Here is a 57,671-nt window from a genome sequence, read left to right on the forward strand (position 1 = left end):
ACGCCGATGACATAACAGCTCAGCGCCGTCGCATTCCAGGCCCCGTAGCGCCCGGAGGGATTGTAGAGCGCCGGAATGTCGATGCGTTCGCGCGAAATCAGGTAGTAGTCGATCAAATTGATGGCACTCCACGGCGTGAATACCATGAGCAGCGCCAGCACGAAATTCTTGAAGTTATTGAGGAATCCGCACTGGCGGCGAGCGCGATGAGCGTGGACGCGGTGGTGAAGGCCAGAATGTACAGGGTGCGCGCGGTGGTGGAGATCCGCGATGTGGCGTCGAAGGCCGTGACCGTGGTGAGCATGGACATGAACCCGCCGTAGGCATTGAGCGTCAGCTTGCCGATGACGATCACCAGATAGATGAGAATCGCGATTCCGGCCGGTCCCGCGAGATCACCGATGAACCCGACCTGATTCTTCATGAACGTCTTGCCCGCCACCGCGGCAATGAGCGCGCCGAAGGTCATGGACCACTGCGAGCCGATCACCGTGCCCGCGAAGGTGGACCAGAAGGTGGCGCGATCACTGGTCGAGCGCGGCAGATAGCGGGAGTAGTCGGCGACATACGGTCCGAAGGTCAGCTGCCAGCTCGCGCCGAGCGCGACGGCGAACAGGAAGGTGGCCGTCTCGAAACCCTTCACCCCGACGTGCGCGGCGACGTCGTATTCGGAGAACAGCCGGATCGCCAGATAGGTGAAGCCGATGATGCCGACAACGGTGGCGACCCGACCCACGATATGGATCAGCTTGTACCCGGTGACCGCGATGAGCGCGGTCAGCAGCCCGAAGATCACCATGCCCAGCTGCGGGCTGTCGATGTGCAGAATCTTGGCGATGGCCTGCCCGGACAGCACCGTCCCGGTGGCCGCGAAGCCCAGATACATGAGGATCGCCAGCAGCAGCGGCAGCACCGCGCCCCGCACCCCGAACTGCGCGCGACTGGAAATCATCTGCGGCAGACCCAGTTTCGGCCCCTGCGCGGAGTGCAACGCCATGACCGCGCCACCGGCGAGATTGCCGATGAGCAGCCCCATGATGGCCCACAGCGCATCCGCGCCGAAGAGCACCGCGAGCGCGCCGTCGACGATCGCGGTGATCTGCATGTTCGCCCCGAACCACAGCGTGAACTGACTGCGCGGGCTGCCGTGGCGTTCGGCATCGGGAATGACATCGATGGTGTGGCGTTCGGGGGTGAGAACAACCTCGGCGGGACCGTCGTGCGTCATGGTCTCGGCCTTCTTTCTACTGGCGAAGGGTGGATCTTTACTGCTCGGACATGGGGATTCGGACGCCACGGGTGCGGGCGGTCTCCCGGGCGTGCTCGTATCCGGCGTCGGCGTGCCGGATGACGCCCATGCCCGGATCATTGGTGAGCACGGCCTCGATCTTGCGAGCCGCCAATTCGGAACCATCGGCGATACACACCTGACCGGCGTGAATGGACCGGCCCATGCCGACGCCGCCGCCGTGGTGAATCGACACCCAGGACGCGCCGGAGGCGGTGTTGACCAAGGCATTCAGCAGCGGCCAGTCGGCAATGGCGTCGGAACCGTCACGCATGGCCTCGGTTTCGCGGTACGGGGAGGCCACCGAGCCGGAGTTGAGGTGATCGCGGCCGATGGCGACGGGCGCGGAAAGCTCACCGCTGGCGACCATCTCATTGAATTTCAGCCCGGCGCGATGGCGTTCGCCGTAGCCGAGCCAGCAGATGCGCGCGGGCAGGCCCTCGAAGGCGACCTTCTCCCCCGCCATGGTGATCCAGCGCTTCAAATGCTCGTTCTCCGGGAACAATTCGAGAATGGCGCGGTCGGTGGCGGCGATATCGGCGGGATCGCCCGAGAGCGCGGCCCAGCGGAACGGGCCCAGGCCCTCCTCGAACAGCGGCCGAATGTAGGCGGGCACGAAGCCCGGGAAGTCGAAGGCGCGGTCGAAACCGCCCTTGCGGGCTTCGTCGCGAATGCTGTTGCCGTAGTCGAAGACTTCCGCGCCGCGATCCAGGAAGCCCACCATGGCGGCGACGTGCGCGGCCATGGACCGCTGCGCCTGCTCGGTGAACCACACCGGGTCCTTCTCGGCCAGCGTCTTCATATCCGCGAGGTCGACGCCGATCGGCAGGTAGGCGAGCGGGTCGTGCGCGGAGGTCTGATCGGTGACGATATCGATGGGCGCCTGCCGCTCCAGCAGCAGCGGAAACACCTCCGCCGCATTGCCTTCCACGCCGATGGACAGCGGCCGCCGTTCGTCGCGCGCCGCGACCGCCAGCTCCAGCGCATGGTCGATGCTGTCGGCCTTCACATCCAGGTACTTGTGCGCGATCCGCCGGTCGATGCGCGTGACATCGCAGTCGACGCAGAGGGCGACGCCCTCGTTCATGGTGACGGCCAGCGGCTGCGCGCCACCCATACCGCCGAGACCGGCTGTGAGCGTGATGGTTCCGGCCAGTGTTCCGCCGAATCGCTTGCGCGCCACGGCTCCGAAGGTCTCATAGGTGCCCTGCAGGATCCCCTGCGTGCCGATGTAGATCCACGACCCGGCCGTCATCTGCCCGTACATGGTGAGCCCGAGTTCCTCGAGCCGCCGGAACTCCTCCCAATTGGCCTAGTCCCCCACCAGATTCGAGTTGGCGATGAGCACGCGCGGCGCCCATTCGTTGGTGCGGAACACACCGACCGGCTTACCGGACTGCACCAGCATGGTCTCGTCGTCGCGCAGCGTTTTCAGCGTCGCGACCATGGCGTCGAAGGCCGCCCAGCTGCGCGCCGCCCGCCCGGTGCCGCCGTAGACGACCAGATTGTCGGGATGCTCGGCGACCTCGGGATCCAGATTGTTCATCAGCATGCACAGTGCGCCCTCCTGCTGCCAGCCCAGGGTGGTGAGCTCGGCGCCGCGGGGTGCGCGCACGGTGCGTGCCGGATGGCCGGGGGAAGTGATCTCCATTGCTGTCCTCGACTCGATGTGTGCTGGATCGCATTCCCCACAAGTTGTATAGTCCTGTCTATACAAATGTCAAGGGGTGGTCATCCGGGCCGGTAGGCTGCGGGATCGAGGAGCGGACGGCGAGGAGCGAGCAGGGGATGGCAGCGGTGGACGGCGATACGGAACTTGCCGCGCTCTTCGCGCAGGCGGGCGGCTCCGCGCCCGCCTATGAGCGGATCAAGAATCTCGTCACGGCGCAGATTCGGTCCGGCCGCTGGGAAGAGGGCGATCAGCTGCCGTCGGAGCATCAGCTCGTGGCCGCGCTGGGGTTGTCGCGCATGACGATCAATCGCGCGCTGCGGGAGCTGACCGCCGAGGGCGTCATCATTCGCAAGATGGGGGTCGGCAGTTTCGTGGCCGCCACCAAACAGTCCTCACCGCTGTTCGAGGTGCGCAATATCGCCGATCAGATCCAGCAGCGCGGGCACCGCCATCGCACCGAGGTGGTGCTGGTGCGCGCGGAAACCATCGACTCCACGCATGCGTTTCTGCGAGATTCCATCGGCAGCAGGGGGTTTCATTCGATCCTGGTGCATTTCGAGGACGACGTCCCGATCCAGGTCGAGGACCGCTATGTGAATCCGGCCGAGGCCCCGGGCTATCTGGAGCAGGATTTCACCGCGACCACGCCCAATGACTATCTGAGCCGGGTGGCGCCGCTGGTCCGCGGTGAGCATGTGGTGGAGGCGGTTCTCGGCAGTCCGGAGGAGTGCCGGTTGCTGCGCATCGAAGCCAGTGAGCCGTGCCTGCTCATTCGCCGTCGCACCTGGTCCGAGCACGGTCTGGTGAGCGTTGCCCGGCTCGTGCATCCCGGTTCCCGCAATCGCCTCGAAGGCGTCTTCGGACGTTAATCCCGGTGGGGTCCGCGGGCTGCTTGGCGTTTCCGGAAACGGGAATACCGTGGAGTATGCGAACTTTTGTGCATCTGGCGCAGTTCGCCAGCGCCATTGCCATGGCAGTAGGGGCGTTCGGACCGCTGGTCGGCGCGGTCGAGGGCAGGAATATCGCGTTCGAGGATCTGCGGGACGGTTTCCCGGCCGTTCAGACGCTCGAACAGGTCGACGAGCAGTCGGGGTCGTTCGCGACCTCGCTGACCCTGGTGTTGCTGATAGTCGCGGCCGTGGTGCTGTTGGCGGCGCTGTTCGGGTCGCGGGCGCTCGGCTGGCTGGCGGTCCTCGCCGGTGTGGTCGTGCTCGGCGTGCTGGCCTGGCGGCTGGACGAGAGCTTCGGGCTCTTCGACAACTATCGGGATGTGCTCGGCGATCCGTGGGGGCTGTATGCCTTCGGCGGCGAATTGATCGTCGCACTGCTGGCATTGCTGATCCCCCGGGAGCGGACCGCGGCGCGCACTCCGCTCCCCGCCCGGACCTGACGGGCGCGCGGACTACTTGGCGGTCGGTACCCGGGCCGCCCCATTGGCGCGCTCGAAGACCATGGACGCGTCGGTGACCTTGCCGTAGCGCAGTTTCGGCAGGTCGCGCAGGTAGTTCATATGCAGTTTCCAGGGTGCGCGGTCGCCCTGTTTGGGGAGGATGTCGAGGGACCGCAACACGTAGCCGGGTTCGAAGTTCAGGAACGGCGCGGGTCCGACGGCCGGATCGCGGACGGGGGTGGCCTTGGCGTCCATGTGGCGCAGCAGGCGAACCACGTACTCGCACACCAGATCCGCCTTCAGGGTCCAGGAGGCGTCGGTGTAGCCGATGATGAAGGCGAAATTGGGGACGTCGGAGATCATCATCGCCTTGTAGGCCATGGTTTCGGGGAGCCGGATCTCGCGGCCGTCGACGGTGAGGTCGATGCCGCCGAAGACGCGCAGGTTCAAACCCGTTGCGGTGATGATGATGTCGGCGTCGAGATCACGACCGGATTCGAGGTGGAGGCCGGATTCGGTGAAGGTGTCGATGGTGTCGGTGACCATCTCCAGTTCGCCGTGGCGGATGGCGCGGAACAGATCGCCGTTGGGCACCAGGCACAGTCGCTGATCCCACGGGTTGTAGCGCGGGTTGAAGTGGGTGTCGATATCGTAGCCGGGCGGCAGCCACCGCTCCTGCAAGCCGTGGATCCACGCCCGCATGCGCTTCGGATAGCGTTGCGAGAGTTGATACATGGCCGTGGCGAGCAGCATGTTCTTGGCGCGGGCCAGGCCGTAGGCAGTGCGGGCGGGCAGGAACCGGCGCACCCGGTCGGCGAAGCCGTCGCGGGCGGGCATGGAGATGATGTAGGACGGGGACCGCTGCAGCAGGGTCACCTGCGCGCCCTGATCGACGAGGGCGGGACCCAGGGTGACGGCGGTGGCGCCCGATCCGATGATGACCACCCGCTTGCCCGCGACGTCCAGGCCCTGTTCGGGCCAGTGCTGCGGGTGCACGATGGGGCCCGGAAAGCGTTCCGTGCCTTGGAAATCCGGCGTATATCCCGCGTCGTAGCGGTAATACCCGGAGCAGCTGAACAGGAAATTCGCGGTCATGGTGACCGTTTCGCCGTCGTGCTCGGCGGTCACGGTCCATTGATCGTCCTCCGAGGACCATTCGGCGCGCAGAACTCGATGACGGTAGCGAATGTGTTTGTCGATTCCGTTCTCGACGGCGGTATCGCGCACATAGTCGAGGATGGAGTCACCGTCGGCAATGGCCTTGTCCCCCAGCCACGGCCGGAACCGGTAGCCGAGGGTGAACATATCCGAATCGGAGCGAATTCCGGGATAGCGGAACAGGTCCCAGGTGCCGCCGAGCGCCTCACGCATCTCCAGGATGGCGTAGGTCCGCCACGGGAAGGCCCGTTGCAGGTGATAGGCGGCCCCTACACCCGACAGTCCGGCCCCGACAATGAGCACATCGACGTGCTCGGGCGTGCTGCTCATCGAACCCCTCGATTCGCGCAATTCCGGCGCTCGCGGCCGGGTGGTGCCCTGCGCACCCGACCCCAGGGTATCCAGCACGGCAGGCGAATAGGGGCGAAGAGCACTACGAACGCGAGAAGAATTCGCCGATGAGTCCCGCCACCCGCTCGGGGGCATTCTTGTCGATGCCGAAGTGGTCCAGGCCCGGCACGGTCACGCACTCGCAGGTCGGGATGACCGCCGCCAGCGCATTGTGGTCCGCCTCGGTTTCGGGTCGGCGGTCTTTGTCGCCGTCCATGAGCAGGACCTCGGCGGTGATCTCCTGATAGTGCGGATAGGTGTCGTTCAACCGCGCGATTTCCCGGTGTTCGCGCAGATTCGCGCCGAGCTGGGCAATGACCATGTCCTTTTCGGGAGCCTTCATGAACAGCGGCAGGGCGCGGCGGAACATCCACTTCGGAATCTTGCGCATGCCCTCGGGGCCCATATCGCGGACGAATTCGACGAACGCGTCGAACGGTTTGTCCTGAGCCAGGTGCTTCTCGTACGGATCCATCCACCCGGTGGGCATGGAACCCGCCACAGAAACACCCGGTTCGTAGAGGGCGAGCTTGCGGCAGCCGGGGTTCGCGCGGGCGAATTCCAGGACCACCAGACCGCCGTAACTGTGCCCGACAAGGCATGCCGCGCCCGTCTTGTCCTGCAATGCCTTCACATCCGCCATGTCCTCGGCAATGGAGTACTCGGCGCTTTGCGGCCCGCTGCCCCCGCGCCCACGACGCTCCATGGTATGCACCGTGAACCCGGTGCCGAGCGCCTGCGCGAACCGGGTGAACCCGGAGGCCAGCGACAGCGCACCGGGCACGAGTATCACCGCCGGACCGCTACCGGTGGTCAGATACGCGATCCGCGTACCGTCCGCGGAAACAACGCTATCGGCCACTTGCCCGGCCGACTCCGATTCAGCCATGATCCCCTCCGACCATCGGCCGCCGACCTCGCGAAGGGTCGCGGCTGCAACGGTTTCCGAGCCCCCAGCCTACCCCCGTCCCCGCACGCCACGGACGCACTCCCGCAATCCGACTGCGTGCCCCACCGCATGTCGCCCGGCGAGTGCATGCTGCCCGGCGGCCAGCGGTGGGCGCTGTCGGGGCGGTTATGCGCGCAGGCCGCTGGCTCGGAGCACGCGGCGGGATATGGCGGCGCGGATGGAATCCTCGGTGCCGAGCACGCGCACATGTTTGCGGGCGCGGGTGATGGCTGTGTACAACAGCTCCCGCGTGAGCAGCGTGGATTCGGGGCCGGGGAGGACGACCGAGACGTTGTCGTACTGGCTACCCTGGCTGCGGTGGATGGTCATGGCGTAGACCGTCGTGACGCCGGGGAACTGTGTCGGATGCACCAGATACGGTTCGGTGCCGCGTTGCAGGGCGGCGCGCAGGGTGCCGTCGGGGGCGCGCACGATGACGCCGGTGTCGCCGTTGTAGATGCGGGCCTCGTGGTCGTTGGCGGTGACCAGTAGCGGCTGGCCCGGATACCAGTGGCCGGGGCCGGGATCGGCGGCGATTCCGGCGGCGGTGGCCCAGCCCGCGGCCATGCGATCCCAGCGTTCGACGCCGTAGGGGCCTTGCCGGTGCGCGCACAGCAGGCGGTGTGATTCGAGGGCGGTCAGGGCGGCGGCGGCATCGCCGATGAGGGCGGCGTCGGTGGCGGCCCGGGCGGCGCGCACGACATCGTCGCGCACCTCGGTGATGTCCTCCGGTGTGTGCAGCGACAATTCGGTGCCGCCCGCCGCCAGGAGGTCGAGGGCGGTGTCGGCGTCACCGGCGCGCACCGCCACGGCGAGGTCGGCAATGCGACCACCGAAGCGCCGTCCCCGCGTGAGGCGGACGATGCCGCCGCGCAGGCGCTCGCGCTCCCGATTGGAGAGGCCGTCGGGATGCGTTGCACTATCTCGCAATTCGCCGCCGAGGATGGTGTTCAGCGCCGGATTGGCCTGTCCCAGCACCGGTCCCGCGACGAGGTCGGCGAGCACCGCGCCCGCGTCCACCGACGCCAGCTGATCCGGGTCGCCGACCAGCACCAGCCGCGCGTCGGGACGCACGGCGGGCAGCAGGCGGCTCATCATGGTCAGCGACACCATGGAGGTCTCGTCGACCACGATCACGTCGTAGGGCAACCGGTTGAACTCGTTGTGCCGGAACCGGCTCGCTCCACCGCGCTGCCAGCCGAGCAGGCGATGCAGGGTGGCGGCGGTCAGCTCGGGCAGCCCGATGTCCCCTGCCTGTTCGCGCACCGATTCCTGAAGGCGCGCAGCCGCTTTCCCGGTGGGCGCGGCGAGCGCGATCCGCAATGCGGGCGCGCCCGGAATCGCCTCCTGGTGGGCGACCAGCAGCGCCAGTACGCGAGCGATGGTGTGCGTCTTGCCGGTTCCTGGTCCACCGGCGATCACGGTGGTCCATTCGGTGGTGGCCAACGCGGCGGCCAGTCGCTGCCGATCCAAGGGCTCCCCGGGCGCCGCCTGCTCCGGGAACAGCCGATCCAGTTCCCGCCGAACAAGTTCCGCATCGACCATCGGATTGGTGGCGGACCGCTCCGTGAGCACCCGCCGAATGGTCTCCTCCTGCCGGTAGTACCGGTCCAGATACAGCAGCGGCCCGCTCTGCGCCCCACCGGGCGGATCGATGAGCCGCAATGGCCGCAGCGGCCCGGCCGGACTCCCGCACACCAGCGGGCTCACCCGCAATGCCACGATCACCGCCTCCACATCCGGCCACGGCAGCGTCGCCGGATCAATGGTCGATTCCTCGGTCCCGTCCGCGTCCACACCGATCTCGTGCATCCGGCGCACTTCCAGGCACACCGATCCGGACCGCACGGCGCGAACGGCCAAGGCCATGGCGAACAGGACGAGGCCGGACTCCTCGCGCCCCAGGCGGCCGAGCCGCAAAGCCACGTGCAGATCGGCGGCCGACAGCACCCCGGCTTCATTGAAGGTCCGCAGCGGCCCGGTGCCGCGCTGCGCCAATTGAATCGCGGTCATCGGGTCACCTCGATCTCACCGGCGAGCAGGGTGGAGAGTTCCTCGACCAGGGGCGCGGGTGGGTTCCAGTCGAAGACCCCGCAGCCGTCCGGGGTGTCGGGGCCGATCATGCCGCGCACGAACAGGTAGCGGATGCCGCCGAGGTGGGTGGCGGGGTTGTAGGCGGGGAGGCGCCAGCGCAGGTAGCGGTGCAGGGCAACGGAATACAGGATGGCTTGCAAAGGGTAGTGGGAGCGCATCATCTCGGCGGCCATGCGGTCGCGGGTGTAGTGAGCGACGGTGAGGTCGCCTTGGCCGAGGCGGTTCGTTTTGTAGTCGACGACGTAGAAGCGGGGGCCGTCGGTGCGCAGGACGGCATCGATGCTGCCGGTGAGGTAGCCACGCAGCGGGGTGTCGTCGAGATGGGCGATCTGGTCGGCGTAGGAAGTCAGGATGTCGTCGGGGGGCAGGTGGCGGCGCAGGAGGTCCGCGATATCGGGGACTGTGACGCGGGTGGCGGTGGGGTCGTCGCCACCGGCGAGGGGGAGCTCGAAATCCATTTCGCTGAGGCGGTCGCGGGCGGAAATATCGGCCAGACAACCGAATCCGATGGGGGTGTGCATGACCGCCAGCAAGGCTCCGGCGAGCACCTCCGGATCGGCGTCGAAGAGCTGTTCGGAGACGGCGTGGTGGCAGCGGGCGCGGAGTTCGGCGGCCAGATCGGGAGCGTCGGTGTCGATGTACTCCAGAATTTCGTGCACGAGGGTGCCGAATTCCGCGCCGTAGGGCAGCGTGTTCATGAGCGACGGGGCGGCGGCGGGAACCTCGAGATCGTCGGAAAGCACCGAGGGCGTGGCGGGTTCGTCGTCGACGACAGTGCCGTCGGGGGTGTCACCGACGGGCATGGCGTCGTGTGCGCCCGCGGTGAGGGCGGAGTACGAGGTGCGCCGCCAGTTCTGGTCGAGGTGCCGGTGGAAGCGAGCGACGGCCAAATCCTCCGCGGTGCTGCCAGTTTCCGTACGCGGCAGCCGGGCGCGGGTGGCGCGTTCCACCGATTCGACGGTGATGATCCCGGGTTCGGCGGTCGATGCGGCCCATTCCGAGAGTCGTTCCAGGACCACCGAATCCGCGGGCACCGGCGCTTTGTCGGCCACCACCGGGCTGCCCGGTTCGCGACCCATGATCATGCGATGCAACGGTGCGGTCTGGGTGTCGTAGGCGGGCGCCCACCATGCCACCACCTGCGCTCCTGCACGAGTCAGCGCGACATAGAGCAGCCGCAGCTCCTCGGCTGCTTCCTCGGCCTCGGCACGCAGGCGGCGCGAGTTGTAGCCCACGGCGTCCGGACCGCCCACATCGAGGACGCGGCGGCCTTGATCATCGTGGAAGAGCAGCGTCGACGGGTTGCGCATCTTGGCGGCGTCCCACGCGAACGGCACGTACACGATGGGGAATTCGAGCCCCTTGCTGGCGTGCACGGTGGCGATCTGCACGGCAGCGGCATCGCGGTCCAGGCGGCGGCTGCGGTCGGCGACGCTGCCGGAGGCGGGATCGCGCACCCGGTCGGCCAGCCACCGGGTGAGCGCGGACAGGCCCAACCCTTCGCGCAGGGCGGCCTCGTCGAGCAGCTGGGCGATCTGCCGGAGATCGGTGAGCTGCCGTTCGCCGCCTTCGAGGCCGAGCAGGCGCGGGGCGAGTTTCGTTTCGGCGCTCATCTTCTCGAAGACGGCGCCGAAACCGGCGCGCGCGAAAAGCCGGGCGGAATCCCGCAGTTCGGCGCTGAGGCGGCCCACCAGATCGGCGCCACCGGCATCGATATCGACCGCGCCGAGCCCGAGCAGCGCGGTTCCGGCGACGAGGCGCACCCGGTCGGCGCGGTGCGGCTGTTCCAGGGTGTGCAGCACCCACAGCCACTCCGCGGCGGCGGCCGTGCCGAAAACGCTTGCCCCACCGGCTAGTACGGAGGCGACCCCGGCGGTCTCGAGTTCCTTGCGCACCATGTCGAGCTGATTGCGATTGCGCACAAGCACCGCGATATCGCCCGGCCCGACCAGCCTTTCCTTCGAGGTCCCGGCATCGATGCGAGTGCCCGATTCCAGCAGCCGCACGATATCGGCCGCCACATCGATGGCGATCCGCTCGCGCTGCTTGCCGACGGTCGGATACCCGGAGCGATTCAGCGACCCGGCCCCGGTGCGCGGAAAACACCGCAGCCGGAACGGAACCACCGCCGCGGGCTCACCCGCCAGCCGCGAGAACGGCCGGGTGGCGGAGATCCGGTGCACGGTGATCTCCTTGTGCCCCAAGGCCGCACCGCCCTGCAAATGTTCGAGAGCGGCCAGCAGTCCGGCGTCACTGCGCCAGTTGGTGGTCAGCTCCTTGCGGGCATCGGCATGCGCGACGGCGTCGAGATAGCTGAGCACCTCCGCACCGCGGAAGGCGTAGATGGCCTGCTTGGGATCGCCGACCAGGACGAGCGTGGCATGCCCGTGGAACGCGCGCCGCAGGATGTCCCACTGCAGCGGATCGGTGTCCTGGAATTCGTCCACCAGCGCCACCCGATACCGATCCCGGATGCGCCGACAGGCTCGCGGCCCGTGCTCCTCATCGGCGAGCACCTCGTGCAGCAGAACCAGCAGATCATCGAAATCTCGCAGTCCCGCAAGCCTTTTCCGCCGCGCTGTCTCCACCCGCGCCGCCTCCGCGAACGCCACCCGCTCCCCCGCCGGATCGTCCTCGCCCTCGCCTTCTGGCACCAGCACCGCATGCCCGTCCCCCACCGCCGCCGCGGCCAGCCGCTGCGCATCCTGCGGCCCGAACGGCGCGCCCGTGCGCGCGTACCGGCTCAGGTACAGATCGTCGGCGACGGTCGACACCACATCCTCGATGCCCTCGACCAGCCGCACCCCCGGATCCTGTTCCCCCGCCAACCCCAGCTCGTCCAGCATCCGCTGGCAGAAACTGTGCGTGGTGGCAATGGTCCCCGCATCGAAATCCGACAGCGCCGCCAGCAATCGCTCCCGCCGCGCCGCCACCTCACTGGGCCCCGCCGCCGCCAAATGCTTGACCAGCTCATCCCCCTCGGCCCGCGCCCGCTCCGGATCCGCCAGCGCCGCCGCCACCCCCACGAACCGATCCCGAGTCCGCTCCCGCAACTCCTGCGTGGCCGCCCGGCTGAACGTCACCAACAACAACTCGGAGATATCCACCCCCGCCTCGGCCACGAACCGCACAGCCAAACCCACAATGGCGTACGTCTTCCCCGTCCCCGCACTCGCCTCCAGCACGGTCGTCCCCACCGGCAGCGCCCCCGTCAACGCGAACCGATCCCCCGAATCCCCGTGCACCACAACCACACTCACTCCTCCAGAAGGCATCCCCGCCTCGTCACGCCCACCACTGCTCCACAACCCTTCGCCCACCACCGGTTGATCCTCGAGCTCGAACAACTCGTTCTCGTCCACACCGCCGCCCGGGCTCGCGGTCGTCGATTCCGCCCTGACCGCACGGGTGACCGGTGCGGCGCCGATACGTTCGGAATCGAACGTATCGCCACCGCGCCGGGTGCGGGTGGGGGCGGGGTCGAGGTCGGTGAGCGAGAAGAGGTCGTCGGTCATCCGTGCCTTCCGTTTTCGGGTCCGGTGGTCATGGCTGGCTCTGATTCTCGTTGGTGAGCAAGGGAATCCAGAGACGACGCGCCAGTTCGCCGAAGCGGGTGGGTTCGGCGGCGCCCTCGGCGGACGGGCCCGTCAGCTGATGGAAGCGGGGGGACGGGCCCAGGATGTGGCGCAGGTAGCGGTCGGTGTTGTCGCCGTACTTGCCCGCGAATTCCTCTTCCGCGGACTGGAGGGCGTCCTCGGGAGGCGCACCGCCCGCGCGGCGTTCGGCGTAGACGGCCGTGGCGGCGGGGGTGATGGGGAGGGGTTCGGTGAGGCCCTCGTCGCGCAGGGCGACCAGGTCGCGCAGAAGGGTGCGGGCGGTGGCGCAGTCGGGGGCGGTGAGGGTGGATTGCCAGGCGGGGCGTGAGCCCTTGCCGCGGCCGATGGTGATGGCGCGCCAGGATTGGTGTCCGGCGGTGGCGGACAGGGCGAGCAGGCGGACCCAGGCGGCCATGCGGTGTTTGGGGGCCAGGCGGGAGAAGGTGGTGCGCAGCAGGGCGTCGTCGTGCACGTCGGGGACGGTGCCGGTGAGGCGGCGGCCGTCGCCCAGCTCGACGGCGATATCGACGGTGCGGGAAGGGATTTCGTGCAGGGGCTGGGCCACGCGCACGAGGCGGTCGACGGTGGACTCGACATCGTCGAGGACGGCCGCGCCCAGGCCGAAGGGCGGCAGGGTGCCGCGCCGCCATTCGGCGGCGCGCAGGGCATTGGGGTCGACGCCGGTGAGGCGGGCGGACAGCATGCGTTCGCCCATATTCCATTTGGTGAGGCCGTCGAGTTCGATGGGGAGCCGGTCGGCGATCTCCTCCTCGTCCTCGGGGACGCGAATACCCAAGCGCTGCCACAGGAATGCGCGCACGGGATGCTCGGTGAAGGAGATCACATCGGCCAGTTCGACATCGCCGCGTTCCGTCGCGGGCAAGGCGGCCGCCAGGAACGGTGGCCGGGGCGCGGGCTGCTGCCCGGCGGCAAGCGCTCCGGCGAGGGCGACGGCATCGAAGCTGAAAGGCTTGTCGGCCTGGAAGTTCCGGCGATCGAACGGTTGCAGGGGATGCCGGGTGACGACCGCGCCCATAGCGTCCGCGCCGACATGGGCGCGCACGGTGTCGAGCACCTCGGCCAGCGGAATGGCGGGCGGGCGATGCGCACCGCTGACCGGATCGGATCCGGTGTGCAGCAACACGAGTCGCTCCCCCGCCGCCATGATGGCATCCAGCAGCAGCTGCCGGTCCTCGCTGCGCGGGTCGCGGTCGCCGGGGCAGCGATGGCGGGCGAGCACATCGTCGCCGTCCACGCCGCCCGTGCGCGGGAAGATCTCGTCGTCCAGGCCCAGCAGCACCACCACGCGATGCGGCACCGACCGCATGGGCACCATGGTGCACACCGTCAGCTCGCCGGTGCGGAAGTTGGCCCGCGAGGGCCGTCCGGCCAGCCGCGCCGCCAGCAGGGCGGCGATATCGGTGAGCCGCAGGGGAATCTCGCCCGCGTACTCGGTCGCCGCCGCCAGCTCGCGCCGCGCCTGCACCCCCATCCACCCCTGGGTGAGCGGCACGTCGGTGAGCAGGTCCAGGGCCCGCCCGAGCACCGTCGCCCATTCGGTGGCGGGCCGGGCGGTCCCGGCCGGTTCGGTGAGGGAGGTGCCGCGCAGATCCCGCAGGCACACCGCGAGCCGGTCGATGAATTCCGCGAAGCGCCCGGCCAAGTCGATGTCATTCGAGTCCACGTCATCGAGAGGGAGCACGAGATCCAGCCAGTCCTCGGTGGATTCGCCCGCGGCCACGCCCAGCAGAATTCGGTCGACGGCGGCTTTGAGCGTGTTCTGCGCGAAATCGCCCAGCCCGAACGCCTGTCGCTGCCGCTGCCCGATCCCCCAGCGCGCGCCGGTCTCGGCGGCCCATTCGCGCAGCCGTTCGATATCGTCCTCATCGAAGCCGCAGCGCAGCCGAACCGGTTCCGCCGCAGCCAGATCCAGCACCTCGGTGGCGGTGACGCGGCCGTCGGCGAGCTCGAGCAGGGTGCCGATCACATCGAGCAGCGGGTTCACGGCGCGCTGCGCGCGGTCGGCGAGACGCACGCGCAGTCCGTGCGCGGGATGGCCGGGCGCGGCGCCGTCGAGGGACCACTGCCCGAACGCGGCGCGCACCAGTGGCGCGTAGCTCTCGACATCCGGGCACATGACGATCACATCGCGCGGCTCCAAACTCGGTTCCGCGCTGAATAATCCGAGCAGCACATCGCGCAACACCTCCACCTGCCGGGCGGGCCCGTGGCAGGAGTGCACGCTGATGCTGCCGTCGGCCAGCGCCGGTTCCGGCATGAGCGACCAGCGGTCCTGCCGGATGGCGGCCTGCAGTTCGGTCAGCAGCGTGCGCGTGCCGACGCCTTCGGGCAGCGGGTGGTAGGTGTCGATGTGGTCGTATCCGGACAGCCGCTCCTGCAATTCGCGCACATCCCGGCCCAGCGCGGCCAGCAGCGGATGCCGCACCCGCACACCGGAATTCGGCATCACCTCGGCATCGGCCAGCTTGGTCCACAGCGCGGGGCTCGGGTACACCAGCCACAGGTGCACCTGCCGTCCGGCCGACAGCGCCGACAACACCTCCAACTGGTCGGTCGTCAATCGCGTTACGCCGAACAGCGAAATCCGCTCCGGCAGCGCCACCACCCCGGGTTCGGCCCGCAACCGCGCGCAAGCCTCCTCGAGCCGCTCGGCCGGGCTCGGCACCCCGACCGCATCCCGCAATCGCCGCCACAGCACCGGCTGCCACAACAGATCCGCGGGCAGCGCATTCCCCGCCCCGTCGGTGTCGGAACCGCCCGCCCAGTCCGTGATCATGACGGGCCGCTGCGTCCCATAACTCGCGAACAGCTCCGCGATCCGCGCCGCCGTCGCGTACCGCCGCCCCACCCGGTACCCGCCCGCATCCCCGTGCCCGAGGTGCCGCGCCAGCACCGCCGCCCACGACTCGCCGAGCACGTCGTCGATGACGGGCAGCAGCGTCCACACCAATCGCTCCGGAGCCCAAGGATCTTCCTCGGGCGACATACCGGTCGCCTCGGAGAGCACCGCCGCCACCAGCCCGGCCGGATCCGCGAAGTCGATATTGGCCGACACCCCGTCGGCCCCCGCGCTGCTGCCCAGCACCGCCGACAGCCGCTGATTGAGCCACCGCTCGATCCCCTTGGCCGGAACCGCCACCACTTCCGGGGTGAACGGATCACCGAGCGGATCGGCGAGCAGCTCGGCCAGCGCGTCGGCGAGCGTGTCCGCACGCTCGGCCCGGTGAATATGCACGAGCTGTGTTTATACAGTCGGCGAACGACATGCAAACACCAAGCGCCGCGGCTCGCCGGGTGACACCCGACACACGCCGAAGATTAGCTAGGGCGCGTCACACCGAAATTCGCATGTGGTATGCGACAGTGCCTTTCGGGGAGGTCGGCAAGTGGCTAGGAAAGGCTGGTAGAAGTCGATGTCTGCGCCGGTGATTCCCATGGTCCCGAGACGCGGGTTCACGGTTCGCCGGGTCGGAGAACGGTGGGAGCTGGTCAACTCCCGCTACTACGGCCGCACCGTCGTATTGAAGTCCTGGCCCCGGGACCGGCACACCGAGGCCTTCGAGCACTGCTACCGCCTCAATGGCCGCACCATCGAGGAACTACGCGCGGCATTCCGATGAAACCCGCTGGGACAGCGGCGTTTCAGTAGCACACCGGGCGCTCTACCTCAAGACGTGCGCAGCGGACGTTGTCATGTCTATTGTGGTGCACCGTGCGTTCTCCGATGGCCCGGCGCTCCCGTGTGGCCGCCTCCGCTTGCGTTCTAGCCGCCGCTGCTCTGCTGCCGGCGGCTCCGGTGTTGCTCCCCGTCGCCGGCGCCTCGCCGATCATGACGCAGGGCTGCCAGCCTGGCTTCGACTGCGATATGAGCAATCGCATCGCCAAGGTGGACAGCTATCTGAGCGGCCGCCCCGGCGTCACCGGTTATGTGGTGCGCGACCGCGTCACCGGCGGCATCTACCAGAATGGCAACGCGGACAACATGTTCTGGACCGCGTCCACCATCAAGCTGGCGATCGCGGAGGATCTGCTGAATCGCGCCCGCATCGGCGCCATCAATCTGGAGCCGGGCGACCGCGCGCTCATGGAATCCATGCTGGCAACCTCCAATGACAATGCCGCCGACATTCTGTGGAACAAGTACGCCGGTATCGACCGCATGGCCTTCCAGAACGCCTTCCGCGCCAATGGCATGAGCGGCCTGGTCCCGCTGCCGCCGGTCACCGCGCCCGAGCAGATCAAGCTCTTCCCCGACTGGGGTTTCCAGCAGTGCAGCCCCGCCGACCTGGATCGGCTCATGGACAACATCCTCACCCGCATGCACCCCGACGACCGCAACTACCTCGTCGACCGCATGCGCCAGGTCGACACCAACCAGCACTGGGGCGTGTGGGGCGCGGGCGCGGCCATGCAGCCGGGGCTGAAGAACGGCTGGTCCGCCGAACAGGGCGGCTGGGTGGTCAACTCGGTCGGCTTCGCCGGACCGGGCGAGCGCTACCCCCTCGCGATCATGACCGATCAGGGCGCGCAGGGCGGCTACGCCGAGGGCGCGGAGACCACCACCAAGGTGGCGCAGATTCTCTTCGCGGGTCGCTGAGCTCGATTCATTCTGCGGACGCCATCCCTCAGGGGGTGGCGTCCGCATCATTTCCGCCGTGGGCCGAGGCGACGGGCCACGATGACCACGACATTCCCCCTGACCGACCGCCCATATTGTATTTTCGAGGAGGGTTCGCACGGTCGGTTTCCGGTTTTGGTCCTGATTGGTCCTCGTACCTCACGTCGTACTACCGTTGGACGTGAAGTGTCGTAGTTTCGCCGTCTGGCCTAGGAGCAGGGACAACTAGATGAACGCCGATAATTCCGTTGAGCAGCGCCACCGCGTGGTGGTGATCGGGTCCGGGTTCGGTGGACTGTTCGCCTGCAAGCATCTGCGCAAGGCCGACGTCGACATCACCCTCATCTCCAAGACCTCCACGCACCTGTTCCAGCCGCTGCTGTACCAGGTGGCGACCGGCATCCTGTCGGTCGGTGAGATCGCCCCGTCCACCCGCATCGTGCTGCGCAAGCAGAAGAACGTCGGCGTGATCATGGGCGATGTGCACGATATCGACCTCGACGGCGGCACCATCACCTCGCGCCTGCTGGACGCGGACACCGTCACCCCGTTCGACAGCCTCATCGTGGCCACGGGCGCGCAGCAGTCCTACTTCGGCAACGATCATTTCGCCACCTACGCGCCTGGTATGAAGACCATCGACGATGCGCTCGAGCTACGCGCCCGCATTCTCGGCTCCTTCGAAGAGGCGGAACTGGCCAAGACCCAGGAGATCCGCGACCGGTTCATGACCTTCGTGGTCGTCGGCGCGGGCCCCACCGGCATCGAATTGGCCGGGCAGATCGCCGAACTCGCCGACCGCACCCTCGACGGCGCGTTCCGTAATATCGACACCCGCGACGCCCGCGTCATCCTGGTCGAGGGCGCCGGGGCGGTGCTCGCGCCCATGGGTCCCAAACTCGGTGGCAAGGCGCACAAGCGGCTCGAGAAGATGGGCGTGGAGATCCAGCTCAACGCCATGGTCACCAATGTGGACGCGCGCGGGGTGACCATAAAGGACAAGGACGGCTCCGAGCGGCGCATCGAATCCGCGTGCAAGGTGTGGTCGGCCGGTGTGCAGGCCAGCGAACTGGGCAAGCTGCTCGCGGAACGGTCCAAGGGCACCGAGGTCGATCGCGCCGGGCGCGTGGTGGTCGAACCGGATCTGACCATCAAGGGATATCCGAACGTCTTCGTGGTCGGCGACCTCATGTCGGTGCCGGGCGTGCCCGGACAGGCGCAGGGCGCCATCCAGGGCGGCACCTATGCGGCGCGGGCCATCAAGGCCGAACTCGACGGGGCGCACAAGCCCGAGGACCGCAAGCCGTTCAAGTACTTCGACAAGGGCTCCATGGCCACGGTGTCGCGGTTCAATGCGGTCTGCCAGGTCGGCAAGCTGGAGTTCAGCGGTTTCATCGCCTGGCTGGCGTGGCTGGGCCTGCACCTGTGGTACCTGGTCGGCTTCCGCAGCCGATTCGTCACCGTGCTCGAATGGTTCGTGTCCTTCCTGGGCCGCCACCGCGGTCAGATGGCCGCCACCGAGCAGTGGGTGTTCGCGCGGCTGGCGCTCGAGGCGCTCGACGATCCCGAAGAGGCGCTCGAGCTCCACAAGCAGATCGGCGGCGAAACTCCCACGGGGAACGGCAAACCCGTAGCGAATACACCGACCGGTCCCCAAGCCGGACCCCGTACTGCCTGATCGCACCGTCATAGGGCGCTTGACCCGACCAATCCGGCACACCGGCCGGATCCGAATGTTCGACATCCATGAACAGTCGTCAGAAAGGTCATTCATGGGCAAACGCCAACCGGTTGACCAGGTTTCGCCGCGCCGTCGGCGAATAGGCTCGCTCGCCATTGCGGGGGCATTGCCACTGGCAGCCGTATTCTCCACAGCCGGAACGGCGTCCGCGGAACCGGCGACCACCGAACCCGCGGTCGCCGAACCCGCCGTCACCGAACCGGCGGCCACCGAGGGCGCGCCCTCGATGGTCATTGTCGATTCGCCGTTCGGACCGCTCACGCTGCCGGTGCCGCCGGACGTCGCCGAAGGGGTGCGGACCTATCTCGACACCGTGCCCATCGCGGCCGAGGCGGAAGCGGGCGCGGAGGCCGACGCGGCGCTGGGCGAGGCCCCGGTGGCCGAGATCGCGCCGGTCGTGCGGGTGGATCGCAACTCCTCCACCGGGGTTCGCGATATCCCGCAGGGCCCGCTCGCGGCGGTCGACGTGCAGGCCCTGCGCATGCCGGATCCGGCCGCGGCCCGGGATTTCGCGCCCATCGCCGCGCCGCCGGGCAAGCTGCGGTTCGGGGACACCCAGGTCGATATTCCGCCGTGGCTCACGCCCGAGCAGGCCGATCAGGTCAATGCCGTCGCGGCCGGGACCGAGGCCGAACTGGCGAGCAATCTCGACGCGGCCGGATTCGAACCGAGCCGGTCCGATCGGATCGCGGCGCAAACCGTCGGCACCGCCGCCGTCGGCGCGGCCGTGGGCGTCGGCGTGGCCGCGCCCGTGGAGGCCTTCGCGGTCGTCATGGGCGGATTCGTCGGCGCCATGGCGGGCACGCCGTTCGCACCGGCCGGTTGGGTCTTCGGACCGGCCGTGGGCGCGACCGCGGCCTTCACCCTGATCGCGGTTCCGGCGGCCACCGTGGGTGCGGGCATCGGCGCGGCGGTCGGCGCGGCGAATGGATTCCTGGCTCCGGCAACCGAACCGGCGCCGGTCGCCGATCCGGTAATCGAGGTTGACGCCGCCGCCGAGATCGTCGAGGCAGCAACGATCGAGTGATTGCCGATTTGTCGGGGCCGGAATCCTTCAACTGGGGTTCCGGCCCCGATTGCATGTTTGGGCGTCCAGCGGGCTAATTCTGGGTAATGACAACGTTTTCCGATAGTCCGATTCCCTACCAATCCACCTGACCGACGGGTCCGAATGTCGGGCGTCGATGTTCCCCGGACAGAAAGGTCGTGCATGGCCGCAGGCAAGCACAGAGCGCTCAACCCGCATCGCAACAAGGTCGGCAACGTGATGGCGGCGGGCGCGGTTCCGCTAGTCATGGCGATCGTCGGAACCGGCGCCGCCAATGCTGCACCCGCGCAGCCGAACACGGTGACCGCGCACGACGACGCGCCCAAGCAGTGGCCCGCTGCGGACGCGCCCAATGTCGCACCGTACGAGGGCCTCAATATTCCGGACGAAACGCGCAGCTCCATCCAGTGGTCGCGGCCCGCTCCGGACAAGCGCTATCTGGCCCCGGTGGGTGTCCTGCATCCGCCCGTCGCGGTGCCCGCGGTGCCGCCGATCGCCCCGCCGCCCGGTATGTTCCGGTTCGGCGATGTGCAGGTCCCCGCACCGGACTGGATCGACAAGGAGCAGTCGATCCAGATCAATGACAATGCCGCCATGATCGAGGCGAATCTCGCGACCTTCCTCGATTCCATCGGCATGGAGCGCAGCCGCTCCGACCGCATTGCCGGACAGACTGTCGGCACCGCGGCCGTGGGCGCCTTGGCCGGAGCCGCCACCGCGGCCCCGTTCGCGCTCACCTCCGCCACCGTCGGCGGGGCCCTCGGCCTCGTGGTCGGTGCGGGCTTCTTCCCGGTAGGCCTCGTCGCCGGTCCCGCTCTGGGCGCCGCCGCCGGTGCCGCCGTCATCACCGTGCCCGCAGCCGTGGCCGGTGCCGCGGTAGGCGCGGCAGTAGGCGCGGTGAACGCCTTCAACGCACCACCGCGCGTAGTCGACGACTGACTTCCAGCCGCCGACAACCTTTTTGCCGCAAATACGCGTCCGGCGGGAACCGGAGGGTGAGAGTCCGGTTCCCGCCGCGTCGCGCTCATTCCGAACCCTGATAGGAGGAGCACCCGAATGTTCCGGTCCCCCACCTACCGCATCACCCCCGACTGGCTCTTCGCCCTCCTCAACCTCGAATCCCTCGCCCCCACCCTCCACCCCTGACGCCCAGCAGGTAAAGACACGAGGCGACACACCGAAATCGCCAGCACCAGTACCTGCTACGCGGTTATACACGGAGGGCTGGGGCGGTGCGGGTGAAGAGGGTGCCGCCCACGGCCAGGGGGAGGAGGGCTTCGTGCAGCGTGGGGGATTCGGGTGGGCGGGAGTCCGGGTAGGTGAGGATGCTCTCCAGAGCTCTTGGGGCCGAGAGAGAATCGTCGGTGATCGCGTCCGCACCCAGTTCCAGGCGGTGGCGGAGTAGCGGGATGTCGCCTATGTCGGCGTTCAGTTCCCCGCTCCAATACCCGTGATCTTCACCCGTGCGGCCGATCTGTACGCGCTCCCGAAGTCGCAGTCGCGCAACGTCTTCCAATGCGACGGTGGTGATCGTCTCGTGTTCGGCTCCGCCCGCGACCACGGTCGGCTCCGGGTCGAACTCCAGCTCACCGCCCGCCGCGACCTCGAACCGCCAGTGCGCCACCGACGTTCGCGTGACCCGGCCCGGCAGTGCGATGGTGGCCGCCACCGATCGCACGGCCAACCGCGCCCCCGCGCCCACCACGATCGAGATATCCAGCACGTCCCCGCCCAGCGGGGTGGCCGCCGTCCCGATCATGTGCACCGTATCGGGGCCGGTGCGCCGCGCCGCCAGCCCGCCCACCGCATGAATCTGCGGCAGCGTTCCCGCTTCGGCAACGATCCGCAGTTCAGTGCGCACCGGTCACCACCACACCGGCTCCATTACGCGCCTGCCGCTCAGTGCGAGTGCGCGACACCCGCCGCCGCATCCTGCTCCGCGACCACCCGCAACTGCTCCCGCACCCACTCCAGCACCGGCGTAGCCGCCGGATCCTCCGTGAGCGACGTGAACACGAACGGCCGCCCCTCCCGCACCTTCGTCGAATCCCGATCCATCACACCCAGATCCGCCCCCACCATCGGCGCCAAATCAGTCTTGTTGATCACCAGCAGATCCGACCAGGTAACCCCCGGCCCACCCTTCCGCGGCACCTTGTCGCCCCCGGCAACATCGACCACGAAGATCTGCACATCGATCAACCCCGAAGAGAAGGTGGCCGTGAGATTGTCCCCACCCGACTCCACCAGAATCAGATCCAACGGCGGGTTCGCCTCCACCAGATCATCGATCGCATCGAGATTCGCCGTGATGTCATCCCGGATCGCGGTATGCGGACATCCACCGGTCTGCACCGCGGTAATCCGCTCATCCGGCAACACCGCATGCCGCCGCAGGAAATCCGCATCCTCAGTGGTGTAGATGTCATTCGTCAACACGGCCAGCGACAGCTCATCCCGCAACTGCCTGCACAACGCCGCCACCAGCGCCGTCTTCCCGGACCCCACCGGCCCGCCAACCCCAATGCGCAACGGCTCCCCCGCCGTCCGCACCCGCTTGGGCCGATCATGGCTGTGGTCGTGCGGTTCTCCATCGATCAAATGAGGGGGCATGAGTGATGTGCTCCTTTCCAACCCCCATCCTGTCCCACCCAGGTAAACCGAGTGTTACCGGGCTCAGCTGGGCTGCGATGGCCAGGACGGAGTAAAGCCCTCCGGCCATTTGGTGGTGCTGTCGTATACAGCCCACGGCTCTGAGTCGATCTCACGGTCCCGGTCCCCTTCGGTGGCAGACGGATCCACAGAGTCACAGATCTGACGATCACCACCGAAGTAGGCATCCACCAACACGGCCGCCGTCAAATCGGCGCCGCGCAGATCCGCACCGCTGAGGTCGGCGTTCGTGAGATTTGCCCGTATCAGGAACGCGTTCCGCAGGTTGGCGAATCGCAGGTCCGCGTCTTGTAATTCCGCGAAGACGAGTGACGCGCCCGTCAGATCCGCTCCCGCCAGCATCACGCCGACAAGCTTGCCCACAAACAAATCAGCGCGCGGCAATCGGGCTGCGATGGCGCGGGCGCCTGTCAAGGTCGCTCCCCTGAGCTGAGCATCGCTCAGATCAGCTCCCTCGAGTGCGGCGCTGGTGAGGTCCGCGCCGTTCAGCACAGCCCGGCCGAGATTGGCAGGCCGGTACCGGACAGGGCCGAACTCGGCCTTGGGAGTGACCCCATCGAAGGAGAACCCGTAGCTCATACCGTCTACGCCGAAACCGACCACGCCGATGTCGGCGAATCGAAGGTCGGCATCAGTGAGGTTCGCATCCCGCAGATCGGCCTCGTTCAGTCTCACCCGCGTCAGATCCGCGCCCTCGAGATTCACACCGAAAAGCGTCGCGTTCCTGGCGTCGACTCCTGCCAAACATGTTCTGGCTAGGTCGATCTCAAAGCTCCGCAACTGTTCCGGCCGACGCCCTATGATCGTCAGCGCAGCCTGCACCTCGACCGACGCGCGGGGCGCAACGCTGCTGTATGCATCCCGCACGGCTTCCGAACACGTCGGCAGGATCGGCGTCTTGTCCCGGACGAAGGCACCGATGATCTCGAACGCCACTCCTCGATGGCGCTCGGAATCGAGTGCGAATTGTTCGAGCAGATACAGCCCGCCCATCCTGACATGAACACTCTCGTTTCCGAGTTGCTCGACCGATTTGGTGAATCGCTCTGCCGCCTGTGTCTTTTCGGCTGATCTCTGCTGTTCACTGCTCACCCGCAAGGAAGCACTTGTGAAGACAAGAGCGCCGACAGCGGCGAGTGCCGTCGCGACCGCCCTCAACTTCGTCCACCCCTCCCAGGTCGACAGCCTCTGCATGAACCGCACCAGCACCCGCCGCTTGGCTACCGGCTGCGGCCGAATTCGTATTCGTGCGGTCCGCTGCGGGACTCGACGGGAAGGACGACGACGGGCACGTGCAGGATCAACCCCCGAACTCATGGCGTGATGATTTCATCGAACACCGCTGCGGCGGAAGTCGATTCACGCCAGGAGCGCGTTCGAGAGCGCGGGCTGGGACGCGAACAGCGGCATATCGCGTAGCAGGTGGCGCTCGGCCAGGACCAGATCAGCCTCGCGGAGATCCGCCGACCGGTAGCGAGCCTCGGTGGGGGGTAGCTGGGGGAATATCGCGATCCAGCTGTGGTGGGCAGTTGTCGTCGATACGATCAGGTCAGATACCTGGGTTTACGGCACGACGCCGTGGCCGAAGGGGCTGGTTGAGATGGCCGAGCCAAGTTCAGCGGTTGGGTGGCCCGTTCGCTGGGACACCGTGGTGGCGCGGGCCAGGGCCAGGGATCGTGAGGTCGACGAGATCGTCAATTCTCCGCTGTTCGCGGCGCATCGCATCCTCGATCGGCTGGCGGCGATGGCGTTCGACGCGGAGGACGGGGTTTTCGGGGCGGGTGAGGCATTCGTCGAAGCGCTGGCGGAACTGTGGCGCGCCGTACCGGATCTGGTGCCGGGGACGTCCGGGGGACCGTTGCGCCCCCGGGCGGGTTCGCCGCGCATCACGGTCACGATCGATGAGGAAGCCATCGCCGAGGAAGCCGGTGGCTACCCGGTAGCGGCGGAACACGTCGTCGATGGCCGGGCCGCGGAGCCGGTGCCGACGGAGTTGATCGATGCGGATGGCGTGCGGGCACTCGCTGAAACCGCCTTGCGGTTGGCTGGGGTTCCGGGGGCGGTTGTGATCCGGCAGCTGTCGAATATCGCGACGATCGCCGAGCGGAGGCTGGACGGGTACCCGTGGGATCCGGGGTATCAGTCCGACCTCTCGGCGCTGGCCGATACGCCGCCCGTTGACGATTACGCCGGTGCCGCGGCGCGCGAGCAGTCGCGGTGGTGGCCAGCACTGGATCGGACCGATATCTCGGCGCTGGTGCGGACCTCGCCAACGGTTTGTGAGCTGTCGTACCTGCGGTTGCTGGACGACGATCTGGTGGCGCATCCGCCGCCGACAGGCGATCCGCTGTCCACCGCGGGGATCGAACGGGTCGAGATCGGTGACGCGTGTGGTTCCACGCCCGCCATGACGATTCGCGGACACGGGTTCGGGGCCGCGCCCGCGGCAGGGGTCGGGGTGATCGCGGCGACGTGGGACAGCGTCACTTCGCGGGTGGTGTGCCGCAAGATGGCGGTGTCGAGCTGGTCGGACACGGTGATCGTGGTGTCGTTGCCCAGTAATGCGATCTCTGGTTTCGCCGCGTTCGCGGATGTGAACTTCATCGCGGACTACAACTCGTGGGCCAAGCTGCGCAATCGGCGGCTGAACGATGCCATGCATGCCCGCGGTTGCCCGGGCAACTGGGATGCCGAGGTGCCCTACGACGACAGTCCGGCGCCGGTGGCGGCCGCGCGGTACAGCGCCGGCAAACCGCGCGTGCTCGCCGATGTGGCGCCGACGACCGGGCCGGTCGAGAAGTGGAATGCCGGGACGCTGCACCTGCGGACCGGGCAGGCGTTCCGGGTCGCCTGGCAGGGTTTCGGTGGTGACAGCGTCACCGTGGGGGCATTGGATGCCGGGGCGACGGCCATCCTCTCCGCTTCCGGATATCCCAGTGCGGTGACCGGTTTGAGCGCTTCGAGCGGGAAGCTGGTGCTGACGGCGACGTCCACGCCGGTGCGCTGAGCCTTCGCCGTCGACGCCATCAACCAGTGTGGCGCCACACGCGCCACGCTTGCGGTGATCGCGACCGGACCGGCTCTGCAAGCGGCATCGGTGGCGGTGTTCCAGGGCGTAGCCGGGGGCGATGTCGAGGTGCAGGCGGCGGGCGGTGGCGAAGCCCTGGATCCCCCTGCCGGGCAGACGATTCCGCTTGTGGCCGATAAACGCAGTGTGGCGGTCATCGACTGGTGGGCCGCCGTGCCGCAGCTGCCGCCGGGCGAAACCCTCACCGCGTCAGACACTCTCGAGGTGCACGGACCGTTGATCGGGCACTTGGGCGTGACCCTGCGGCCGAGTCACTCGACAGCCGATGCGGCCCCGCCCGCATCGGATGTGGAACTGCCGTCCGGACCGGGATTCGCATCCTTGGCCGACTATCAGCAGTGGCTGGCGCAGGGCAACAGTCCGCGCACGTTCAATGTCGTACTGCCGCCGGAGATTTGCCAGGGCGGCCCGATCGGATCGACGGGCGTGCCGGGCTGGCTGGTGCTCGAGGCCACCGTGCGGGTGCGCAGCCTGGACGGCCCGAGCTGGACGCTGGAGGCGGGCAACAATGTCACCTTCCATCCCCGCCGCCGAGTCCGAATCCGCTACCGCGCGTGGGGTCGCACCGTCAACCTTTCGCCGGGTGAACAACCGCTGCCCGCTCCCTCCGATGCGGCGTGCCGGGAGGCGTTGCGCGCGGCCGCCAGTCTGCTGCCGATCCCGGATCCGCAGATCTTCACCCTGACCAATTCGCCGGTCGAGCAGAACGGCCACCTGATCGAGGACCTGATCGCCGAGCGCGGCGGCACCGCCACACCGTCCTGGCGGGATGAGATCTGGCTGGTCGTCGGCCCGGTCGGAGTGGGCGGCTACGCACCCGGCCCGTGGGTAGGGGCCACGGACGCGACCGGATTGACCACCGCGCACGAGATCTGCCATCTGTTCGGACAGAATCACCTGGCACTGTGCGGGATCGTGGGCGACCCGCCCTCCTCCTTCCCGAACGGCGGGGATGTGGTGGTCCCGGGATACGACATGTGGGGCAATGCGTTCGTACGCAATGCCCGCGATGTCATGGTCCGCACCTACTCTCCCGAACCCACCTGGCCCAGCCCCGAACGCTGGCGCCGAGTCTTCCTGCAGGTAGGTCGGCCATGAGCGTTGTACACATCACCGGAACCATCGATCACGGCGGCCATTTCACCCCCGGCTGGTGGGGCAGCGCTCCGGACGACGCGCGGACACCTCCCGGCTCGGGATCCGGCTGGACGGTTCTCGCCACCGACGAGTCCGGACGGGCGCTCGCACTCGCCCCGGCGGCGATCGAGCAGCTCGTGGACTGCCCGGGCACCGGCGCGCCCCTCACCCGCCTCGACGCATTCCTGCCGCTGGCAAGGGAATCCGCGTACATCGTGGTACGGCACGACGAGGTGGAGACCTACCGGCGGGCGGTGCCCGCGCCTGCCGCCGTCAGCCTCGATCTCACCGCGGTGGAGGGCACACAACTGGCGCGCGACCTGACCGTGCGGATACCCGTCCACATCGGCGGCCCACCACCACCGCCCGGTGCACATCTCGTCGCCCGTTGGGAGACAACAGGTTCCGGTGATCCGGTCGTACCGCTGGGGCTCATCGACGTCGGTGGCGGCGACCCCGCGGTCGTGCGGCTCCCCCTCGCCGAGCTCCCCGCCGCCCGTCAGTGCCGCCTGACGGTGAGTTACAGCGACGGCGCCCGCACGGTTACCGTGTCGAGCCCGGTCCTGGATGTCGAACGACGCCCGGCGTACCCCCGGATCACCCCACCCGAACCGAACGCGGCACGCTACGACGACGGGCTGCTGGTGCTGGAAGGCCAACTCGACGGCGACGGCGATCCCGCTGCGCTGCACTGGCGCGTCGACGGCGAACCGGCCGGAACCGGTCCCCGCGCCGTCATCCCCCGGCCCTCGGCCGGCACACACACCCTGGTCCTGGAGTACGGCCCGCAGCGCGACGAGATCGAGGTCACGATTTCTCCCGCCCCGGCCGCGGAGCGGGACCAACCGCGCTGGACGCCGCCCTGGCGCACCGGACCGGTGCGTTCGATCGGAATCGCGCAGGACTGAATCCGCCGTGCCGCAGGCGGATTCGCACGCCTAGGACGCGAACAGCGGCATATCGCGTAGCAGGTGGCGCTCGGCCAGGACATCCTGCAGTGGATCGGATAGGGCGGCCAGGCCCTTGGCTGCTTGGCGTGCCGTCTGGTCGCAGACCGCTGCGAGACGGATCGTGCAGGCGGCCACGGCGGCGGGGTCGAGGGCCAGGAGGCGTTGGGCGGCGGTGGCTGCGCCGGTCATGGTGGTGTAGACCACGACTCCGGCGATCTCCTCGGGCGAGGCGCCGGATTCCGCGCCGACGACACCGAAAACCGTTGACAGGTGAGGCCGAGTCCCCAAGCTGGACCAGCGAGCTTGCGGCCAGACTTGTTTCGCCAGGCGAAGCAGGCCGCGGCCTTGGGCGCGGGAAGCGGTGCGGGCCGAGGGAGACGGTGTACGGGCGTCGGCTTCCAGTTCGGCGCGGGCCGGAGTGAGGGTGTCCGCGCAGACAGCGGCGGCCAGGGAGGCAGCGACCAAACCGGAGGTGCGGATGCGGCGGCGGAGGTAGAGCTCGACGGTGGGGACGTCGCGGAGAAGGCCGGAAGCTATTGCTTCTTCTACGCCGCCGGAGTGGACATGGCCGCCTATGGGGAGGCGGGAGTCGGCAAGGGTGAGGAGGGTGGCCAGGCTCATCAGCGGGTCTCCGGGTAACGCATCGTTCGATAGTAGGCGGTGTGGTCAGGGGTGTTGGGCGCGAGTCGTGGTCGGCGACTTGCTCGGCAGAGGGCCAGCCCGGCCTCCGGCGTGGGCGGCGGGCGTCGGGCGGCTGCGCGCCCACTGATCATGCACTTGACCTGAACCCGAGTTCGGGTTGCAGGCTGGGTGGTGAGACCAGTCAAACAACCAGGAGTTGCCGTGCACGCCATCCGTCTTCATGCGTTCGGACCTGCCGAGAATCTGCGATACGACGCCGTCGGCGATCTGGAGCCCGGGGCGGGGCAGGTGCGGATTGCGGTGGAGGCGGCGGGGGTGCATTTCATCGATACCTCGCTGCGGCGAGGGGATGTGGCGGGGCCGATTCCGATGCCGGAGCTGCCGACCATTCCGGGGCGGGAGGTGGCGGGGACGGTGGATCGCGTCGGGGACGGGGTCGATGAGGCGTGGCTCGGGCGGGCGGTGGTCGCGTATCTGGGGGCGGTGCCGGGTGGGTATGCGGAGCAGGCGGTGACGGATGCCGAACGGCTGCATGCGATTCCGGAGGGGCTGACGGCCGCGGAGGCGGTGGCCATGATCGGCACCGGGCGGACCGTGATGGGGATTCTGCAGTTCGCGCCGGAGATCGACGGGGACACCGTGGCGATCGTGACAGCCGCCGCCGGTGGGATCGGGACGCTGCTCGTGCAGTATCTGCGGAATGCGGGAGCGCTCGTCATCGGGTTGGCGGGCGGGCCGGAGAAGACGGCGCTGGCGCTGGGCAATGGGGCGAATCTGGCCGTCGACTACCGGCAGTCCGGATGGGTGGATCGGGTGCGCGCCGCATACGGCGAGCGCCCCGCAACCCTGCTGTTCGACGGGGTGGGCGGCGAGATCGCCCGTGCGGCAATCGATCTGCTCGACAAAGGCGGGATGCGCCTGGATTTCGGGGCGGCATCCGGATCGGCGGATCTCGGCGCGGACGAACTCACATCACGTGGGGTGACCTCGCAGAACGTGCTGGGCCCGCATATGCTCGAACGCGCGGGCGGAATCCGCAATCTCGAACTGCGCGCCCGGGCCGAAGCCGCCGCAGGACGCTTGCGCCCTGCCGTACAACGGTTTCCACTGGCCGAGGCCGCCACCGCACACCGGGCCCTCGAGACCAGAGCCACCACCGGCAAGGTCGTACTCATCCCCTGAGAGACGCAGGCGGAATCCGCACCCTCGAACTGCGCGCCCGGGCCGAAGTCCCCGGACGCTTGCGCCCTGCCGTTCACCCGTTCCCCGCTGGCCGAGGCCGCCACCGCGCACTCGAGACCCGGGCCACCACCGCCACCACCGGCACGGTCGTACTCATCCCGTGAACCAACGCGCCGCCGATCCCCGACCGGGTGCGGACACCCCTCCGCACCCGGCGGAACCGGACCCTCACCGCACGGGTACTCACGCTAGTCAGCGCGGACGGTTATGCCCTGCCACTCGGCGCGCGGAATATCATCCCCACCACACCGGCTCTCACCCCCAACACCCGGAAAGCACAAGGACGCTCACCGCAGCGTGTCGCAACTCAGCACGCACGACGAGGACGCTAACCGCGGCGTATAGAGGCTCATCTCTGCGGCTTATGGAGGCATATCCCGGCGCGCACAGGGTCAGCCGCGCAGGGTGCGGAAGCTGCGTTCCATGAAGCGTTGTGCGGCGCCGCGGCGGAGGTCGGTCCAGGCTTGGACGGGGCCGGTCCACCACGGGGAGATTTCCAGGGGTTTGGCGGTGACGGCGTGGCAGATGAGGTCGGCGGCTTCGTCGGCGGTGAGGCCGGGGATATTGGAGAAGTCGGTGGGGGCGCTCATGCGGGTGTGGACGAGGGGCATGTAGACCGAGGTCGTGGTGACGCCGTCGGCGGCGATTTCGGTTGCGACGGTGCGCAACCAGACGTCGAAGGCAGCTTTCGACGCGCCGTAGGCGGACCAGCGGGGGGCGGGGGGCATGCGCAGGCCCCAGGTGGAGACGTTCACGATGTGGCCCTGGCCGCGCTCGCGCATGCTCGGGAGGAGGGTGAGCAGCAGCCGGACCGGGCCGAGGTAGTTGACGTCGATGGTGCGGGTGAAATCGTGGAAGCGGTCGTAGGATTTGGCGATCGAGCGGCGGATCGACTTGCCCGCATTGTTGATCATCACGTCCACGTGGTCGTGCTCGTCGAGCAGGGTGCGCCCCAGTTGTTCGACCACCGCCATATCGGTGATATCGGCCTGGTAGACGTGCGCCGCCCCGCCCGCCTCGCGAATCTCGGCGGCCACCTGTTCGAGGTCTTCCCGGGTGCGCGCCACCAGCAGCACGATCGCTCCGGCGGCGGCGAGCTTCTTGGCGGCCATCTTGCCGATGCCGTGCGAGGCGCCGGTCACCAGGAAGACGCGCCCGGATACCGCGTCCCGCAGCGATTTCTCGCGCGGCCGCGAGGTCGGATAGAGCAATCTGGTCGCCACCCGCTCGGCGAGCGGCCGGCCATTGGACCCGCCCTGATCTTCCGTTTTCGGCACGGAATTCTCACCCACGCGTCGACTCTAACGGCCGAACCGAATCGGGACCGGGACTAAGTGGAAATACCCTGGGCGCGAATCCTTTTCCCGGCGATTATGGACGCGGTGCACGGGGAGGGAGAATTCACGATGTCGCAAGCTCCGGATGAGCGTACGCCGGACCGGGTCTCGATAGTGGAATGGCTGGCGCGCGGGATCGCGATCGCGGTGTTCATTCCGCTGCGGCTGCTGTGGGAAGGATTGCGACTGGTCGTCCGCGTCACGGTGCGGATACCGGGTTTCCTGGCCGACCGGCTGCTCGCACCGATCGCGAAATTCACATGGGTCTGGATTGCCCGGCCCGCCTGGGGTTTCGTGAAGAACTATCTATGGGGCCTGCTGCTGCAACAGTTGCTCTGGGGGATGATCCTCACGCCGGTGGGCGCGTTCCTGCTGGATTTCCTGCTCCGCCCGCTCCAGCGCGCGATTGAGCAATGGTTGTGGCGGCGCGCGCTGCTACCGACACTCCGGTTTCTCGGATTGGCGCTCGCCGCCCTGGTCCGTTATGTCCTGTGGCCGCCGATCGAGTGGTCCGGCACGCAGCTGCACCGGCTCTGGCGGCATGTCCTGCGGCCCGGGCTCATCGGGGGTGGGCGCTGGATCAACCGGTGGCTCATCACCCCGGCGGTTCATGCCCTCGGCTGGATCCTGCGTTTCATCGCCACCCGGCTCATTGCCTGGCCGCTACGCATGCTGTGGCAATGGCTGCTGGCTCCGCTGCTGATCCTGCTGGCCGCGGCCGTGTATTACGGCTGGCGCGGGGCCACCGTCGTCGTGAACGCCGTCGTGGTGACCCCGTGCCGGTTCCTGTATCGCACGGTGCTGCAACCATTGTTCGCCGCCATCGCCACCGCGTGGCAGGCCACCGTGGTCCGCCCGGGCCGCTGGGTGTACCGGCGCATTGTCGCGCCCATGAACAAATGGGTCGCCGATATCATGAGCGCCGTCTTCGGCCACTGATCACCCGGCGGCCGAATCACCCGCTGGCCGCAAACCGCTCAGTGCGCGTGCGGCGCTCCCGCACCGGTTTTCGCCGCCGGGGACTTGGCCACCAGGGCGATGACCGCCATGACGCCCAGCAGGATCGCGCCCGCGGTCGTCGCGACGTGCATACCGTCCACGAATGCCGCATGCGCGGAATCGGTCAGCGCGGAATCGTCCCCGGCGCGGGCCAGGGTCTCTCCCAGCGTCGGCGCGAAATCACCGCCCGAGCGGAACACCAGCGCCGCCAGCGAACCCAGCAGCGCCAGCCCCAGACCATTGCCGAGTTCGAAGCTGGTCTCCGAGATGCCCACCGCGGACCCGGCCCGCTCCGGCGGCACCGAGGACACCGCCACCTCCGACACCAGCGTGAACGCAATGCCGAAGCCCGCGCCCGCGATCACGGATCCGGCGATGTACCAGGCGATTCCGCCGTCCACGCCGACACCGAGCAGCATGAGATTGCCCAGCGCCGCCATGCTCAGCGACAGCACGAAACTGGTCTTGGTGCCCAGCAGGCGCCCGATCCGCGAACCGCCCATCGAGCATGCGAACACCACCACGGCCATCGGAATCCCGAGCAGCGCCGCCTGCAAGACGTCACGCCCGGTGACCGATTGCAGATAGGTGATGGTCAGGAAGCTCATCCCGGCCAGCGCCAGCATGCCGACGGTGCTGGAGCCGATGGCCACCGAGAACAGTCCGCGCCGGAACAGACTCAGATCCACCAGCGGTTCGTCCAGGGTCCGCTGCCGCCGGATGAACAGGGTCAGCAACAGCACGCCCAGCACGCCGATGCCGACCGCCGGTGCGGTGAACCCGTGCGCCGCGAATTCCTTGATGGCGTACACGAGCGGCAGAATGCCGCCGATCGACAGCGCAACGCTCGGCAGATCCAAGGGCGCGAGACCCGCCGCGCGATGCTCCGGCAGCAGCAGCGGCCCGAAGACCAGCAGCACCAGCAGCACCGGGGTATTGATCAGGAATACCGAACCCCACCAGAAGTGGTGCAGCAATACGCCGCCGATGATCGGCCCCACCGCCGAACCGCCCGCGAAGAACGCCGTCCACACGCCGATGGCGGTATTGCGCGCCCGCGGATCCGGGAACAGGGTGGAAATCAGCGCCAGGCTCGACGGCAGCAGGGTCGCGCCGCCGACGCCCATGAGCGCCCGCGCCGCGACCAGCACCGGCGCGCTCGGCGCGAATGCCGCCAGCACCGAGGCGATTCCGAAGATCGTCGCACCGGCGAGCAGAATATTGCGCCGCCCGATCCGATCGCCCAGATTGCCCATGGTGATGAGCAGGCCCGCGATCAGGAATCCGTAGATGTCCAGGATCCACAACTGTTCTGTCGCAGAGGGATCCAGGTGCGCGGTGAGCGTCGGCATGGCGAGATACAGCACCGACATATCCATCGACACGAGCAGCACCGGCAGTAGCAATACCGCCAGTCCGGCCCAGGCGCGTCGGGAAGTCTTCGCGTCGGAGTGCGCGAGCGTGCTGGTCATCACCTATCCTTCGGGTCGTTCCGGGCTTTCGACGAAGAGCGCGCGTACGGCGTACGCGCAAGCCGGGGTGCAGTGTACGCACAACGGCGCGGGGAAGGGAAGAATTCGTCCGATGTCAGAGGCCAAGCTCACCAGGGCCGCCATCGTCGATACCGCCATCGCCCTGGCCGACGAGTCCGGGCTCGATGCCCTGTCCATGCGCCGCATCGCCGAACGCATGGGCGCGGGGGCCATGTCGCTCTACCGGCACGTGCCCAACAAGGACACGCTGCTCGCCGCCATGACCGACGAGGTCTCCCGGCGCAATCCGTATCCCTCCCCCGAAGGCCAGGGCTGGACCTGGCGCGACCGCGTGCGCATTGCCGCCGAGGTGGATTGGCGGCTGTACCGGGAACACCCGTGGGTGCTGTTCACCTTCGCGGTTCCCCGTTACAACTTCGGCGAGAACAGCCTCCTCGTGCTGAGCTGGCTGGTCGAGGGCTTCCGCGAACTGGGCGTCGACACCCGTGAAGCCACCCGCATGTCGCTATCGGTCTGGAGCTACATCGCCGGAGTCGCCCTGCAACAGGTCAGCGCCCGCCTCCTCTCGGCCCGCGACAGCGAATCCGACGAACGCTCCGGCCTCGAAGCCCTCCTCGACGGCGCCCCCTGCTGGCCGCCCACCCCCGCCCTCGCCGACCTCGAGGGCACCGGCCGAGCCGATCTCCTCGACCCCGTCGCCATGCTCGACTCGGGCCTCACCGCCCTCTGCGACGGCTTCGAGGCCCGCGCCCGGCACTAGTCCCGGCACGCCGCATCGCGGCCGCCGAGGAATCCGCTCGTCCGCCATCGTCTGTACGAATGCGCGCGGTGCAACCCTGGCTGAGCCGCGCGCGCAAACAGTCTCCGACGACGAGGAGAAGCCATGGCTCCCACATTCATCCCCGGCGCACCCCGCTGGTTCGACGTCAGCGCCCCCGATATCCCCGCCACCGCCGCCTTCTACTGCGACCTGTTCGGCTGGACCGCCGAGGACACCGGCCCGGAGGCAGGCCATTACACGATCCTGCGCCAGGGCGACGCCCAGGTGGCGGGCGTCGTCTCGGCCGCCAACCCGGACGGCACCATGAAACCGTCGGTCTGGCTCCCCTACTTCGCCGTCGCCGATATCGACACCGCCACCGCCGCCGCGGTAGGCGCGGGCGCGGGCATATTCATCGAGCCGACCGACGTCTTCGGCCGCCTGAAATTCGCCATCCTCACCGACCCCGATGGCGCGCCCTACGGCATCTCCCAGCCGATCACCGATCCGGGCACCGAACACTGGATGGCACCGAACAATCCGTGCTGGATCGAATACGCCGCCACACGCGCCCCCGCCGACGCCCTCGCCCACTACGCCAAGGCCCTCGGCTGGACCTACGGCAACGCCGCCTGGGAAACCGCCACCGAAAACCCCTACCAAGCCATCTCCGCCCCCGGCACCGGCGAATTCGGCGGCGCCCACTTCGCCACCCCCGGCGAACCGGCCCCCTTCTGGTCCATGACCATCCACGTCGCCGACGCCGACGCCACCGCCGCCCGCGCGGTCGAACTCGGCGGCAAGATCATCGACGAGCCCAAGGACTTCCCCGGCCCCTCCCGAGTAGGAGTCCTCGCCGACCCGTCCGGCGCCGCCTTCGCCCTGATGGCCTTCCCACACTGAGATGAAGCGACGCCGACCGGGAACTGGTGGCGGCATTTCGCGAGAGCCGTCCGCCACCAGTTCCCGGTCGGCGATGTTTCTGACCTCAGGCCCCCGAGTAGTCGACCACGCCGTCGAGGTATACCCATGCGCCATTGTCGCGACGGAACCGGCTGTTCTCGTGCAGGGCGCCCGGCTGGCCGTTGGAGCGGTAGTGTGCACGAAATTCGACGGTGCCCTCGGTATGAAACGGTCCGCCGCCGGTCGAGCCTACGATCTCCAGTCGCTCCCAGCGCATTCCCGGATCGAAGTCCACGTCGGCGGGCCAGGTCGAAGGGTCCCAGCTGCGCAGTAGGTACGCCTCGTCCCGGACGGCGAAGGCGCTGAAGCGCGAGCGCATCAGCTGTTCGGCGGTGGTCGCCGATGCTTCGCCCCGGTGCAAACGGCCGCAGCAGTCCACGTAGTTCGCGGGCAGGCCGCACGGGCACGACTCGGGAACGGGTTGTGGTTTGCGGCGCTTCGACATGCGCTCATTCTCCTTGACCTCAATGTTGGTTGAGCTTTTAGGGTGGGCTCGACGGCGAAAGATGGAGGACAGCATGGATATTCGACCCACATTGCACGATGCGGCCGATGATTCGGCCGCTTGGGCGGTGGCCAAGGAGTTCGCGGCCGGACTGCGGAAGTCCGTCGTGACGGGCGATGCCGACGACTACGACGCGGATTTCGCGGCGGATATCGTGTGGGGGTCGCCGTATGGGATGACAGTGGCGGGGTATCCGACGCTCAATGCCATCCATCGGCAGCTCACGGCACAAAAGGCCGCGCCACCTTCACGATTCGAGGTGGTCACGGCGCGCATGCCCGCCCCCGGCGTGGTTGTCGGCCAGATCCGCAGACAGGCGGAGGAAGCGGGCGGGTTCTCGGAGATGGCGCTGTACGTGCTGGTGGAGCGCGACGGCCGGTGGTGGCTGGCCGCCGCGCAGAACACGCCGATCCGGTCGTGACAGACTACTCGTCCGGATCGATGACGAGGGCGTAGGCGAGGCCGTCCCAGCCCTTGGAGCCGACGGTTTGCAGGACGGTGGCGTCCAAACGTGGGTTGGTGGAGAGCAATTCGATGACGTCGCGGCTCGCTTGGGCGGCGGCGTCGGGGTTCGGGTCGACTATGGCGCCGTGGCGGACGACATTGTCGACGATGATGACCGAGCCGGGGCGGGTGAGTTTCAGGGCCCAGTTCACGTAGTTGGAGTTGTTGATTTTGTCGGCGTCGATGAAGACCAGGTCGAAGGGTTCGGGTTTGCGTTGGGCGATGAGGGGCAGGGTTTCGAGGGCGGCGCCAGGTAGGACGTCTACGCGGTCGCCGACGCCCGCGCGGTCGAGGTTGGCGCGGGCGACCTCGGCGTGGTGGGGGTCGTATTCGAGGGTGACGACGCGGCCCTCTTTGCCGACGGCGCGCGCCAGCCAGGTGGTGCTGTAGCCGCCCAGGGTGCCGATCTCCAGGACCCGATCGGCGCGCATGGATTTGGCGAGCAGGTAGAGCCACTTGCCCTGCGGCGGCGAGACGTCGATGGCGGGTAAGCCCGCCGCGGCGTTCGCTTCCAGGGTCGCCGAATCCTGGTCTCCCACGACCGTATCCACGAGATAACGGTCAACTGCTGCCCAGTTCGAGTTGCTCATACTGGGCAGTCTGCCACTCAGAAGAGGAAATACCTCTGCGCCATGGGCAGTTCGGTGGCGGGCTCCTCCGCCCACACCTCACCGTCGATGCGGACGGTGAAGGTGTCCGGCTCCACCTCGATGCGCGGCATGGCGTCATTGCGGACCATATCGGCCTTGCCGCGCTTGCGAACATTGGCCACCGGCACCAGCTTCCGATTCGCCCGCAGCCGATTCGCCAGCCCGTCCTCGATGGCCTGCTCGGAGACGAAATGCAGCGAGGTCCCCGCCGCCACGATCGGCGAGGCGCCGAACATGGGGCGGGGCAGCACCGGCTGCGGCGTCGGATTGGAGGCGTTGGCGTCGCCCATGGCGGCCCAGGCGATCATGCCGCCCTTGAGCACCGCGTGCGGGCGCACCCCGAAGAACGCGGGCTCCCACAGCACCAGATCCGCGAGCTTGCCGACTTCGATGGACCCGATCTCGGCGTCGAGACCATGCGCGACAGCCGGACAGATCGTGTACTTGGCGACATACCGCTGCACCCGATTGTTGTCGGCCGCCCCGTCCCCCGGCAGCGCACCGCGGCGGCGCTTCATGACATGCGCGGTCTGCCAGGTGCGCATGACCACCTCGCCGATGCGGCCCATGGCCTGGGAGTCGCTGCCGATCATGGAGATCGCGCCCATATCGTGCAGCAGATCCTCGGCGGCAATGGTCGAGGGCCGAATCCGGCTCTCCGCGAAGGCCAGATCCTCGGGAATGGACGGGCTCAGGTGATGGCACACCATGAGCATGTCCAGATGCTCGTCGAGGGTGTTCACGGTGTGCGGCCGCGTCGGATTGGTGGAACTGGGCAGCACATTGAGATGCGATGCGACGGTGATGATGTCGGGCGCATGCCCGCCGCCCGCACCCTCGGTGTGATACGAGTGAATGGCCCGGCCGCGAATGGCCGCCAGGGTGTCCTCCACGAACCCGGCCTCGTTCAGGGTGTCGGAGTGCAAGGCCTCCTGCACCCCGGAGACGTCGGCCACCGTGAGGCAGGCGTCGATGGCCGCGGGCGTGGTCACCCAGTCCTCGTGCAGCTTGAAACCGGCCGCGCCGCCGCGCAATTGCTCCCACATGGCCTCGTGCCGCACCGTATTGCCCTTGCCGAGCAGCACGATGTTCACCGGCCAGGAATCGGTGGCCTCCAGCATGCGCCCGATATGCCACGCGCCGGGCGTGACGGTGGTGGCCTTGGAGCCCTCCGCCGGTCCGGTGCCGCCGCCGACGAGCGTCGTAATGCCGCCGCCCATGGCCTCTTCCAGCAACTGCGGGCAGATGAAGTGCACATGGCAGTCGATGGCGCCTGCGGTGACGATGCGCCCATTGCCCGCGATGATCTCCGTCGAGGGCCCCACCACCAGATCCGGGTGCACCCCGCTCATGGTGTCGGGATTACCGGCCTTGCCGATGGCGCAGATGCGCCCGTCGCGAATGCCGATATCCGCCTTGATGATTCCCCAGTGGTCGACGATCACGACCCCGGTGATGACGGTGTCGGGCGTGCCCTCGGCCCGGGTGGCGCGCGCCTGCCCCATGGATTCGCGCAGCACCTTGCCGCCGCCGAAGACGGCCTCGTCACCGGCCAATCCCGGTCCGCCGCTGCGGTCCTCGGTGATCTCGATGAGCAGATCGGTGTCCGCCAACCGGATTCGGTCGCCGACGGTCGGCCCGAACAGTTCGGCGTAGCGGGCGCGGGAGAGTTCGGCCATCAGGCATCCAGCTTTCCGGGTGGGGTGAGGCTGATTCCGTGCACTTCGCGGGTCCCGCCCAGGGGCACCAGCGAAACCCACTGGCCCAGACCGGGTTCGAAGCGCACCGCGGTACCCGCGGGAATATCGAGGCGGCGGCCGTGCGCGGCCTCGCGGTCGAAGCGCAGGGCGGAATTGGCCTGCGGGAAGTGCACGTGCGAGCCGACCTGCACGGGCCGGTCACCGGTGTTGACCACATCCAGTTCGATGCGGTCGGCGCCGGGATTGATCTCGATAGTGCCTTCGGCACAAAGGTATTCACCGGGAACGAGCGGAGCTCGCATTGAATCCTGCATGCGCGTCATCCGATCGGGTGGTGCACGGTGACGAGCTTGGTGCCGTCCGGGAAGGTGGCCTCGACCTGGACGTCGTGGATCATCTCCGGCACGCCGTCCATCACGTCGGCGCGGCCGAGCACGGTCCGCCCGGAGGCCATGAGCTCGGCCACGGTCCGCCCGTCGCGCGCCCCTTCCAACACGTGATCGGTAATGAGCGCGATCGCCTCGGGGTGGTTCAGTTTCAATCCCCGCGCCTGCCGCCGCCGCGCCAATTCGGCCGCGTAACTCAGCAGCAGACGTTCCTGCTCGTGCGGTGACAAACGCATTCGGGCTCCTCACCTAGGTCGCGGGGCGGGTCGTCGGTCATTCTGGCACGCCCCGCGTTACCTGCATGTTTCGGCGATGTTGCACTGCGCGTCAGCGGGAATTCGCCGCGCTCGGCGACGAGCCCCCCGCCGTCGCGCCCGCGGGCGCGAAATCAGCCCTGCGCGTACATGTTCTGCAACCGCACCTGCCCGCGCGCCACCGTCCGATCCTGCTCGTCGGTGATCACCACGACCCACAGCTGCTGCGACCGCCCGCGGTGAATCGGCGTGGCCACCCCGCGCAGTTTCCCCTCGCGCACCGCCCGCAGGAAGTCGGTGTTGTTGTTGACCCCGACCACGTTCCCGCGCTCCCCCAGCCACACCCCGCCCGCCACGCTGGCGAGCGTCTCGATGACCGTGCAGTACACCCCGCCGTTCACGATCCCGGCGGGCTGGAACTGCTGCGGCGTGACCACCCATTCCGCCGACACCTGATCCGCGGTCAGCTCGGTGTACTTGAGCCCGATGAGATCGGTGAAGGTGCCCTCGCTGAATTGCGTCATGAGCTCGGGCGTCACATCGGCCAGCGAGCGGATCGACGAGAAGTCTGGCTGCGTCATGGCATCCACACTGACACAGGGCCCGAAATACGAAGCGGCGGGCTCCCCTCGGAAGGGGAACCCGCCGCGGCAGTGGATCGGGGGTCACCGCAGCCCTCGGGACTCTCGCTTGATCCTAACGCCGGTTCCTAGTGTAGGTCAGGCTTACCTAACAAAGCAAGCCCTTCGTACCGGCAATCCGCGATCCTCCAGTGCGGCCAGCATGGCCTGCCCGCGGCGGGCGCCCTCGGAGGAGTTGGTGCCCGCCAAGGCCGGAACGTAGGTCGCCGCACCGACAATGGATTCCGCGACGAGGGACCAGAAGCGGCGCGCGCCCAGGCCCGAGCAGCGGGCCATGGCCTGCTGGATCAGGATGAGGGCGGGTTCGCTGCGGGCGGCGAGCCAGACGTAGAGGGCGGGCTCGCAGGGCAGGGCCACCACGCCGGGCTCGCCTTCGAGGCGGTCGCCGTCGACGACGCGAATCGTGGTGTCGGCCAGTCCGGCCCAGTCGATGCCGCCGTCGTTGTCGGTGTGGATCCACAGGTTTTCCAGGCCCGGATCCCAGGCCCGGCCCTCGGAGACGAGCAGGGCCATGACGCGGCCGACGACCGCGTGGATGAGCGCGGTGGCGACCACCTCGGCGGCGTGGCGGCGGTACATGAGCTCGATGCGGCCCTCGCGGACCCCGTCGGCCAATCGCCACCAGCGTCGTTTGCCCTGATCAGCCATGGCGGCAACGGCGTACACGCGGGGGTGCTCGGGTTGCAGCGCACGCAGCCGGGCACAGGCGCGGCCGAACGACAGCCTCATATCGCGAGGGTGGCACACGGTCACGGGTTCGAGCATTCGAACCTCCTCATCACTCGACGTTTGCGGGCCGAAACGAAAGATAGGTTAGGGTTACCATGCTTAGATCAGCAATAAACTCGTCAGGAGTAGTTCGTCACCGTGCCCGCCGTAGTCACCACCAGACGGCGACGTCTGTCCGGACTTCTTCTGCTGACCGCGTTATTGCTGTGCGCGCTGGCCGCGAGCATTGCGCTCGGATCGCGGAATCTGCCGCTGAATACGGTGTGGGACGCGCTGACCTGTCCGGGCGGATTGCCGCTGGCCTGCCCCTCCCAGGACTCCGCCGAGCAGATCGTGCGCGAATTGCGGCTGCCGCGAACCGGACTGGCGCTCATTACCGGCCTGGCGCTCGGCATGGCGGGCGCACTGATCCAGGGCTACACCCGAAACCCGCTGGCAGACGCCGGATTGCTCGGCCTCAACGCGGGCGCGGCCTTCCTCGCGGCGCTGAGCATCCACCTGTTCGCGCTCACCACCCCCGCCCAGTACATCTGGTTCGCCTTCGCGGGCGCGCTCATCGCCGGACTCGTCGTCTTCGGCGTCTCCTCCGTCGGCGGCGGTAAGGCCAGCCCGCTGAGCCTGGTTCTCGCGGGCGCCGCCGTGACAGCGTTCCTGCAGGCCATGACCAATGTCGTTGTCCTCATGGACGAGACGGCCCTCAATACCTACCGCTACTGGGTGGTCGGCGATGTCGCCGGGCACGACGCCTCGGTCTTCCGGCAGGTGCTGCCGTTCCTGATCCTCGGCATGATCCTGGCCCTAATCGCCGCCCCCGGTCTGAACCTGCTCGGGCTCGGCGACGATGTAGCACGCGGCCTAGGCGTCAACCTCACCCGCAGCCGCATGCTCGGCCTCACCTCGGTAGTCCTCCTCGCGGGCGCGGCCACCGCCGCCGTCGGCCCCATCGCCTTCCTCGGCCTCATCGTCCCGCACCTGGCCCGCGCCCTCACTGGCCCGGATTACCGCTGGCTACTGCCCTATTCGGGCTTGATCGGCGCACTCACCCTGCTCCTGGCCGACACCGCGGGCCGCCTCATCGCCCGCCCCGGCGAACTCCAGGCCGGAGTCACCCTCGCCGCGATCGGCGCACCGTTGTTCATCCTGCTCGTCCGCCGCCGGAAGCTGGTGAGCCTGTGATCCTCCCGACCCACAACCCCGGTCCGCCCGCATCGCATCGCCTCCTCACGCTCCCCGCCGGTCGCCCCTGCACGCTCACGTCAGGTGACCACCATGCATCCGGTGCCGATCGTCCCCGCACGCTCGCCCTGGGGCACCAGCACGCACTCGCCGCAGGTCGCCTGGACACACTCGAGGTGGTTCACCCTGATGGGCCGGACGCCGGTCAGCGGGGCCGGCGTGCCGCTGGGTGGTCGGGCGGACTCCTCGTTCGCCGGTCAGCGGCGCTCGCCGCCGAGCCTCCCGCCCGCGGCGTATCAGCAGGCGCGGTAGATTTCGGCCAGGAGCACCCTGGAACAAATCGGGCCCGAGGTTTCGCGAAAGTTGGTCGGCTGTGAGTACTTCCACATCGCCGACGGTGCGCGCGGTCCGACCGGCGCTGCGGGTGGGTCGGTTCTCGGCGGTGCTGCGGATCGGGGCGCTGGTGACGGTCGCCGTGCTCGTCACGTCGCTGCTGGTGTTGTTCGCGCTGGATATCGCGGTGGGCGAGTATCGGATTCCGCTCGGCAAGGTGCTGGATGTGCTGGGCGGCGGCGGGACTCGGGCGCAGCGGTTCGTCATCCTGGATTCGCGATTGCCGCGGGCGCTGACGGCCGTGGTGGTCGGTGCGGCGCTGGGGATGGCGGGCGCGATCACGCAGTCGATCCTGCACAATCCGCTTGCCAGTCCGGACATTCTCGGTATTACCGCCGGGGCGAGTGTGGGTGCGGTGCTGGTGATCTCGGGCAGCGGGTTCGCGGCGACCGGCGTGCTGATCACGCTGGGGGTTCCGCTCGCGGCGCTGGCCGCGGGACTGCTGACCGGTGTGGCCATCTATCTGCTGGCGTGGGGCCGCAATGCTTCCGGGGACAGTGGAGTGATGGGATTTCGCCTGGTGCTCATCGGGATCGGGGCCAATGCGGCGCTGCTGTCGATGGTGAGTTGGCTGCTCACGCGCGCGCCGCTCACCGAGGCCTCCCGGTCGCAGCTGTGGCTCACCGGGTCGCTGAATCGCTCGGACTGGTCCACCTTCTGGCCCGCTGCCGCCGGGCTCACGGTCACCCTCACCGTGGCGGCCGCCTCCTCGCGCACGCTCGCGGCGCTGCGCTTCGGCAGCGATACCACCCGGGTGCTCGGTGTTCGAATCCAAACGCAGCAGGCCGTTCTCATCGGTTCCGCCGTGGCCGCCACCGCGCTGGCTACGGCCGCGGTCGGCCCGCTCGGCTCCGTCGGCTTGGCCGCACCGCAGATCGCGCGGCGGCTGCTGCGCACCCCGGGTGAACCGATCATCGCCTCCGCGCTGATCGGTGCGATCCTGGTGCTGAGCGCGGATCTGGCCGCGCGCACCGTGTTTCCCGTCGACCTGCCCGTCGGTGTCGTAACCGCCGCCTTCGGCGCTCCGTTCCTCCTCTATCTGCTCGTACGCGCGAATCGGAAGGCGACGCTGTGACCGCCGTCGAAAACCACCATCTCGGAGCCGAGAACATCACCCTCGGCTACGGCGACCGCGTCATCGTCGACGGGCTCAGCATCGATATCGAGCCCGGGCTGATCACCACCGTCATCGGCCCCAACGGGTGCGGGAAGTCGACGCTGCTGCGCTCGCTCGGTCGTCTGCTCCGCCCGAAGGACGGCCGGGTCGTGCTGGACGGCAAGGCCATCTCGACCATGAAGACCAAGGACATCGCCCGCATTGTCGGCATGCTCCCGCAGACTCCGGTCGCGCCGGAGGGGCTCACCGTCGCGGATCTGGTCGCCCGCGGCCGCCATCCGCACCAGTCCTGGCTGCGCCAATGGTCGGCCGACGACGAATCCGAGGTGACGACCGCCCTCGAACAGACCGGTATCGCCGATCTGGCCGACCGCACTCTCGACGAACTCTCCGGCGGGCAGCGCCAGCGCGCCTGGATCTCCATGGCCCTCGCCCAGGGCACCGACATCCTGCTGCTCGACGAGCCCACCACGTATCTGGATCTGGCCCACTCCCTCGAGGTCCTGGACCTCGTCGATCGCCTGCACGACGACTACGGCCGCACGGTCGTCATGGTACTGCACGATCTCAATCTGGCCATCCGCTACAGCGACCGTCTGGTCGTCATGTGCGACGGCCGCATCGTCGCGCAGGGCCGCCCGGACGATATCGTCACCGCCGAGCTGTTGCAGGAGGTTTTCGACCTGCGCGCCGAGGTCCTGGAGGATCCGGTCTCCGGACGACCGATGATCGTGCCCATCGGCACCCGGCATGTGCACGGATCCGCGGGCTGCGAAAAAGTTCCGGCCCGCCCCTATGACTAATCCCACACCAGCAACTACCCGGTTACGACGACTTGTAGTACGCATTCGTGTCGTTGTCTCCGTAAACTTGTGGGATGGCAGGTCTTGGTGAACTCGAGAAAGCGGTCATGGACCAGTTGTGGTCGGCCGATGAAACCCAGACGGTGCGGCAGGTCCACGAGGCTCTCGCCGAGCGCCGCGAGCTCGCGTACACCACGGTGATGACTGTGCTGCAGCGTCTGGCGAAGAAGAATCTGGTGGTCCAGCAGCGCGACGATCGCGCGCATCGCTACGCCCCCGTGCACACCCGCGACGAACTCGTCGCCTCGCTCATGGTGGACGCGCTGCAACAAGCGGACGAAGTCGGCAGCCGCCGGGCGGCGCTGGTGGACTTCGTCGAACAGGTCGGGGCGGATGAGGCTGCCGCATTGCGCGATGCACTCGCTAAGCTCGAAGCGACCGAGGCGGCGCGCAAGCTGAAGGGTGATGGCAAACAGCCTTAAGAACAACCTCGGCCAGACCCCCACAACGTAGTGAGCTGAGGAATGGACGTAACAGCGGCGGTATTCGCCGGTCTCGCATTGTTTCTGGCGGGACCGGCCCCGGCGCTGCTCAGCCGAGCCCAATGGCCCTATCGCAGTCCCCGTGCGGCACTGGTGCTCTGGCAGGCCATCGCGCTCGCGGCGGTGCTGTCGGCCTTCAGTTCCGGCCTGGCCATTGCCAGCCGCCTGCTCGTGCCCGGACCCGACGGGCGGCCCACCACCACCCCGAGCCAGGAGATCGACGCGCTCGGCCTGCCGCTGTGGCTGGCCTATGTCACCGTCTTCGCGCTGACCCTGCTCATCGGCGCGCGGCTCATCTTCTCGGTGATCCGCGTCGGCGTGCACACCCGGCGGCGCCGGGCGCGGCACCGCATGCTGGTCGACCTGCTGGACCAGAGCGGGGTGGAACGCAAGTCCGCCGATATCCGGGTGCTGGCCGCCAGCGAACCCATTGCCTACTGCCTGCCCGGCCTGCGCCAGCGCGTGGTGCTCAGCCAGGGCACCGTCACCAATCTTTCGGATGAGGAGTTGACCGCGATCGTCAGCCATGAACGGTCGCATCTGCGCGCCCGCCACGATCTGGTGCTGGAGGCGTTCACCGCCGCGCACGAGGCGTTCCCGCGGGTGGTGCGCTCCAAATCCGCGCTGGATTCGGTGAAGCTGCTCATCGAGCTGCTCGCCGACGATTCGGCGGTCAAGGTGACCGGACCCACTCCCCTGGCCCGCGCCCTGGTGGCCTGCTCCAATTCCCCTGCCCCGCAGGGCGCCATGGCCGTGGGCGGGCCGACCACGCTGATCCGCATTCAGCGCCTGGCCGGTCCGCTGGGTGACTTGAAGATCGCCGCCGCCGCGTACCTGGCCGCCGCCGCGATTCTCGTGGTGCCGACCCTGGCCGTCGCCATTCCCTGGCTGCAAGAGCTGAGCCGACTGCTGGTGACCCGTGCCTGAAACCTTCGCGGAGCTGGGCCTTCCGCCGGTGCTGGTGCATGCCCTGCGCCGGGACGGCATCGACAAGCCCTTCCCCATTCAAGCCGCCGTCATCCCCGATATCCTCGCCGGTCGCGACGTACTCGGCCGCGCCGCAACAGGTTCCGGCAAGACCCTCGCCTTCGGCCTACCCCTGCTGGTCCGCCTCTTCGGCGCACCCTCTAAACCAGGCAAACCACGCGGGCTGATCCTCGCCCCGACGCGCGAACTGGCCATCCAGATCGAATCCGCTCTCGACGAGCCCGCGCTGTCCCTCGGTCTGCGCATCACCACCGCCGTAGGCGGCCTCCCGATCAAGAACCAGGAAGACCGCCTACGCCGCGGTGTAGACCTGCTGATCGCCACCCCCGGCCGCCTCACCGACCTCATCGGCCGCAAGGCCGCCGACCTCTCCGACGTCCTCGTCGTCACCGTCGACGAGGCCGACCACATGTCCGAACTCGGCTTCCTGCCGCAACTCACCGCCGTCCTCAACCGGGTCCCGGAAGACGCCCAACAGCTGCTGTTCTCGGCCACCCTCGACGAAACCGTGGACACGCTCATCGAGCGCTACCTCGACTCCCCTGTGCAGCATGCGGTGACTGTGCAACCCGGTGCGGAGAAACCCGTTGCGGAAAGCCCTGATTCGATTGGCGACGAGGGGGATTCTCCCGGAACATCCGCACCCGCCATCGAGCATTACGCACTGCACGTCCGCCGCAATGACAAGCGCACCGTCGTCAACGAGATCGCCACCCGCGCGGGCCGCACCCTGCTGTTCGTCCGAACCCAGTACGCCGCCGACAAACTCGCCCGCCGCCTCCGCGAATCCGGTATCCCGGCTGCGGCATTGCACGGCGGCAAGTCTCAGAACCACCGCAATCGCACCCTGGCCGCCTTCGCCGACGGCACCGCCCCCGTCCTTGTCGCCACCGACGTGGCCGCCCGAGGCATCCACGTCGACGACATCTCCCTGGTCGTCCACGTCGACCCGCCCGAGGATCCCAAGGACTACCTCCACCGGACCGGCCGCACCGCCCGCGCGGGCGCGACCGGCACCGTGGTCACCGTGGTCACCCCCGACGAACGCGAGGAAGCCGCCGACATGGCCCGCCGCGCCAGCGTCACCCTCACCGACGTCGAAGTCCGCCCCGGCGACCGCCGCCTCGTTGAGATCACCGGAGCCCGCCGCCCCTCCGGCCGTCCAGTCCCCGACCCCGCCACTCCCGTTGCAGCCGAGCCGGATTCCCCACGCCCAGCCTTCCGCCCCCGCGTCGACCCGCGCACCGGCAGCCGCCAGCACAACAAAAAGCGCAAACCAGGCGCGGCCCGCCGATCCGCACGCTGACATTGCCGTTCCACGCACCCCGGCGGGGTTCCGCGCGCTGACCCGCGGTTCCTCGCGCTGACCCCGCACTCTCTGCGGTGGCCCTTCATGTCGTGCGCTGACGTGGGCGGTCCGGCGACACACCGGCATGACAGTCGACACGCCAGAGGCATCTTCGGGTCTGGCCGCAATCGGCTACTGCGCGGCTACCCATGAAGCGGTCGGTTGTTCCGCGGGTCGGCCGATGGTTGCGCGCGGACCGGGCGGACACCGGCACAACGTGGTCGACGGCACATTCGCGGTGTTCGGGCCAGCGGTGCTGGAGGCCGAAGACCGGCTCTAGCCGCATTGCTGCGGCTCGGGGCCATGCGGCGGGGCGGTTCCGATGTGATCACGAGTCGGGTTGCCGGTCACACGTGGGCACTGCGTTCTCACGGTCGGGGAAAGAGCCGACTACACTGGTGCGCTGCATGCGTGACACCAGGTAGCGCGCGAAGGGCAATCCGGCCCACATGGATGACCTTCGGGTGAGTTCGTGCCATATACCTGCTATCGGAGCATGGCGAACACGAGAACCCAACGTCAACCTTTGGAGCGGCGACCACCGTGCAGTTTCTTCCCGGGCAGAATCCGCCCTACGACTTGACCTACGACGATGTCTTCCTCGTCCCCAGCCGGACGGATGTGACCTCGCGTTTCGATGTCGATCTGTCCTCCAGCGACGGGACCGGCACCACCATTCCCCTGGTCGTCGCCAATATGACCGCCGTGGCCGGGCGCCGCATGGCCGAGACCGTGGCCCGCCGCGGCGGCATCGTGGTGCTGCCGCAGGATCTGCCGATTCCGGCGGCCGCGGACACCATCGCCTTCGTGAAGAGCCGCTCGCTCACCGCCGACACCCCGGTCACCCTGGATCCGGAGCAGTCGGTGTCGGATGCGCTGGCGCTCATTCACAAGCGCGCGCACGGCGCGGTCATCGTGGTCGAGGACGGTAAGCCGGTGGGCGTCGTCACCGAGGCCTCCTGCGCGGATGTCGACCGCTTCGCGCGGTTGAGCACCGTGGCCGAGACCGATTTCGTGTCCGCCCCGGCCGACACCTCGCCGCGTGAGGTGTTCGACCTGCTGCACGCCCGCCATCGCGATCTGGCCGTGCTGGTCAATGCCGACGGCACCCTCGCGGGCGTCATGACCCGCACCGGCACCATTCGCGCCGGTATCTACCAGCCCGCCGTGGACGCGCAGAACAAGCTGCGCATCGCCGCCGCGGTCGGCATCAACGGCGATGTCCCGGCCAAGGCCAAGGCGCTCGTCGACGCGGGCGCCGACGTGCTGGTCATGGATACCGCGCACGGCCACCAGCTCAAGATGCTGGAGGCGCTGCGCTCGGTGGCCGCCCTCGATCTGGGCGTGCCGCTGGCCGCGGGCAATGTGGTCTCCGCCGCGGGCACCCGCGATCTCATCGAGGCCGGTGCGGACATCATCAAGGTCGGTGTGGGCCCCGGCGCCATGTGCACCACCCGCATGATGACCGGCGTGGGCCGCCCGCAGTTCTCGGCCGTGGCCGAATGCGCCGCCGCCAAGGAATTCGGCAAACACGTGTGGGCCGACGGCGGCGTCCGCCACCCGCGCGATGTGGCCCTCGCATTGGCCGCGGGCGCCTCGAACGTCATGATCGGCTCCTGGTTCGCGGGCACCTACGAATCACCCGGCGATATGCGCATCGATCGCGACGGCAACCGCTACAAGGAATCCTTCGGCATGGCGTCCAAGCGCGCCGTGGCCGCCCGCACCGCCTCCGATTCCGCCTTCGACCGCGCCCGCAAGGCGCTGTTCGAGGAGGGCATCTCCAGCTCGCGCATGCGCCTGGATCCCGAGCGCCCGGGCGTCGAGGATCTCCTCGACCACATCACCTCCGGCGTGCGCAGCTCCTGCACCTACGCCGGTGCGCGCACGCTGGCGGAATTCCACGAGCGGGCCACGCTGGGCGTGCAGTCGGCGGCCGGTTTCGCCGAGGGCCGTCCGCTGCCGCCCGGCCGGTAATGACACCGCCGTCCGGCCGGTGACGAATCTGTAGTACCGCACAATCGAGCCCGGCGGGTCGCACCCGACTCGCCGGGCTCGGTGTGTCCGGGCCGGTCATGCCCGGGCCGTGTGCCCAACCATCGGCCCTCGGTTTTCACCCGGTACCATGTGCGATACCGGGCCCGCTCGACACAATCGAGCGATTTCCGCACCACTACCGTCCTTCGAAAGGAACCAGTTGTCACCCGCGTCCAAGGGCGCCGCTCAGGAGGGCTCCTCTACCGAGCCGGGTGACAAACCCGGCGTTCCCGTTCTCCCAGCACTTCATGCGACCGGGCGGTGCTGACTGTGTCGGTCGTGTTCACCGTTCTGAGTTTGCTCGGCTTCATCGCTCTCACCGCCGGAACCGCGCTCTTCGTCGCGGCGGAATTCTCGCTCACAGCCCTGGAACGCAGCACCGTCGAGGCCCACGCCCGTGAAGGCGACCGCCGCGCCCGGCAGGTGCGCCAGGCGCATCGCACGCTCTCGTTCCAGCTGTCCGGCGCGCAATTGGGCATCACCATCACCACGCTGATCACCGGCTATATCGCCGAACCGGTGCTGGCCCGGCTGCTGGAACCGGCGTTCACCGCGCTCGGCGTGAGCGGTTCTGCGGCACACGGCATTTCGCTGGCCCTGGCCCTGATCATCACGACCTCGCTGTCCATGATCTACGGCGAACTGGTGCCCAAGAACATCGCCATCGCCGCACCGCTGTCCACCGCGCGGGCCACCGCCGGGCCGATGATCTGGTTCTCCACCGTCTTCCGCTGGATGATCAATTTCCTCAATGGCTCCGCCAACTGGGCCGTGCGCCGCATGGGCATCGAACCGGCCGAGGAGTTGCGCTCGGCGCGCTCGCCACAGGAATTGGGTTCGCTGGTGCGGACTTCCGCCCTGCACGGCGCGCTCGATCAGCGCACCGCGCAGGTGGTGGATCGCTCGCTGGCCTTCGGTGAGCGCAGCGCCGAGGAGCTCATGACCCCGCGCGTGAAGATCGAATCCCTGGACAAGGACGACACTCTCGCCGAACTCATCGAGGCCGCGGGCCGCACCGGCTACTCTCGGTTCCCGGTCATCGACGGCGATCTCGACAACCCCCTCGGCGTGGTGCACATCAAACAGACCTTCCTGCACCCGGTGCTGGCGCGCCGCACGGTGAAGCTGTCCTCCATCGCGCAACCGGTGCCCATCGTCCCGGCCAGCATGGACGGCGACGAGGTCCTCGAACGCGTCCGCGCCGACGGTATGCAGGTGGCCCTGGTGGTCGATGAATACGGCGGCACCGCGGGCATCGTCACCATGGAGGACATTATCGAGGAGATCCTCGGCGATGTCCGCGACGAGCACGACGAAGAGGAACTCGATGTGCGCCGCACCCCCGCGGGCTGGGACTGCTCCGGTCTGCTGCGCATCGACGAGGTGTCCCGCACCACCGGCTACGACGCCCCCGAGGGCGAATACGAAACCCTGGGCGGTCTGGTGCTGACACGGCTGGGCCGCATTCCCGAGGCCCGTGACGAGGTGCTGCTGCCGCAACCCGGCAACGGCCACCACAATGGCTTCGAACCGCACACCGACGGCGGCTGGATCGCCACGGTGGAGCGCATGGACGGCCGCCGCATCGACCGCGTGCTGCTGCGCCCGGTGAGCGCCGAGGTCATCGCGAACTGGGAGCACGACCATGGGTGATCTCTGGGCCGTCGCACTCACCGTCCTGCTGCTGCTCAGCAACGCGTTCTTCGTGGCCGCCGAGTTCGCGCTCATCTCCGCCCGCCGCGACCGGCTGGAAGCTCTTGCCGCACAAGGCAAGCGCTCCGCCACCACGGTCATCGAGGCCGGGCAGAACCTGTCCATGATGCTGGCCGCCGCGCAGCTGGGCATCACCATCTGCTCCATCCTGCTGGGCCGGGTGGGCGAACCGGCGGTGGCGCATCTGCTGGAGGGGCCGTTCGAACTGCTCGGCGTGCCCGATCAACTGCTGCACCCGATTTCTTTCGCCCTGGCCTTGGCCATCGTGGTGGTGCTGCACATCCTGCTCGGCGAGATGATCCCGAAGAACATCGCGCTGGCCGGACCGGAACGCGCCGCGCTGCTGCTGGTTCCGGCGCATCTCATGTTCCTGCGCCTCGCCCGGCCGCTCATCGCCGTCTACAACCTGGCGGCGAATCTGACCCTGCGGATGTTGCGAATCGAACCCAAGGACGAGCTCGACGCCACCGTCTCCTCGGTGGAGCTGGCCGAGATGTTCGGCGAATCGCATTCGGAGGGCCTGCTCGACGAGGAGGAGCATCGCCGCCTGACCCAGGCGCTGGGTTCCAGCGATCGGATCGTCGCCGATGTCATGGTCCCGCTGGCCAAGACGCGGTCGGTCCCGCTGCGCGGCGACGGCACCACGCTCGGCGATATCGAAACCGCCGTCGCCGAAACGGGATTCTCCCGCTATCCGGTGCGCGCGGCCGATGGGTCGCTGGTCGGGTACCTGCACGTCAAGGATGTGCTGGATCTGGTGGCCGATGACAAGGCGGGCCCGGCGACCCCGATCCCCCGCACCGATATCCGCCCGCTGCCGACGGTGAGCATGGGGACCACCCTCTTCGAGGCCCTGGCCCGCCTGCGCCGCACCAACTCCCACCTCGGCCGCGCGGTCGACAGCCGCGGCAATACCGTCGGCATCGTCGCCCTCGAGGACCTGGTGGAGGAGTTCGTGGGCACCGTCCGCGACGCCACCCACCGCATTGCCGAATGATCGTGAACGCACCGAAGCTGTTGCCGGAGAACGAATGGCGTGAGCGGGCCGCCGCCCATCGCGCCAAGGTGGACGACCTGGTCGGCCCGTACCTGCGGGCGCGGGCGGCCGGGTCCAAACATCCGGTGATCGACTTCCTGTTCACCTATTACGGTCACAAGTCCGCGCAGCTCAAGAAGTGGCATCCCGGCTTGGGCGTTGCCCTGGCCGGGGCCGGGGAGTACGCCGAATCGCGCGGCTACCATCGGGTTCCGGGCGATACCCCCGCCTGGACCGCGGATCCGGCATTCCTGGCCAAGCGCCGCGACACCCTCGAATTCGTGGCGAACCTGTTGTCCGCCACCGCGGCCCGCCCCACCCAGTTGTCCTGCTTCGGGCTGCACGAATGGGCCATGGTGTACCGCAGTGACGAGGTGCGCCATCAACAGGTCCCGCTGCGTCTGGGCCACGCGGGCACCGATGCCGTCGTCGCGTCGATGCAGTTGCGCTGCAACCACTTCGACGCCTTCCGCTTCTTCACGCCCGCGGCGGCGCCGCTCAATATCGAACCCCTCACCCGCGAGGATCAGATCCATCGCGAGCAGCCCGGGTGCCTGCACGCGAATATGGACATCTACAAGTGGGGGTTCAAGCTCACCCCGCTGATCAGCTCGGATTTGCTCTTCGAGTGTTTCGCACTGGCGTGCGCGGCTCGCGAACTCGATATGAAGGCCAGTCCCTACGACCTGGCCGAATACGGCTACGAACCGATTCGCATCGAAACCCCCTCGGGTCGAGCCGAATACGTGCGCACTCAATCCGATATCGCCGCCCGGGCGGCCACCCTGCGCGCCCGGCTGTCCGAGGCGTGTCGCCGCCTCCTGGCCGTAGACGCCCACCCCGGGTCTATGACTCAATGAGTTCAGGGGCAGCGCCGGGGACTGCCCCGCGCCCCGGACGGAGGCCGGTCCCATGTCGGATCTCAACAAGCGCAACCTGCACTACTTCGAAAGCCCGTCCATGCGCGGACTCTTCGAGAGCATGGACGAGTGGCAGGAGGCCCACGGCCGCCGCCTGCTCTCCATCAGCGTCCAGCAGGATGGCGACACCTTCTGCTGCATCGCCCTGACCAACCCCACCGAAGTGGTGATCACCAGCGCCGACGGCCACCATCACGCGCAGGTCAGCCGCTTCGGCATGCTCGCCGTCGACGCGCAATAGTTCAGGCGGGCGCATCCCAGAACGCGAGTTCGTGCCGCATTCCCTCGAGGAAAAGCGTTTCAGCCCGGCTCGTTTCGGCACCGGCCTCGTCGAGCATCTCCGCGCACCGCCGCGTCAAGGCCGCGAATCCGGGATCGGCGTAGGTCTGCACCCACCGCCGGTACCTCGGTTCCTCCGGCATGTTCTCCGCCAGGATCCGCCCGAGCGTCGAATACCCCCACATGCACGGATACAGCGCGGCCAGCCCGTCCGCATAGGAGGCCGCCGAATCCAGCAGGAAGGCCGTGTACACCGCGCACGGTTCACCCTTCACCGCCCCTTCGAGGTCCGCGCCGAACTCCGCCGCCAACCCACGGTGCAATGACAGCTCCTCGTGATAGGTGGCATGCGCCAGATCCACCAGATCCCCCACATGATTTGCGGGCGCCTGCCAAGCGAGCCGCGAGAACACCCGCACATAATCCAGCAGGAACAGATAGTCCTGCTCGAGCCAGGACCGAAACACCGCCTCCGCCAAGTCCCCCTTGCCGATCCCCACCACGGTCGGATGCTCCAACTGCCGCTCCACCAGCGGAAGCCCCATACCCTCCAGATGCGCCGAAAGCCTCATCCCCCGAGTCAACCAGCCAGCCCGCCCAATCCGAAACGGCGACGACCGGGAACTGGTGGCGGGGGCTACTCGACGAATGCCGCCACCAGTTCCCGGTGATCAACTGTCCAATGTCGCCGCGCGCAAATTCGGACAGGATTCGAGCCGACCCTACCGGGCGGTCAGTTTTTGGGTTACTGTCCCAGACGTCACCGGGGACACATTGCGCACCGTGCTGTGCTGCCGGTCACGGACGAAACAGCTCGCTCTGATGGGGGTTCCGCAATGTGGCGGTTCACGGATTGGCGACGGTCGAAGCTCGGGATCGTCGTGGCTAGTGTGCTCATGACCGCGGCCGTATTGCCGGTGGGCGGGGCGGGGGCGGATTTCCAGTCCGAACTCGCCGAGGATGTGCAGCAGTTCTTCGATGTCGGGCGGACCGCGGTGCCGCGGGCGGAGTGCGGGCCGGATGCGCTGCCGGAAAGCGGTCTGCAGGGCGATGTTCCGACGGCCGATCGCAATAGCGGGCGCAGCACGCAGGGGTACCGCTGCAATATGTCCTTCGTCGGCGGCAATGTCGGCCGGGGCGCGGGCATCACCTCGACCAGTTTCGAGCACTGCTCCTATACCGGGTCCATGTTCCCGGGCAATCTGCTCGGGCCCGCGCAGGGCGTACAGGTGCTCGATGTGTCGGATCCGGCGAATCCGGTGGTGACGGCCTCGCTCACGGAACCGGCCATGCTGGCGGGCACGTGGGAATCGCTCAAGGTCAATGCGGAGCGGAAGTTGCTGGTGGGCACCGGCGTTCCCATCGGCGAGGGCGCGGGTTACCTGTCGGTGTACGACATCTCCGATTGCGCGCATCCGCGACTGCTGAATCCGGGCGCGGGCACGAATCTGCTCATGCCGCTGCCCATCACGACCCATGAGGGCGGGTTCTCGCCGGACGGGCGGACCTATTGGGCCTCCGGTATCGCGCCCGGGTTTCGTGAGCGCGGTCGATCTCACCGATCCCGCCAATCCGCGCGTGATCTGGCAGGGGCTCACCGGGATCGAGGCGCACGGGTTCGGCATCAGCCCGGACGGCAATCGCATGTATCTGTCGGCGCTGGGCGGATTCACCGTCCTGGATATCAGCGCGGTGCAGCGCCGGGATCCGAATCCGCAAGTGCCGCACCTGGGCCGGGTGTTCTGGATCGACGGCTTCGCGACCCAGCACAGCGTTCCGGTCACCTATGACGGGCAACCGTACCTGTTCACCGTGGACGAGGGCGGTGCGGGCGGGGTGAAGCTCATCGATGCCTCCGAGGACGGCAATCCCCGCGTGGTGGCCAAGATCAAGCTGGAGATCAATCTGCTGGAGAACCAGGACGCGGCCCTGGCCTCGGCCATGGGCGGTTCGATCTTCTCCTACGACGCCCACTACTGCGCGGCGGACCGGCCCGACAATCCGACCGCCCTGGCGTGCGCCTGGCAGGAATCCGGTATCCGCGTGTTCGATGTCCGGGATCCCGCCGCCATTCGCGAGCTCGCCTATTTCAACCCGCCCGCGCGCACCGGCCGCAATCTCGAACTCTGGAATTCCCCGCACGCCCTGGCCTCGATCATCGGCGTGCCCGGTATGCAGTTCACCTCGGTCGCGCGCGCCATCCTGGAAGGCAAGTTCGATCCCGCCCAAGCCCTTTCGGCCCGCACCTGCATGATCGCATTCGGCGATCTGTCCACCGACTGGTGCTTCTCGCCGCCGGAATGGCGCGGCAATCAGCTGTGGACCACCTGCAACGACAACGGTTTCATGGTCCTGCAGCTGTCCGACGAGGTGTACACCCCGCCCGCCGACCAGCGGTCCGTGGTGGGCTCGTGACGGCCGGGCGCTGGACTCGCGCGGCCGCCCTGGCGGCCGTCGCGCTGGCGGTGTTCGTGGCCGGATTCCTGCTGCGCCCGCTGCTGGTGCCCGAAAACAAGTCGGCGCCACCGGTGCTGAGCCCCACCGAGATCGGTTTCATCCAGGACATGTCGCTGCACCATCAGCAGGCGCTGTTCATGGCGCAGCGCCTGGATCCGGGCGCGGACGCGGGTATTCGCCGCCTCGCCACCCAGATCGCCGATACCCAGCTCAGTGAGATCGGGACGCTCAGCGGCTGGCTGCGCCTGGCCAACGCCTCCCCCACCAATCCGAGCCCGATGGCCTGGATGCACGGGTCCGAGCATGCGGCCCACGATGATTCGGCCCTCATGCCCGGCATGGCCACGATGACCGAACTCGACGCGCTCTCCGCCGCCCGCGGCGCGGCCGCCGAAACCCTGTTCCTCCAGCTCATGCTGCGCCACCACGCGGGCGGCGTCACCATGGCCAAGGCCGCCGACGAGCTCATCGCCGCCGGACCGGTCAAGGAGACCGCCCGCTCCATGATCACCGGCCAGTCCCAAGAGGCCGGGCTCATGACCCTGCTGCGCGCCGAACGAGGCGCCCAGCCCTTGTCGTAGCCTGGCAGGCGACATCGTCGCGGAAGCGCTTCGGCTGTGCGCTCTTCCAGGCGGGCGGGGCTCGATCACCGTGCTGCTCGCGGAACGAGGTGCGCAGCCCTTGTCGCAGCCTGGCGATGGGCATCGTCGCGGAGGGCGCTCTCGGCCGGGCGCTCGGCCAGGCGGGCGATGGTTCGATGACCCTGGGGAGGAACCATGTCCTGGACGCTGAGCGAGGACCCGGCCGCATTCGATCGCGCCGCGGGCGCGTATCTGGCGGCGGACCCGATCCGCCACACCATCCCGCTGTCGGTCGTCGGCAATCTCGCGGCGGGCCGCGCGACCTTCGACTCAACGCTGTTCGGCTGGTGGGCCGATGAGACCCGCACTGTCACAGCGGCGTTCATGCACACCCCGCCCTGGCCCGCCGGGCTCTACGGTGTGGACGAGCGGGCGGCCGCCGAGCTGGTCCGCATCCTGACCGAGCGCGACCATCGGATTTCCGCCGTGAACACCGAGGCCGCGACCGCACACCTGTTCACGGATGCGTGGACCGCCGCGCATCGACGAAACACCAAGGCCGGGACCATGATGCGGCTGTATCGACTGGGCGAGCTCACCGCGCCTGTCCCGCCACCCGGTGCGGCCCGTACGGCCGAGCTCGCCGATCGCGATCTGATTGCCGAGTGGTTCACCGCATTCCAGGGCGAGACCGGCGGCCCGGCCGCGGTGGCCTGCTGCCTGCTGCCGTGCCACGGCGTCTCCCGCATCGCCCCGGTCTACACCCCGCCGGAGCGGCGCGGATGCGGTTACGCCGGGGGCGCGACCACGGCCGTAGTGCATCGCGCCCGCGAGCTGGGCGCGCAGGAGGTCGTGCTCTTCGCCGACCTGGCCAACCCGACCAGCAATGCGCTCTACCAGCGCTTGGGATTCCGGCCCGTCACCGACTTCACCATCCGCGAGATGTGCTGAGCGGCCCTCGAAACCCGGTCGCAGCCGCTGCGGGCCCCTCGGTATCGTCACTCTTGTTCGTCGGCCGACCGGCCGGGAGAGGGTGGCCACCGCATGATCGAGGCGCAGCAGCTCATCATTCCGGAGCACATTCACGGATATCCGGATATCGCTTTCGGCGGTTACGTGGCCGGACTACTCGCCGCGCACGCCTCGGCCGAGACCGTGCGAGTGGATTTCCGGCGCGTGGTGAATGTCGGGAAGCCTGTGCGGCTCGCGACCGCGGGTGACCATGCCGCGCTGACGTCTCTCGACGGAACCGTTCTGATCGAGGCGGCACCGTCCGCGCTCACCCTCGATCCGCCACCGGCCCCGTCGTGGGAGGTGGCGAAGTCGGCCACCGAAACCGCGCTCACCTCGCCCAAGCGCCAGATCACCGACTGCTACGGCCGCGGCGTCGCCTGCCCGCCGGGCCGGGGCCTGCGACTGTTCCCCTGGTCGACGCCGGAGCACGACCTCATCGCCGCCGCCTGGACCCCCGATCCGAACCTCGCCGACGCTTCGGGCGAACTCCCGCCCGAGGTGGTGTGGGCCGCCCTCGACTGCCCCGGCGGCATTGCCGCCTGGGTCCAATCCGATATGGGCCAGGGCGCCTTCACCGCCGCCCTGACCGCCACCCAACTCCGCCCCGTGCTCGCCGGAGCCGAGCACATCTCCCACGCCTGGGCGATCCA

General features: G+C 68.3%; 49 protein-coding genes and 3 pseudogenes (1 of these 52 running past the window's edge). 31 read left to right on the forward strand and 21 right to left on the reverse strand.

The window, feature by feature from the left end; genetic code table 11:
• Together NC4_RS23190 and hutU are read right to left on the reverse strand one after the other, a co-directional pair.
• A pseudogene (locus NC4_RS23190) lies at positions 1-1,228 on the reverse strand (purine-cytosine permease family protein); the annotation flags it as partial.
• 37 nt (positions 1,229-1,265) lie between these two features.
• Positions 1,266-2,939 (reverse strand): annotated as a pseudogene (hutU, locus tag NC4_RS23195) (urocanate hydratase).
• Between the two features lie 137 nt (positions 2,940-3,076).
• Between hutU and hutC the strand changes: the two are divergent.
• Both hutC and NC4_RS23205 read left to right on the forward strand, forming a co-directional pair.
• A complete protein-coding gene (gene hutC, locus NC4_RS23200) occupies positions 3,077-3,829 on the forward strand; it encodes a histidine utilization transcriptional repressor HutC (protein WP_067541866.1) in 753 nt (250 codons plus the stop codon).
• 56 nt (positions 3,830-3,885) lie between these two features.
• A complete protein-coding gene (locus tag NC4_RS23205) occupies positions 3,886-4,350 on the forward strand; it encodes a hypothetical protein (RefSeq protein ID WP_067541868.1) in 465 nt (154 codons plus the stop codon).
• A 12-nt stretch (positions 4,351-4,362) separates the two neighbouring features.
• On the opposite strand, the gene NC4_RS23210 is transcribed toward NC4_RS23205, so the two are convergent.
• The 5 genes from NC4_RS23210 to recC all read right to left on the reverse strand — a co-directional run bounded on the left by NC4_RS23210 (position 4,363) and on the right by recC (position 15,793).
• Positions 4,363-5,838: a flavin-containing monooxygenase gene (locus NC4_RS23210; protein WP_067541983.1), complete on the reverse strand. Its 1,476-nt coding sequence runs from the start codon at positions 5,836-5,838 to the stop codon at positions 4,363-4,365.
• Positions 5,839-5,941: 103 nt separating this feature from the next.
• Positions 5,942-6,787: an alpha/beta fold hydrolase gene (locus NC4_RS23215; protein ID WP_067541870.1), complete on the reverse strand. Its 846-nt coding sequence runs from the start codon at positions 6,785-6,787 to the stop codon at positions 5,942-5,944.
• Between the two features lie 186 nt (positions 6,788-6,973).
• Positions 6,974-8,860: an exodeoxyribonuclease V subunit alpha gene (gene recD / locus NC4_RS23220; protein WP_067541872.1), complete on the reverse strand. Its 1,887-nt coding sequence runs from the start codon at positions 8,858-8,860 to the stop codon at positions 6,974-6,976.
• On the reverse strand, positions 8,857-12,216 hold the full coding sequence (locus tag NC4_RS23225) for a UvrD-helicase domain-containing protein (RefSeq protein ID WP_067541987.1): 3,360 nt from the start codon (positions 12,214-12,216) through the stop codon (positions 8,857-8,859). Before NC4_RS23225 ends, recD begins: the two co-directional genes overlap by 4 nt.
• A gap of 268 nt (positions 12,217-12,484) precedes the next feature.
• The gene (gene recC, locus NC4_RS23230) at positions 12,485-15,793 is read right to left on the reverse strand and encodes an exodeoxyribonuclease V subunit gamma (RefSeq protein WP_067541874.1); all 3,309 of its coding nucleotides are present in this window, start codon (positions 15,791-15,793) and stop codon (positions 12,485-12,487) included.
• A 199-nt stretch (positions 15,794-15,992) separates the two neighbouring features.
• Here recC and NC4_RS23235 point away from each other — a divergent pair, with 199 nt between their 5' ends.
• The 5 genes from NC4_RS23235 (at position 15,993) to NC4_RS23255 (ending at position 20,904) form a co-directional block, all read left to right on the forward strand.
• The gene (locus NC4_RS23235; protein WP_245721875.1) at positions 15,993-16,178 is read left to right on the forward strand and encodes a hypothetical protein; all 186 of its coding nucleotides are present in this window, start codon (positions 15,993-15,995) and stop codon (positions 16,176-16,178) included.
• 245 nt (positions 16,179-16,423) lie between these two features.
• On the forward strand, positions 16,424-17,155 hold the full coding sequence (locus NC4_RS23240; RefSeq protein WP_245721876.1) for a serine hydrolase: 732 nt from the start codon (positions 16,424-16,426) through the stop codon (positions 17,153-17,155).
• Between the two features lie 250 nt (positions 17,156-17,405).
• A complete protein-coding gene (locus tag NC4_RS23245) occupies positions 17,406-18,854 on the forward strand; it encodes an NAD(P)/FAD-dependent oxidoreductase (RefSeq protein ID WP_067541878.1) in 1,449 nt (482 codons plus the stop codon).
• Between the two features lie 94 nt (positions 18,855-18,948).
• Positions 18,949-19,944, forward strand: a complete 996-nt coding sequence (locus NC4_RS23250) for a hypothetical protein (RefSeq protein ID WP_157555131.1) — start codon at positions 18,949-18,951, stop codon at positions 19,942-19,944.
• 183 nt (positions 19,945-20,127) lie between these two features.
• A complete protein-coding gene (locus NC4_RS23255) occupies positions 20,128-20,904 on the forward strand; it encodes a hypothetical protein (protein WP_067541882.1) in 777 nt (258 codons plus the stop codon).
• 271 nt (positions 20,905-21,175) lie between these two features.
• Here the strand turns inward: NC4_RS23255 and NC4_RS23260 are convergent, their stop codons facing one another.
• The 3 genes from NC4_RS23260 to NC4_RS23270 all read right to left on the reverse strand — a co-directional run bounded on the left by NC4_RS23260 (position 21,176) and on the right by NC4_RS23270 (position 23,847).
• Complete coding sequence (locus tag NC4_RS23260) at positions 21,176-21,826, reverse strand: urease accessory protein UreD (protein WP_067541884.1); 651 nt, start codon at positions 21,824-21,826, stop codon at positions 21,176-21,178.
• A gap of 38 nt (positions 21,827-21,864) precedes the next feature.
• Complete coding sequence (gene ureG, locus NC4_RS23265; protein ID WP_067541886.1) at positions 21,865-22,578, reverse strand: urease accessory protein UreG; 714 nt, start codon at positions 22,576-22,578, stop codon at positions 21,865-21,867.
• A gap of 63 nt (positions 22,579-22,641) precedes the next feature.
• The gene (locus tag NC4_RS23270) at positions 22,642-23,847 is read right to left on the reverse strand and encodes a pentapeptide repeat-containing protein (RefSeq protein ID WP_067541888.1); all 1,206 of its coding nucleotides are present in this window, start codon (positions 23,845-23,847) and stop codon (positions 22,642-22,644) included.
• 442 nt (positions 23,848-24,289) lie between these two features.
• Between NC4_RS23270 and NC4_RS23275 the strand changes: the two genes are divergently transcribed.
• From NC4_RS23275 to NC4_RS23285, 3 genes are read left to right on the forward strand one after another with little or no spacing between them, the layout of a single operon-like run.
• Positions 24,290-25,645 carry a hypothetical protein gene (locus tag NC4_RS23275; protein ID WP_067541890.1) on the forward strand — a complete coding sequence of 452 codons (1,356 nt, stop codon included), beginning with the start codon at positions 24,290-24,292 and terminating at the stop codon, positions 25,643-25,645.
• Between the two features lie 54 nt (positions 25,646-25,699).
• Positions 25,700-26,824 carry a hypothetical protein gene (locus NC4_RS23280; RefSeq protein WP_067541892.1) on the forward strand — a complete coding sequence of 375 codons (1,125 nt, stop codon included), beginning with the start codon at positions 25,700-25,702 and terminating at the stop codon, positions 26,822-26,824.
• Positions 26,821-27,771 carry a hypothetical protein gene (locus NC4_RS23285; RefSeq protein ID WP_067541894.1) on the forward strand — a complete coding sequence of 317 codons (951 nt, stop codon included), beginning with the start codon at positions 26,821-26,823 and terminating at the stop codon, positions 27,769-27,771. Before NC4_RS23280 ends, NC4_RS23285 begins: the two co-directional genes overlap by 4 nt.
• Positions 27,772-27,801: 30 nt before the next feature.
• Here the strand turns inward: NC4_RS23285 and NC4_RS23290 are convergent, their stop codons facing one another.
• Positions 27,802-28,434: an urease accessory protein UreF gene (locus NC4_RS23290; protein WP_067541896.1), complete on the reverse strand. Its 633-nt coding sequence runs from the start codon at positions 28,432-28,434 to the stop codon at positions 27,802-27,804.
• A 222-nt stretch (positions 28,435-28,656) separates the two neighbouring features.
• Here NC4_RS23290 and NC4_RS23295 point away from each other — a divergent pair, with 222 nt between their 5' ends.
• Positions 28,657-29,637 carry a zinc-binding dehydrogenase gene (locus NC4_RS23295; protein WP_067541898.1) on the forward strand — a complete coding sequence of 327 codons (981 nt, stop codon included), beginning with the start codon at positions 28,657-28,659 and terminating at the stop codon, positions 29,635-29,637.
• A gap of 452 nt (positions 29,638-30,089) precedes the next feature.
• Here the strand turns inward: NC4_RS23295 and NC4_RS23300 are convergent, their stop codons facing one another.
• On the reverse strand, positions 30,090-30,989 hold the full coding sequence (locus NC4_RS23300) for an SDR family NAD(P)-dependent oxidoreductase (protein WP_245721877.1): 900 nt from the start codon (positions 30,987-30,989) through the stop codon (positions 30,090-30,092).
• A 114-nt stretch (positions 30,990-31,103) separates the two neighbouring features.
• On the opposite strand from NC4_RS23300, the gene NC4_RS23305 reads away from it, so the two are divergent.
• Positions 31,104-31,973, forward strand: a complete 870-nt coding sequence (locus NC4_RS23305) for a hypothetical protein (RefSeq protein WP_157555133.1) — start codon at positions 31,104-31,106, stop codon at positions 31,971-31,973.
• A 38-nt stretch (positions 31,974-32,011) separates the two neighbouring features.
• On the opposite strand, the gene NC4_RS23310 is transcribed toward NC4_RS23305, so the two are convergent.
• A complete protein-coding gene (locus NC4_RS23310; RefSeq protein WP_067541902.1) occupies positions 32,012-33,505 on the reverse strand; it encodes an MFS transporter in 1,494 nt (497 codons plus the stop codon).
• A gap of 112 nt (positions 33,506-33,617) precedes the next feature.
• Here NC4_RS23310 and NC4_RS23315 point away from each other — a divergent pair, with 112 nt between their 5' ends.
• Both NC4_RS23315 and NC4_RS23320 read left to right on the forward strand, forming a co-directional pair.
• The gene (locus NC4_RS23315; protein ID WP_067541904.1) at positions 33,618-34,286 is read left to right on the forward strand and encodes a TetR/AcrR family transcriptional regulator; all 669 of its coding nucleotides are present in this window, start codon (positions 33,618-33,620) and stop codon (positions 34,284-34,286) included.
• Between the two features lie 123 nt (positions 34,287-34,409).
• The gene (locus NC4_RS23320; protein WP_067541907.1) at positions 34,410-35,189 is read left to right on the forward strand and encodes a VOC family protein; all 780 of its coding nucleotides are present in this window, start codon (positions 34,410-34,412) and stop codon (positions 35,187-35,189) included.
• Positions 35,190-35,274: 85 nt separating this feature from the next.
• Here NC4_RS23320 and NC4_RS23325 read toward each other — a convergent pair whose 3' ends face one another.
• Positions 35,275-35,694, reverse strand: coding sequence for a YchJ family protein (locus NC4_RS23325; protein WP_067541909.1), 420 nt, complete (start codon positions 35,692-35,694; stop codon positions 35,275-35,277).
• 73 nt (positions 35,695-35,767) lie between these two features.
• Between NC4_RS23325 and NC4_RS23330 the strand changes: the two genes are divergently transcribed.
• Entirely contained in the window at positions 35,768-36,175 is a 408-nt protein-coding gene (locus NC4_RS23330; protein ID WP_157555135.1) for a DUF4440 domain-containing protein, read from the forward strand.
• A gap of 4 nt (positions 36,176-36,179) precedes the next feature.
• On the opposite strand, the gene NC4_RS23335 is transcribed toward NC4_RS23330, so the two are convergent.
• From NC4_RS23335 to NC4_RS23360, 6 genes are all read right to left on the reverse strand, one after another.
• Positions 36,180-36,848 carry an O-methyltransferase gene (locus NC4_RS23335; RefSeq protein WP_067541913.1) on the reverse strand — a complete coding sequence of 223 codons (669 nt, stop codon included), beginning with the start codon at positions 36,846-36,848 and terminating at the stop codon, positions 36,180-36,182.
• Between the two features lie 17 nt (positions 36,849-36,865).
• Entirely contained in the window at positions 36,866-38,587 is a 1,722-nt protein-coding gene (locus NC4_RS23340; RefSeq protein ID WP_067541915.1) for an urease subunit alpha, read from the reverse strand.
• Positions 38,587-38,910 (reverse strand): urease subunit beta, encoded by a 324-nt coding sequence (locus NC4_RS23345; protein ID WP_067541917.1) that lies wholly within the window; start codon positions 38,908-38,910, stop codon positions 38,587-38,589. The genes NC4_RS23340 and NC4_RS23345 overlap by 1 nt, the downstream gene beginning before the upstream one ends.
• 17 nt (positions 38,911-38,927) lie before the next feature.
• Positions 38,928-39,230: an urease subunit gamma gene (locus NC4_RS23350; RefSeq protein WP_067541919.1), complete on the reverse strand. Its 303-nt coding sequence runs from the start codon at positions 39,228-39,230 to the stop codon at positions 38,928-38,930.
• 152 nt (positions 39,231-39,382) lie between these two features.
• Positions 39,383-39,772, reverse strand: coding sequence for a PaaI family thioesterase (locus tag NC4_RS23355; RefSeq protein ID WP_245721878.1), 390 nt, complete (start codon positions 39,770-39,772; stop codon positions 39,383-39,385).
• Between the two features lie 201 nt (positions 39,773-39,973).
• On the reverse strand, positions 39,974-40,654 hold the full coding sequence (locus NC4_RS23360) for a hypothetical protein (RefSeq protein ID WP_067541921.1): 681 nt from the start codon (positions 40,652-40,654) through the stop codon (positions 39,974-39,976).
• Positions 40,655-40,756: 102 nt separating this feature from the next.
• On the opposite strand from NC4_RS23360, the gene NC4_RS23365 reads away from it, so the two are divergent.
• From NC4_RS23365 to NC4_RS23420, 12 genes are all read left to right on the forward strand, one after another.
• The gene (locus tag NC4_RS23365) at positions 40,757-41,794 is read left to right on the forward strand and encodes a FecCD family ABC transporter permease (RefSeq protein ID WP_067541923.1); all 1,038 of its coding nucleotides are present in this window, start codon (positions 40,757-40,759) and stop codon (positions 41,792-41,794) included.
• 84 nt (positions 41,795-41,878) lie between these two features.
• Positions 41,879-42,106: a hypothetical protein gene (locus NC4_RS23370; RefSeq protein WP_067541925.1), complete on the forward strand. Its 228-nt coding sequence runs from the start codon at positions 41,879-41,881 to the stop codon at positions 42,104-42,106.
• Positions 42,107-42,167: 61 nt separating this feature from the next.
• The gene (locus NC4_RS23375) at positions 42,168-43,262 is read left to right on the forward strand and encodes a FecCD family ABC transporter permease (RefSeq protein ID WP_067541927.1); all 1,095 of its coding nucleotides are present in this window, start codon (positions 42,168-42,170) and stop codon (positions 43,260-43,262) included.
• Entirely contained in the window at positions 43,259-44,107 is an 849-nt protein-coding gene (locus NC4_RS23380) for an ABC transporter ATP-binding protein (RefSeq protein WP_067541929.1), read from the forward strand. Before NC4_RS23375 ends, NC4_RS23380 begins: the two co-directional genes overlap by 4 nt.
• Positions 44,108-44,181: 74 nt before the next feature.
• Positions 44,182-44,589 carry a BlaI/MecI/CopY family transcriptional regulator gene (locus tag NC4_RS23385; protein WP_067541931.1) on the forward strand — a complete coding sequence of 136 codons (408 nt, stop codon included), beginning with the start codon at positions 44,182-44,184 and terminating at the stop codon, positions 44,587-44,589.
• A gap of 42 nt (positions 44,590-44,631) precedes the next feature.
• Complete coding sequence (locus tag NC4_RS23390; protein ID WP_067541933.1) at positions 44,632-45,576, forward strand: M56 family metallopeptidase; 945 nt, start codon at positions 44,632-44,634, stop codon at positions 45,574-45,576.
• Positions 45,569-46,942, forward strand: a complete 1,374-nt coding sequence (locus NC4_RS23395; protein WP_067541935.1) for a DEAD/DEAH box helicase — start codon at positions 45,569-45,571, stop codon at positions 46,940-46,942. The genes NC4_RS23390 and NC4_RS23395 overlap by 8 nt, the downstream gene beginning before the upstream one ends.
• Before the next feature lie 585 nt (positions 46,943-47,527).
• A complete protein-coding gene (locus NC4_RS23400) occupies positions 47,528-48,961 on the forward strand; it encodes a GuaB1 family IMP dehydrogenase-related protein (protein WP_067541938.1) in 1,434 nt (477 codons plus the stop codon).
• 330 nt (positions 48,962-49,291) lie between these two features.
• Positions 49,292-50,674: a hemolysin family protein gene (locus NC4_RS23405; protein WP_067541999.1), complete on the forward strand. Its 1,383-nt coding sequence runs from the start codon at positions 49,292-49,294 to the stop codon at positions 50,672-50,674.
• Entirely contained in the window at positions 50,667-51,731 is a 1,065-nt protein-coding gene (locus NC4_RS23410) for a hemolysin family protein (RefSeq protein WP_067541940.1), read from the forward strand. Before NC4_RS23405 ends, NC4_RS23410 begins: the two co-directional genes overlap by 8 nt.
• Entirely contained in the window at positions 51,728-52,630 is a 903-nt protein-coding gene (locus NC4_RS23415; protein ID WP_067541942.1) for a 3-methyladenine DNA glycosylase, read from the forward strand. Before NC4_RS23410 ends, NC4_RS23415 begins: the two co-directional genes overlap by 4 nt.
• Before the next feature lie 52 nt (positions 52,631-52,682).
• A complete protein-coding gene (locus tag NC4_RS23420) occupies positions 52,683-52,931 on the forward strand; it encodes a hypothetical protein (protein WP_067541944.1) in 249 nt (82 codons plus the stop codon).
• Position 52,932: 1 nt separating this feature from the next.
• Here NC4_RS23420 and NC4_RS23425 read toward each other — a convergent pair whose 3' ends face one another.
• Positions 52,933-53,541: a TenA family protein gene (locus NC4_RS23425; RefSeq protein WP_067541947.1), complete on the reverse strand. Its 609-nt coding sequence runs from the start codon at positions 53,539-53,541 to the stop codon at positions 52,933-52,935.
• Between the two features lie 324 nt (positions 53,542-53,865).
• On the opposite strand from NC4_RS23425, the pseudogene NC4_RS23430 reads away from it, so the two are divergent.
• The 4 genes and pseudogenes from NC4_RS23430 to NC4_RS23445 form a co-directional block, all read left to right on the forward strand.
• Positions 53,866-55,384 (forward strand): annotated as a pseudogene (locus NC4_RS23430) (LVIVD repeat-containing protein).
• Positions 55,381-56,007 carry a DUF305 domain-containing protein gene (locus NC4_RS23435; protein WP_067541950.1) on the forward strand — a complete coding sequence of 209 codons (627 nt, stop codon included), beginning with the start codon at positions 55,381-55,383 and terminating at the stop codon, positions 56,005-56,007. Before NC4_RS23430 ends, NC4_RS23435 begins: the two are co-directional and overlap by 4 nt.
• Before the next feature lie 195 nt (positions 56,008-56,202).
• Positions 56,203-56,958 carry a GNAT family N-acetyltransferase gene (locus NC4_RS23440; RefSeq protein WP_067541952.1) on the forward strand — a complete coding sequence of 252 codons (756 nt, stop codon included), beginning with the start codon at positions 56,203-56,205 and terminating at the stop codon, positions 56,956-56,958.
• Positions 56,959-57,051: 93 nt separating this feature from the next.
• Positions 57,052-57,671 carry the 5' portion of a PaaI family thioesterase gene (locus NC4_RS23445; protein WP_067541955.1) on the forward strand. 103 nt of this gene lie beyond the right edge of the window, so only the first 620 of its 723 coding nucleotides appear in the window; it begins with the start codon at positions 57,052-57,054; the stop codon falls past the right edge of the window.

The organism is Nocardia crassostreae, from assembly GCF_001613405.1.
GTDB lineage: Bacteria > Actinomycetota > Actinomycetes > Mycobacteriales > Mycobacteriaceae > Nocardia > Nocardia crassostreae.

Bases quoted from the DNA above. Each gene is read 5' to 3' on its own strand.
- NC4_RS23205 (WP_067541868.1), top strand. From the start codon at position 3,886: ATGCGAACTTTTGTGCATCTGGCGCAGTTCGCCAGCGCCATTGCCATG.
- NC4_RS23420 (WP_067541944.1), top strand. From the start codon at position 52,683: ATGTCGGATCTCAACAAGCGCAACCTGCACTACTTCGAAAGCCCGTCC.
- NC4_RS23415 (WP_067541942.1), top strand. From the start codon at position 51,728: ATGATCGTGAACGCACCGAAGCTGTTGCCGGAGAACGAATGGCGTGAG.
- NC4_RS23215 (WP_067541870.1), bottom strand. From the start codon at position 6,787: ATGGCTGAATCGGAGTCGGCCGGGCAAGTGGCCGATAGCGTTGTTTCC.
- NC4_RS23385 (WP_067541931.1), top strand. From the start codon at position 44,182: ATGGCAGGTCTTGGTGAACTCGAGAAAGCGGTCATGGACCAGTTGTGG.
- ureG (WP_067541886.1), bottom strand. From the start codon at position 22,578: ATGCCCCCTCATTTGATCGATGGAGAACCGCACGACCACAGCCATGAT.
- NC4_RS23255 (WP_067541882.1), top strand. From the start codon at position 20,128: ATGGCCGCAGGCAAGCACAGAGCGCTCAACCCGCATCGCAACAAGGTC.
- NC4_RS23240 (WP_245721876.1), top strand. From the start codon at position 16,424: ATGAGCAATCGCATCGCCAAGGTGGACAGCTATCTGAGCGGCCGCCCC.
- NC4_RS23305 (WP_157555133.1), top strand. From the start codon at position 31,104: ATGTCGCAAGCTCCGGATGAGCGTACGCCGGACCGGGTCTCGATAGTG.
- NC4_RS23355 (WP_245721878.1), bottom strand. From the start codon at position 39,772: ATGACGCAATTCAGCGAGGGCACCTTCACCGATCTCATCGGGCTCAAG.
- hutC (WP_067541866.1), top strand. From the start codon at position 3,077: ATGGCAGCGGTGGACGGCGATACGGAACTTGCCGCGCTCTTCGCGCAG.
- NC4_RS23235 (WP_245721875.1), top strand. From the start codon at position 15,993: ATGGTCCCGAGACGCGGGTTCACGGTTCGCCGGGTCGGAGAACGGTGG.
- NC4_RS23340 (WP_067541915.1), bottom strand. From the start codon at position 38,587: ATGGCCGAACTCTCCCGCGCCCGCTACGCCGAACTGTTCGGGCCGACC.
- NC4_RS23285 (WP_067541894.1), top strand. From the start codon at position 26,821: ATGAGCGTTGTACACATCACCGGAACCATCGATCACGGCGGCCATTTC.
- NC4_RS23245 (WP_067541878.1), top strand. From the start codon at position 17,406: ATGAACGCCGATAATTCCGTTGAGCAGCGCCACCGCGTGGTGGTGATC.
- NC4_RS23410 (WP_067541940.1), top strand. From the start codon at position 50,667: ATGGGTGATCTCTGGGCCGTCGCACTCACCGTCCTGCTGCTGCTCAGC.
- NC4_RS23290 (WP_067541896.1), bottom strand. From the start codon at position 28,434: ATGAGCCTGGCCACCCTCCTCACCCTTGCCGACTCCCGCCTCCCCATA.
- NC4_RS23330 (WP_157555135.1), top strand. From the start codon at position 35,768: ATGGATATTCGACCCACATTGCACGATGCGGCCGATGATTCGGCCGCT.
- NC4_RS23335 (WP_067541913.1), bottom strand. From the start codon at position 36,848: ATGAGCAACTCGAACTGGGCAGCAGTTGACCGTTATCTCGTGGATACG.
- recD (WP_067541872.1), bottom strand. From the start codon at position 8,860: ATGACCGCGATTCAATTGGCGCAGCGCGGCACCGGGCCGCTGCGGACC.
- NC4_RS23325 (WP_067541909.1), bottom strand. From the start codon at position 35,694: ATGTCGAAGCGCCGCAAACCACAACCCGTTCCCGAGTCGTGCCCGTGC.
- NC4_RS23350 (WP_067541919.1), bottom strand. From the start codon at position 39,230: ATGCGTTTGTCACCGCACGAGCAGGAACGTCTGCTGCTGAGTTACGCG.
- NC4_RS23210 (WP_067541983.1), bottom strand. From the start codon at position 5,838: ATGAGCAGCACGCCCGAGCACGTCGATGTGCTCATTGTCGGGGCCGGA.
- NC4_RS23345 (WP_067541917.1), bottom strand. From the start codon at position 38,910: ATGCGAGCTCCGCTCGTTCCCGGTGAATACCTTTGTGCCGAAGGCACT.
- NC4_RS23250 (WP_157555131.1), top strand. From the start codon at position 18,949: ATGGGCAAACGCCAACCGGTTGACCAGGTTTCGCCGCGCCGTCGGCGA.
- NC4_RS23315 (WP_067541904.1), top strand. From the start codon at position 33,618: ATGTCAGAGGCCAAGCTCACCAGGGCCGCCATCGTCGATACCGCCATC.
- NC4_RS23225 (WP_067541987.1), bottom strand. From the start codon at position 12,216: ATGCCTTCTGGAGGAGTGAGTGTGGTTGTGGTGCACGGGGATTCGGGG.
- NC4_RS23360 (WP_067541921.1), bottom strand. From the start codon at position 40,654: ATGCTCGAACCCGTGACCGTGTGCCACCCTCGCGATATGAGGCTGTCG.
- NC4_RS23390 (WP_067541933.1), top strand. From the start codon at position 44,632: ATGGACGTAACAGCGGCGGTATTCGCCGGTCTCGCATTGTTTCTGGCG.
- NC4_RS23320 (WP_067541907.1), top strand. From the start codon at position 34,410: ATGGCTCCCACATTCATCCCCGGCGCACCCCGCTGGTTCGACGTCAGC.
- NC4_RS23425 (WP_067541947.1), bottom strand. From the start codon at position 53,541: ATGAGGCTTTCGGCGCATCTGGAGGGTATGGGGCTTCCGCTGGTGGAG.
- NC4_RS23310 (WP_067541902.1), bottom strand. From the start codon at position 33,505: ATGACCAGCACGCTCGCGCACTCCGACGCGAAGACTTCCCGACGCGCC.
- NC4_RS23440 (WP_067541952.1), top strand. From the start codon at position 56,203: ATGTCCTGGACGCTGAGCGAGGACCCGGCCGCATTCGATCGCGCCGCG.